At 68.1% G+C, this 55,144-nt stretch carries 57 protein-coding genes (2 of these 57 only partly in view); 39 read left to right on the top strand and 18 right to left on the bottom strand.

Going from position 1 to position 55,144, the window contains the following annotated elements; all coding sequences use genetic code 11:
* The 8 genes from BLW05_RS27340 to BLW05_RS27310 form a co-directional block, all read left to right on the top strand.
* A protein-coding gene (locus tag BLW05_RS27340; RefSeq protein WP_093166717.1) for an acyl-CoA dehydrogenase family protein crosses the window boundary here: on the top strand, positions 1–55 show its 3' portion. It extends 1,091 nt beyond the left edge of the window; 55 of the gene's 1,146 nt are visible here — the last part of the coding sequence; its start codon lies beyond the left edge, outside the window; its stop codon occupies positions 53–55.
* A gap of 18 nt (positions 56–73) precedes the next feature.
* On the top strand, positions 74–943 hold the full coding sequence (locus BLW05_RS27335) for an SDR family oxidoreductase (RefSeq protein WP_093166716.1): 870 nt from the start codon (positions 74–76) through the stop codon (positions 941–943).
* Positions 944–947: 4 nt separating this feature from the next.
* The gene (locus BLW05_RS27330) at positions 948–1,571 is read left to right on the top strand and encodes a histidine phosphatase family protein (protein WP_093166715.1); all 624 of its coding nucleotides are present in this window, start codon (positions 948–950) and stop codon (positions 1,569–1,571) included.
* Between the two features lie 5 nt (positions 1,572–1,576).
* The gene (locus BLW05_RS27325) at positions 1,577–2,611 is read left to right on the top strand and encodes a phosphotransferase family protein (protein WP_093166714.1); all 1,035 of its coding nucleotides are present in this window, start codon (positions 1,577–1,579) and stop codon (positions 2,609–2,611) included.
* Complete coding sequence (locus BLW05_RS36100) at positions 2,608–3,102, top strand: hypothetical protein (RefSeq protein WP_177142831.1); 495 nt, start codon at positions 2,608–2,610, stop codon at positions 3,100–3,102. Before BLW05_RS27325 ends, BLW05_RS36100 begins: the two co-directional genes overlap by 4 nt.
* A gap of 37 nt (positions 3,103–3,139) precedes the next feature.
* The gene (locus BLW05_RS36095) at positions 3,140–3,445 is read left to right on the top strand and encodes an ABC transporter substrate-binding protein (RefSeq protein WP_177142830.1); all 306 of its coding nucleotides are present in this window, start codon (positions 3,140–3,142) and stop codon (positions 3,443–3,445) included.
* Between the two features lie 5 nt (positions 3,446–3,450).
* A complete protein-coding gene (locus BLW05_RS27315) occupies positions 3,451–4,257 on the top strand; it encodes an enoyl-CoA hydratase (RefSeq protein WP_093166712.1) in 807 nt (268 codons plus the stop codon).
* A 169-nt stretch (positions 4,258–4,426) separates the two neighbouring features.
* Positions 4,427–5,452, top strand: coding sequence for an extracellular catalytic domain type 2 short-chain-length polyhydroxyalkanoate depolymerase (locus tag BLW05_RS27310; protein ID WP_093166711.1), 1,026 nt, complete (start codon positions 4,427–4,429; stop codon positions 5,450–5,452).
* Here the strand turns inward: BLW05_RS27310 and BLW05_RS27305 are convergent.
* Both BLW05_RS27305 and BLW05_RS27300 read right to left on the bottom strand, forming a co-directional pair.
* Positions 5,438–6,598 (bottom strand): AraC family transcriptional regulator, encoded by a 1,161-nt coding sequence (locus tag BLW05_RS27305; protein ID WP_093166710.1) that lies wholly within the window; start codon positions 6,596–6,598, stop codon positions 5,438–5,440. The two genes, BLW05_RS27310 and BLW05_RS27305, sit on opposite strands and share 15 nt — an antisense overlap.
* 126 nt (positions 6,599–6,724) lie before the next feature.
* Positions 6,725–8,485, bottom strand: coding sequence for a tannase/feruloyl esterase family alpha/beta hydrolase (locus tag BLW05_RS27300; protein WP_256330523.1), 1,761 nt, complete (start codon positions 8,483–8,485; stop codon positions 6,725–6,727).
* A gap of 376 nt (positions 8,486–8,861) precedes the next feature.
* Between BLW05_RS27300 and BLW05_RS27295 the strand changes: the two genes are divergently transcribed.
* A complete protein-coding gene (locus BLW05_RS27295) occupies positions 8,862–10,112 on the top strand; it encodes a branched-chain amino acid ABC transporter substrate-binding protein (protein ID WP_093166708.1) in 1,251 nt (416 codons plus the stop codon).
* Between the two features lie 108 nt (positions 10,113–10,220).
* Positions 10,221–10,997, top strand: coding sequence for an SDR family oxidoreductase (locus BLW05_RS27290; protein WP_093166707.1), 777 nt, complete (start codon positions 10,221–10,223; stop codon positions 10,995–10,997).
* Positions 10,998–11,022: 25 nt separating this feature from the next.
* Here the strand turns inward: BLW05_RS27290 and BLW05_RS27285 are convergent, their stop codons facing one another.
* A complete protein-coding gene (locus tag BLW05_RS27285; RefSeq protein WP_093166706.1) occupies positions 11,023–12,981 on the bottom strand; it encodes a helix-turn-helix domain-containing protein in 1,959 nt (652 codons plus the stop codon).
* Positions 12,982–13,203: 222 nt separating this feature from the next.
* Between BLW05_RS27285 and BLW05_RS27280 the strand changes: the two genes are divergently transcribed.
* From BLW05_RS27280 to BLW05_RS27245, 8 genes are all read left to right on the top strand, one after another.
* Positions 13,204–13,995, top strand: coding sequence for an SDR family oxidoreductase (locus BLW05_RS27280; protein ID WP_093166705.1), 792 nt, complete (start codon positions 13,204–13,206; stop codon positions 13,993–13,995).
* Between the two features lie 3 nt (positions 13,996–13,998).
* A complete protein-coding gene (locus BLW05_RS27275) occupies positions 13,999–14,940 on the top strand; it encodes a branched-chain amino acid ABC transporter permease (RefSeq protein ID WP_093166704.1) in 942 nt (313 codons plus the stop codon).
* A gap of 5 nt (positions 14,941–14,945) precedes the next feature.
* On the top strand, positions 14,946–16,223 hold the full coding sequence (locus BLW05_RS27270) for a branched-chain amino acid ABC transporter permease (RefSeq protein WP_093166779.1): 1,278 nt from the start codon (positions 14,946–14,948) through the stop codon (positions 16,221–16,223).
* A complete protein-coding gene (locus tag BLW05_RS27265; protein WP_093166703.1) occupies positions 16,220–16,975 on the top strand; it encodes an ABC transporter ATP-binding protein in 756 nt (251 codons plus the stop codon). Before BLW05_RS27270 ends, BLW05_RS27265 begins: the two co-directional genes overlap by 4 nt.
* Positions 16,972–17,694: an ABC transporter ATP-binding protein gene (locus tag BLW05_RS27260; RefSeq protein WP_093166702.1), complete on the top strand. Its 723-nt coding sequence runs from the start codon at positions 16,972–16,974 to the stop codon at positions 17,692–17,694. Before BLW05_RS27265 ends, BLW05_RS27260 begins: the two co-directional genes overlap by 4 nt.
* 17 nt (positions 17,695–17,711) lie before the next feature.
* Complete coding sequence (locus BLW05_RS27255) at positions 17,712–18,653, top strand: 3,5-dioxohexanoate:acetyl-CoA acetone transferase (RefSeq protein WP_093166701.1); 942 nt, start codon at positions 17,712–17,714, stop codon at positions 18,651–18,653.
* Between the two features lie 16 nt (positions 18,654–18,669).
* A complete protein-coding gene (locus tag BLW05_RS27250; RefSeq protein WP_093166700.1) occupies positions 18,670–19,584 on the top strand; it encodes an SDR family NAD(P)-dependent oxidoreductase in 915 nt (304 codons plus the stop codon).
* A 160-nt stretch (positions 19,585–19,744) separates the two neighbouring features.
* On the top strand, positions 19,745–20,239 hold the full coding sequence (locus BLW05_RS27245) for a methyltransferase family protein (RefSeq protein ID WP_093166699.1): 495 nt from the start codon (positions 19,745–19,747) through the stop codon (positions 20,237–20,239).
* On the opposite strand, the gene BLW05_RS27240 is transcribed toward BLW05_RS27245, so the two are convergent.
* Positions 20,185–20,427 carry a hypothetical protein gene (locus tag BLW05_RS27240; RefSeq protein ID WP_093166698.1) on the bottom strand — a complete coding sequence of 81 codons (243 nt, stop codon included), beginning with the start codon at positions 20,425–20,427 and terminating at the stop codon, positions 20,185–20,187. The two genes, BLW05_RS27245 and BLW05_RS27240, sit on opposite strands and share 55 nt — an antisense overlap.
* A gap of 598 nt (positions 20,428–21,025) precedes the next feature.
* On the opposite strand from BLW05_RS27240, the gene BLW05_RS27235 reads away from it, so the two are divergent.
* Positions 21,026–21,688 (top strand): COG3904 family protein, encoded by a 663-nt coding sequence (locus BLW05_RS27235; RefSeq protein ID WP_093166697.1) that lies wholly within the window; start codon positions 21,026–21,028, stop codon positions 21,686–21,688.
* A gap of 84 nt (positions 21,689–21,772) precedes the next feature.
* On the opposite strand, the gene BLW05_RS27230 is transcribed toward BLW05_RS27235, so the two are convergent.
* The 4 genes from BLW05_RS27230 to BLW05_RS27215 form a co-directional block, all read right to left on the bottom strand.
* Positions 21,773–22,546, bottom strand: a complete 774-nt coding sequence (locus BLW05_RS27230) for an outer membrane beta-barrel protein (protein WP_093166696.1) — start codon at positions 22,544–22,546, stop codon at positions 21,773–21,775.
* Positions 22,547–22,658: 112 nt separating this feature from the next.
* Positions 22,659–23,573, bottom strand: coding sequence for a BamA/TamA family outer membrane protein (locus BLW05_RS27225; protein WP_177142829.1), 915 nt, complete (start codon positions 23,571–23,573; stop codon positions 22,659–22,661).
* 266 nt (positions 23,574–23,839) lie between these two features.
* Positions 23,840–24,700, bottom strand: a complete 861-nt coding sequence (locus BLW05_RS27220) for an ion transporter (RefSeq protein WP_093166694.1) — start codon at positions 24,698–24,700, stop codon at positions 23,840–23,842.
* Positions 24,701–24,950: 250 nt separating this feature from the next.
* Positions 24,951–26,066 carry an Rv3169 family protein gene (locus BLW05_RS27215; RefSeq protein WP_093166693.1) on the bottom strand — a complete coding sequence of 372 codons (1,116 nt, stop codon included), beginning with the start codon at positions 26,064–26,066 and terminating at the stop codon, positions 24,951–24,953.
* A 117-nt stretch (positions 26,067–26,183) separates the two neighbouring features.
* On the opposite strand from BLW05_RS27215, the gene BLW05_RS27210 reads away from it, so the two are divergent.
* Positions 26,184–26,975, top strand: a complete 792-nt coding sequence (locus tag BLW05_RS27210) for an enoyl-CoA hydratase/isomerase family protein (RefSeq protein WP_177142828.1) — start codon at positions 26,184–26,186, stop codon at positions 26,973–26,975.
* Between the two features lie 149 nt (positions 26,976–27,124).
* Here the strand turns inward: BLW05_RS27210 and BLW05_RS27205 are convergent, their stop codons facing one another.
* Positions 27,125–28,057, bottom strand: a complete 933-nt coding sequence (locus BLW05_RS27205) for a LysR family transcriptional regulator (protein WP_256330522.1) — start codon at positions 28,055–28,057, stop codon at positions 27,125–27,127.
* Positions 28,058–28,181: 124 nt separating this feature from the next.
* Here BLW05_RS27205 and BLW05_RS27200 point away from each other — a divergent pair, with 124 nt between their 5' ends.
* Positions 28,182–29,438, top strand: coding sequence for an MFS transporter (locus BLW05_RS27200; protein WP_093166691.1), 1,257 nt, complete (start codon positions 28,182–28,184; stop codon positions 29,436–29,438).
* On the opposite strand, the gene BLW05_RS27195 is transcribed toward BLW05_RS27200, so the two are convergent.
* Together BLW05_RS27195 and BLW05_RS27190 are read right to left on the bottom strand one after the other, a co-directional pair.
* On the bottom strand, positions 29,407–29,829 hold the full coding sequence (locus tag BLW05_RS27195; protein ID WP_093166690.1) for an EVE domain-containing protein: 423 nt from the start codon (positions 29,827–29,829) through the stop codon (positions 29,407–29,409). The two genes, BLW05_RS27200 and BLW05_RS27195, sit on opposite strands and share 32 nt — an antisense overlap.
* A gap of 111 nt (positions 29,830–29,940) precedes the next feature.
* Entirely contained in the window at positions 29,941–31,014 is a 1,074-nt protein-coding gene (locus BLW05_RS27190) for a YeiH family protein (protein ID WP_093166689.1), read from the bottom strand.
* A gap of 104 nt (positions 31,015–31,118) precedes the next feature.
* Here BLW05_RS27190 and BLW05_RS27185 point away from each other — a divergent pair, with 104 nt between their 5' ends.
* Both BLW05_RS27185 and BLW05_RS27180 read left to right on the top strand, forming a co-directional pair.
* Positions 31,119–32,051 (top strand): LysR family transcriptional regulator, encoded by a 933-nt coding sequence (locus BLW05_RS27185; protein ID WP_093166688.1) that lies wholly within the window; start codon positions 31,119–31,121, stop codon positions 32,049–32,051.
* A gap of 16 nt (positions 32,052–32,067) precedes the next feature.
* On the top strand, positions 32,068–33,000 hold the full coding sequence (locus BLW05_RS27180; RefSeq protein ID WP_093166687.1) for a 1-acyl-sn-glycerol-3-phosphate acyltransferase: 933 nt from the start codon (positions 32,068–32,070) through the stop codon (positions 32,998–33,000).
* Here BLW05_RS27180 and BLW05_RS27175 read toward each other — a convergent pair.
* Genes BLW05_RS27175 through BLW05_RS27165 form a run of 3 tightly spaced genes read right to left on the bottom strand, consistent with a single transcriptional unit; the run spans position 32,942 to position 36,260 of the window.
* Positions 32,942–34,273, bottom strand: a complete 1,332-nt coding sequence (locus BLW05_RS27175; protein ID WP_093166686.1) for an MFS transporter — start codon at positions 34,271–34,273, stop codon at positions 32,942–32,944. The two genes, BLW05_RS27180 and BLW05_RS27175, sit on opposite strands and share 59 nt — an antisense overlap.
* A 48-nt stretch (positions 34,274–34,321) precedes the next feature.
* Positions 34,322–35,413, bottom strand: a complete 1,092-nt coding sequence (locus BLW05_RS27170) for a M14 family metallopeptidase (RefSeq protein ID WP_093166685.1) — start codon at positions 35,411–35,413, stop codon at positions 34,322–34,324.
* Between the two features lie 16 nt (positions 35,414–35,429).
* Complete coding sequence (locus BLW05_RS27165; protein ID WP_093166777.1) at positions 35,430–36,260, bottom strand: gamma-glutamyl-gamma-aminobutyrate hydrolase family protein; 831 nt, start codon at positions 36,258–36,260, stop codon at positions 35,430–35,432.
* Between the two features lie 105 nt (positions 36,261–36,365).
* Here BLW05_RS27165 and BLW05_RS27160 point away from each other — a divergent pair, with 105 nt between their 5' ends.
* The gene (locus BLW05_RS27160) at positions 36,366–37,343 is read left to right on the top strand and encodes a LysR family transcriptional regulator (protein ID WP_093166684.1); all 978 of its coding nucleotides are present in this window, start codon (positions 36,366–36,368) and stop codon (positions 37,341–37,343) included.
* Here BLW05_RS27160 and BLW05_RS27155 read toward each other — a convergent pair.
* Both BLW05_RS27155 and BLW05_RS27150 read right to left on the bottom strand, forming a co-directional pair.
* Positions 37,337–38,824 (bottom strand): TRAP transporter large permease subunit, encoded by a 1,488-nt coding sequence (locus BLW05_RS27155; RefSeq protein ID WP_093166683.1) that lies wholly within the window; start codon positions 38,822–38,824, stop codon positions 37,337–37,339. The genes BLW05_RS27160 and BLW05_RS27155 overlap by 7 nt on opposite strands.
* Complete coding sequence (locus BLW05_RS27150) at positions 38,824–39,318, bottom strand: C4-dicarboxylate ABC transporter substrate-binding protein (RefSeq protein ID WP_143044933.1); 495 nt, start codon at positions 39,316–39,318, stop codon at positions 38,824–38,826. Before BLW05_RS27150 ends, BLW05_RS27155 begins: the two co-directional genes overlap by 1 nt.
* Positions 39,319–39,363: 45 nt before the next feature.
* On the opposite strand from BLW05_RS27150, the gene BLW05_RS27145 reads away from it, so the two are divergent.
* From BLW05_RS27145 to BLW05_RS27115, 7 genes are all read left to right on the top strand, one after another.
* Positions 39,364–39,828: a hypothetical protein gene (locus BLW05_RS27145; protein ID WP_093166682.1), complete on the top strand. Its 465-nt coding sequence runs from the start codon at positions 39,364–39,366 to the stop codon at positions 39,826–39,828.
* Positions 39,829–40,009: 181 nt separating this feature from the next.
* Positions 40,010–42,205 (top strand): PAS domain S-box protein, encoded by a 2,196-nt coding sequence (locus BLW05_RS27140; protein WP_093166681.1) that lies wholly within the window; start codon positions 40,010–40,012, stop codon positions 42,203–42,205.
* Entirely contained in the window at positions 42,202–42,816 is a 615-nt protein-coding gene (locus tag BLW05_RS27135) for a response regulator transcription factor (protein WP_093166680.1), read from the top strand. The genes BLW05_RS27140 and BLW05_RS27135 overlap by 4 nt, the downstream gene beginning before the upstream one ends.
* Before the next feature lie 148 nt (positions 42,817–42,964).
* Entirely contained in the window at positions 42,965–44,314 is a 1,350-nt protein-coding gene (locus tag BLW05_RS27130; protein WP_093166679.1) for an MFS family transporter, read from the top strand.
* 106 nt (positions 44,315–44,420) lie between these two features.
* Positions 44,421–45,035, top strand: coding sequence for an ABC transporter ATP-binding protein (locus BLW05_RS27125; protein WP_093166678.1), 615 nt, complete (start codon positions 44,421–44,423; stop codon positions 45,033–45,035).
* Complete coding sequence (gene fetB / locus BLW05_RS27120) at positions 45,032–45,850, top strand: ABC transporter permease (RefSeq protein WP_093166677.1); 819 nt, start codon at positions 45,032–45,034, stop codon at positions 45,848–45,850. Before BLW05_RS27125 ends, fetB begins: the two co-directional genes overlap by 4 nt.
* Before the next feature lie 201 nt (positions 45,851–46,051).
* Positions 46,052–46,441, top strand: a complete 390-nt coding sequence (locus BLW05_RS27115; protein ID WP_093166676.1) for an SMR family transporter — start codon at positions 46,052–46,054, stop codon at positions 46,439–46,441.
* A gap of 33 nt (positions 46,442–46,474) precedes the next feature.
* Here the strand turns inward: BLW05_RS27115 and BLW05_RS27110 are convergent, their stop codons facing one another.
* Together BLW05_RS27110 and BLW05_RS27105 are read right to left on the bottom strand one after the other, a co-directional pair.
* The gene (locus BLW05_RS27110) at positions 46,475–47,464 is read right to left on the bottom strand and encodes a Bug family tripartite tricarboxylate transporter substrate binding protein (protein WP_093166675.1); all 990 of its coding nucleotides are present in this window, start codon (positions 47,462–47,464) and stop codon (positions 46,475–46,477) included.
* A gap of 56 nt (positions 47,465–47,520) precedes the next feature.
* Entirely contained in the window at positions 47,521–48,750 is a 1,230-nt protein-coding gene (locus BLW05_RS27105) for a CaiB/BaiF CoA transferase family protein (protein WP_093166674.1), read from the bottom strand.
* A 164-nt stretch (positions 48,751–48,914) separates the two neighbouring features.
* On the opposite strand from BLW05_RS27105, the gene BLW05_RS27100 reads away from it, so the two are divergent.
* The 8 genes in view from BLW05_RS27100 to BLW05_RS27070 are tightly spaced (at most 44 nt apart) and all read left to right on the top strand, a layout consistent with a single transcriptional unit that may run on beyond the window.
* Entirely contained in the window at positions 48,915–50,126 is a 1,212-nt protein-coding gene (locus tag BLW05_RS27100; RefSeq protein WP_093166673.1) for an ABC transporter substrate-binding protein, read from the top strand.
* Positions 50,127–50,136: 10 nt separating this feature from the next.
* A complete protein-coding gene (locus tag BLW05_RS27095) occupies positions 50,137–50,976 on the top strand; it encodes an HTD2 family dehydratase (RefSeq protein ID WP_256330521.1) in 840 nt (279 codons plus the stop codon).
* 44 nt (positions 50,977–51,020) lie between these two features.
* The gene (locus tag BLW05_RS27090; protein WP_093166776.1) at positions 51,021–51,764 is read left to right on the top strand and encodes an SDR family NAD(P)-dependent oxidoreductase; all 744 of its coding nucleotides are present in this window, start codon (positions 51,021–51,023) and stop codon (positions 51,762–51,764) included.
* Between the two features lie 16 nt (positions 51,765–51,780).
* Positions 51,781–52,695, top strand: coding sequence for an NAD(P)-dependent oxidoreductase (locus BLW05_RS27085; RefSeq protein ID WP_177142827.1), 915 nt, complete (start codon positions 51,781–51,783; stop codon positions 52,693–52,695).
* 6 nt (positions 52,696–52,701) lie between these two features.
* Positions 52,702–53,454 (top strand): branched-chain amino acid ABC transporter permease, encoded by a 753-nt coding sequence (locus tag BLW05_RS27080; RefSeq protein ID WP_218135231.1) that lies wholly within the window; start codon positions 52,702–52,704, stop codon positions 53,452–53,454.
* Positions 53,454–53,579, top strand: coding sequence for a hypothetical protein (locus tag BLW05_RS36570; RefSeq protein WP_256330520.1), 126 nt, complete (start codon positions 53,454–53,456; stop codon positions 53,577–53,579). Before BLW05_RS27080 ends, BLW05_RS36570 begins: the two co-directional genes overlap by 1 nt.
* On the top strand, positions 53,572–54,558 hold the full coding sequence (locus tag BLW05_RS27075; protein WP_256330519.1) for a branched-chain amino acid ABC transporter permease: 987 nt from the start codon (positions 53,572–53,574) through the stop codon (positions 54,556–54,558). The genes BLW05_RS36570 and BLW05_RS27075 overlap by 8 nt, the downstream gene beginning before the upstream one ends.
* On the top strand, positions 54,555–55,144 hold the 5' portion of the coding sequence (locus BLW05_RS27070) for an ABC transporter ATP-binding protein (protein WP_093166670.1). It continues 205 nt past the right edge of the window; the window shows 590 of its 795 coding nt (coding positions 1–590); the start codon lies at positions 54,555–54,557; its stop codon lies off the right edge, out of view. The genes BLW05_RS27075 and BLW05_RS27070 overlap by 4 nt, the downstream gene beginning before the upstream one ends.

The raw sequence follows: 55,144 nt of genomic DNA, 5'->3' as shown, positions 1-55,144 counted from the left end.
GATCATGAAGCTGGTGATCGCCCGCAGCCGCATCGGCCGCGCGGCGGCGCAATGAACTGAAAGAGGAGACGGCATGCCCTATCAATCGGTTTTTCGCCCCGGCGTCTTCGACGGCCAGACCATCATCGTGACCGGCGGTGGCAGCGGCATCGGGCGCTGCACCGCGCATGAGCTCGCATCGCTCGGCGCGCACGTCGCGCTGGTCGGCCGCACCGCCGAGAAGCTGGAGAGTGTGCGCAACGAGATCGCCGAGGACGGCGGCAGTGCGAGCGCCCATCCCTGCGACATCCGCGACGAGATCGCGGTCGGCGAGACCATCGACGCAGTACTCGCGGCGCGCGGGCGGCTCGACGGCCTCGTGAACAACGCCGGCGGCCAGTACCGCACCCCGATGAAGACCATCTCGACCAAGGGCTTCGAGGCGGTGGTGCGCAACAACCTCACCGGCGGCTTCATCTTCATGCGCGAGGCCTACAAGCGCTGGATGGAGAACCACGGCGGCGCGATCGTCAACATCATTGCCGACATCTGGCACGGCTGGCCCGACTTCGCGCATTCCGGCGCGGCGCGCGGCGGCATGCTCACGCTGAGCGAAACCGCGGCCTGCGAATGGGCGCAGTCGGGCGTGCGCGTGAACACGGTCGCACCGGGTGGCATCGCATCGAGCGGCTTCGACACCTACGCGCCGGAAGCGAAGGCGAAGATCCTCGAATTCCCGCCCACCGTGCCGCTGCAGCGCTTCGGCACCGAGGCGGAAGTGTCGGCCGCCATCGTCTACCTGCTCTCGCCCGCGGCCGCCTACATCACCGGAAGCTGCATTCGCGTCGACGGCGGCACGCCCAACGCGCGCGGCACCTGGAAGCAGTCGCCCCACGACCGCAGCCAGCCCTACGAGGGCTTCCACCGCGCGACGCTGCCCGAACTGCTGCTGCAGGGACGTTGAAGCCATGAAGCTCGTGCTCGTTCGCCACGGGCGCCCTGACGAGGACGATCGCGATCGTCCGCACGATCCGCCGCTGCGCGCCGACGGCATCGCGCAGGCGCGCGCGGTGGCCGACCGGCTGGCGCTCGAAGGCATCACCCGCATCGTGAGCAGCCCGATGACGCGCGCCTTGCAGACCGCGCAGCCGCTCGCCGAGCGGCTTGGGCTCGCGATCGAAACGATCGACGGCTGGGCCGAGGCCGACCGGCATGTGGACCGCTATCGCTCCACCGAAACCCTGCGCGCGCTCGGCGAGAACGAGTGGTCGCGCTTCCTCGACGACCCGATCGCCTTCTTCGGCGGGGATGCGGCAGCGTTTCGCAGCGGCGTGCTGCACGCGCTCGAATCGACCGTCGGCCCGCTTCCGAACGACGGGCATGTCGCGGTGTTCACGCACGGCCTGCCGATCAACGTGGTGCTGTCGCATGCGCTGGGCTTGCCGCGCCTCGTGCACTTCGCGCCCGGCTACGCGTCGATGACGCGGCTGCGCGCGCTGCCCGGCGGCGCGATCGGCGTGGCGAGCGTGAACGAACGCAACCACCTGCCGCCGCTGGTGAAGGCCGCGCGCTCAAAAACCTCCTCCGGCTGACTCGAATGCAAACGCTCATAGACGATGCCACGCTGGCACCGAAGATCGCCGACTACCTCGGCGCGCAGCTCGGCCACCCGGTCGAGATCGGGCCGGTGCGGCGCTTTCCGGTCGGCTTCTCATGGCTGACCTATTCGGTGCCGGTGAGCGGCATCGATGGCGACACCGGCACGCGCGAGCTCATCCTGCGCCTCGGCCCGGACTACGGCCTGTTCGCGCCATACAGCGCGCGCCCGCAGGTGCTGTCGATGCAGTCGCTCGAAGGCAGCGATGTGCCGGTGCCGCGCGCCTACTGGAGCAGCGACGACCCGTCGATCCTCGGCGCGCCCTTCATGTTCTGCGAGAAGGTCTCGGGCGAAGCGGTCGTGCCCTGGGTCTCGGCCAACGAACCGGGGCTGGAAGACGGTTACCGCCGCCGCCTCGCCGAACAGTTCATCGATTCGCTGGCCGCATTGCATCGCGTCGAGTGGCAGAGCAAGCCGGTCGCGGAACTCGCGCACGGCATCACCGCGCAGAACGCGGCCCGGCTCAACGTGGAGCACTGGGAAGCGCAGATCGCACGCTGGGCGATGCGGCCCTATCCGCTGGCCGAATGGGGCCTGCGCTGGCTGAAGGCGCATTGCCCCGAGGCGCCGCGCGTCTCGATCGTGCATGGCGACTACCGCACCGGCAACTTCCTCGAACACGGCGGGCGCATCACCGCGATCCTCGACTGGGAACTGGTGCACCTCGGCGACCCGCACGAAGACCTCGGCTGGGCGAGCCTGCCGATGTACATGGGCGGCAGCAAGCTGATCTGCCGCCTCGCCGAGCCCGAGTGGTTCTACGCGCGCTACGGCGAGAAGGTGGGCTTCGAGGTGTCGATGCGATCCGTTCGCTACTACCAGGCGCTGTCGCTGCTCAAGCTCGCGGCCACGCACATGGCGGCGGCGCGCTGCTTCGAGGAAGGCCGCTTCAACGACATGCGCATGCCCGCGATGGGCAGCCAGATCGCGACCTGCCTGCGGCAGATGGAAAAGACCATCGAGGGTGCACGATGAACAACTCCTTTGCCCGCCTCATCGACGGCATGAACGCCACGCTGCGCCAGGAAGTGCTCACGCGGCTGGACGATGAATTCGCGCGCGGACAGGTCTATGGCGTGATCAACCTGCTCAACACCTTCAAGGTGCGCGCCGACTGGTCCGCCGGCTTCCTGCGCGAAGAGGTCGGCAAGCACTTCGATACGCTGGACCGGTTCGCGGCCCACGTGCGCGACAAGGCGCCGGCCGTGCGCCTGCCCGAGCTGCCGGCGCGGCCCGCGCTAGCCAGCGCTGCCGTCGCCGACCTGCTGCGCCTGCGCGACGAGGTCAATGGCGCGATCTGCACGCTGCTGGGTTGGCTCGAAGCGCAACAGGCCGGGCTCGGCGCACCGCTCGCCGCCGAGCTCGAAACCCTGCTGCGCGACACGATGCGCGCCGAGATCGCGATCGAGCTCAAGAACTCGCCGCTGCCGCTCTTCGCGGAGATGTCGAGCGGCCGCGAGAGCTGAGCCCGAATCGACGCCAACACACACCCAGGAGACAGACGTGACCGGACTCTCGAGAAGATCGATCACCCTCGCCACGGCCGCAGCGTTGGCGCTCACTGCGCCTGCTGCGGCATTCGCGCAGGCCGGCGGCCCGATCAAGGTCGGCGTGCTGACCATCGACAGCGGCCCCTTCGCGACCTACGCGAGCGTCGTCGAGGACTCGGCGCGCACCGCGGTCGACATCCTGAACGCGCAGGGCGGCGCGCTCGGCCGCAAGTTCGAGGTGGTGCTGCAGTCGCATTCGGGCACGCCCGCGAGCGCGTCGCTCTTCCCGCCGGCGAGTCCGGAGTGCAAGGTACAGTGAGCCGCATGGCCGAAGGCGACTCGCAACAACGACCCACGCGCTACCGCACGCTGGAGATCGCGCGCAGCGACGACGGTTTCGCGACCGTCGCGCTGAACCGGCCCGACAAGCTCAACACGCTGTCGAACGAGCTGCGCCGCGAGTTCGTCGAGGCGCTCGCGGCGCTGGAGGCCGATCCGGGCGTGCGCGTGCTGGTGCTCACCGGTGCGGGGCGTGCGTTCTCGGCCGGCATGGATCTCGACGAATGGGGCGCGACCGGCGAGCTTGCGGCCGGGGCGTACGACAACGATCCGGTGCGCGCGATCCGCGCATTCAGCGGGCCGGTGATCGGTGCGATCAACGGGCTGGCGATGACCGGCGGGCTCGAGATCGCGCTGTCGTGCGATCTACTCGTGGCATCGACGCAGGCGCGCTTCGCCGACACGCATGCGCATGTCGGGTTGCTGCCGGGGTGGGGCGGGTCGGTGCGGATGGCGCGGCTCATCGGGCTTTCACGTGCGAAGGAGCTGGCGTTGACGGGGCGCTTCCTGGGTGCGGAGGAAGCGCTCGAATGGGGCCTGGTCAACCACGTCGTCGAGCCCGAGGCGCTGATGCCCAAGGCCGAGGAGATCGCGCGCCAGATGGCGGCCGCTGTTCCGGAGACGCTCAAGGCCTACAAGCGCTTGCTGGACGAAGGCGCGGCGCTGGGCATGAACGAAGCACTGGCGCTGGAGCGTCGTCTTTCGATCGAGAACAACGCGCAAGCCGACCGGGCTTCGATCGATGCGCGGGTGGCTGCGATGGTGGCGCGGCGCAAGAAGTCGTCGAGATAGCGCGCGGGCCGAGGCGCCTGCCGGTGGTCGGCGGGTGACGCACAGATCACATCGTTCCTACCCGGGCGATGTGACATTTCCACATTGGCGGCTCCTCCTCGATGGCGAGACTGCAAGTTGCGCCTCATGCGCGCAGCTTCAACACGCCATCACAAAAGGAGACAGCAGCATGATTTCGCTCAGATCCGGTCTCGCGGCCGGCGCCCTGTGTGCCACGACCCTGGCGGCCCACGCGGTCGTCTCGCTGCCCGCACTGAACGTCGACACCACCAACATCACCGTCTCGGGACTGTCCTCGGGCGCGGTGATGGCGATCAACATGGGCTACGCGTACTCGGCGACCTTCCGGGGTGTGGGCATCTTTGCCGGCACACCGTACCTGTGCCAGTACCACTATCCGTATGGCAACTGCCAGAACAACAACGTCATCAGCACCGGCATGCTGAACGCCATGCAGGCCAGTATCGACAGCTGGAGCGGCGTGCAGATCGACAACAAGGCCAACGTCGCCACCCAGCAGGTCTATCTGTTCACCGGCACCAAGGATTCGACCGTCGGCCCGAATCCCATGCTGGCGGTGCAGACGCAGTACGCCGAGAACGGCGTGCCCGCCGCCAGCCTGATCCAGCGCGCCAACACCGCGCACGTGTTTCCGACCGACTTCAGCGCAACGGGGAACAACCCCTGCACGGTCTCCTTGTCGCCCTACATCTCCAACTGCGGGTATGACGGCGCCAAGGCTGTGCTCACACAGTTCTACGGGGCGCTGCTGCCGCGCAACAACGCGCCCGCGGCTGCGAACTACCGCGAGTTCAGCCAGCGCGAGTTCACCGGCAACCTGGGCATGGCCAACACGGGCTGGGTCTACGTGCCTGCGACGTGCGCGGCAGGCACCAAGTGCAAGCTGCACGTCGCTTTCCACGGCTGCACGCAAAGCTACTCCAACATCGGCGACCGGTTCATCAAGAACACCGGCTACACGCGCTGGGCGGACACCAACAACATCATCGTCCTGTTCCCGCAAGCGCAGGCCGACGCTAACCTGTACCCGACGCCCGCGAACGGCACCGTCGGCAATCCCAACGCCTGCTGGGACACCGTGGGCTTCTACGGCTGGGACTATGCGCAGAGGAGCGGTGTGCAGCTCTCGGCCGTCAAGGCGATGGTCGACCGCCTCTCCTCAGCCAGCCAGTAGGTTGCCTGCACCTGCACCTGCACGTGCACCTGCACGTCGCGCGCCTCCGGGCGCGGCGGTGAGTGGTGCCGGGCTGGCTTCGGCCCTCGCGGGCCACGGGTGCGCGCGCCGCTCCTGGTGCTGCCTTCGGAACTGGGCAGGCGTCATCCCGGTCCAGCGCAGGAAGGCCCGCCTGAAGTTGGCCGAGTCCGAGAAGCCGGTGATGAGCGCGATCTGCTCGACACTGGCCCCCGGCCGCTGCAGGTGCTGGGTCGCCATGCTGTGCCGGACCTGGTCGGCGATGTTCGAGAAGGACGTGCCCTCGACGGCGAGCCGCCGCCGCAGCGTGCGCTCGGTCATCTTGAAGTTGGAAGCCACCGTCTTCATGCCGGCGCCCGGATCGGGCAGCAGGCGCAGGGCCTGGTAGACCTTGCCCGCGAAGCCGAGCGAATCCTCGATCTCTGCCAGCAGGCCTTCGCAGGCCGTCTGGAGCGCGGCGGAGGTGAAGGAGTTGGCCAGCCTCGGGCGCTGCGAGAGCACTTCGCCATCGAAGCGAAGCTCGTTGCGATGCCAGCCGAAGACACAGGGGCACTGCAGTTGCTCGGCGTAGATCGACCGGTGCGGCGGCGCGGGATAGGCGAAGCGCGCCAGGTTGGGGCGGACTTCGGGCCCCAGGAGGTCATGGATCTGGGTGGCGAGCTGGGCGAACTGCTGCTCGACCAGGAAGACACGCAAGGCCTCGGGCAGCTCGCGGACGACGCCGTCGCCGAGCACCCAGAGCGCATCGTCTCCCTCGGTGCGGGCTTCCAGCGTCATGGCGCCGGCCATCAGTCCCTGGTAGGCCTGGGCCAAGCGGAAGTAGTCGCCCACCGATTCGCAGGACAGGAGCATCAATCCGCAGGTGCCATGGTGGGGCAGGTGCAAGGCGCGCCCCAGCTGGAACGCCAGGCCGGGGTCGGCTCCGAGCTCCAGCGCGTTGCGCCAGGCCCCCAGGTGCTGCATTACCGACGTGCGGCAGGCCACATCCTCAAGCGCCGCGGCGTCCAGCCCGGTGCCGGCCAGCACCGCGTCTGCCGGCAGGCCCTTGCCATGGAGAAGCCGGACCAGTGCGGCAATCTGGTAGGGAGGGTAGTGCCGCCTCCAGGGCGGCGGTATCCGGTGTGACATGCGTCGGACTCGCCAGGGTTATCAATCCTGGCTCGAGTCTCTGGCGCGGCGTGCCCGGTGCCTATGTCGTCATGTCACACAGAAGAGGTCGCAGCGATGTGAGCACACCCCGCGGCCCTCGCCCGATCAGAAGGTCGCGCAGGTGAAGGATTCGGCGGCGTTCACGTCGCCCGAACCCTTGTACTTGGGCCACGCGGGGTAGTCGCACAGCGGGCGCTTGCGGCCCGGGACCCCCGCGGTGTCGGTGGTCACCTGCCCCTTGGGGGCGGTGCCCTTTTCTGCCCATTGCTCCAGGGCGGTCAGGGAGTCCCAGGTCGCGTTGAACACGGTGCTCACGGCATGTCCGTAGCCCGCGACTTCGTAGTAGCGCGCGAAGCCGTCGACGTAGCTCGGGCCGAACTGGGCCTGCAGGCGCTGGTAGAACTGCTCGGTGGCGCGGGTGCTGACCAGCACGTCCGACAGGCCGTGCGCGAGCAGCAGCTTGCCACCGCGGGCCGCGAATTCCGACAGGTCGCTGCTGACGTCCAGCATCGTGCTCAGCTCGCTGAGCCGGGCGCCCCAGGGTCCGGGGTTCTCGGGGTCGAGCGACAGCGAGTCGAACTGCAGGTCGCGCGTCACGCCGTACTTGATCGTCTGGTCGAGTTGCTTGGTGATGTAGGGCGCGCCGGCCGGCACGGGCATCGCCGGCTGCTCGGTGCCGAAGTTCAGGAAGGTCACGGTCGGCTGCAGCGGCGACGGGTTGCTGGTGATGCCGAGGTCGGCGCCCCAGACGTTGTAGCCCGGGTAGCCGGCGGAGCCGCTGGCAACGAAGAAGTTGAAGCTCGTCGCGGTATTGATCGTCTTCAGGGCGGTGATCTGCGCGTCGGACAGGCAGTTGTCGCCCGTGTCGGCGCCGTTGGCGCAACGCAGCGGGGCGCCGTCCACCGTGGCCACCGAAGGATCGAAGACGCTGTTGCACTTCAGCTGGTTGCTGACCAGGCCGTCGGCGACACCGTCCAGCGTGTCGCAGGCCTGCAGCACCGCCTTGAGCAGCAGGGCGCGCTTGGGCGTGTTCGGGTAGGCGCCCGGCTGCGCCAGGGCGCGGCTCATGCGATGGCCGCCCAGCATGGCCGACAGCTGGTTCCACGCGGGGTACCAGGCGATGATGCCGTCCCAGTCCTGCGGCCAGCGCTGTGCCACGGACACGGCCTCGCGGCCACCGGTCGAGCCGCCGGCGAAGTACGACTTCACCGGCGCCCCGGCCGCATAGCGTGCCTTGATCAGGTAGATGGCGGCGTCGTGCGTCTTCTTGAGCGCATGGCCGCCGAAGTTGCGGAAGGCCTCGTCGTTAAGCTGGAACTGGCCGTCGAGCGAACCGGCGGCGTTGGCCTGGTGGCCGGAGTCGCTGGCGAAGGTGGCATAGCCGCGGCCCAGCGGCGTGGGCTGGTCGGCCGGGCCCGCGGGCACGTTGCCCGCCACGTTCGGCAAGGTGCCGTCGAAGCCGCCTCCGCCGAACATGACCACCTTCTTGTTCCAGGTGGTGGGCAGGGCCAGGCGGAAGTTGATGCTGGGCGCGGTGGAGTCCACCGGCGCGATGCTGCCCAGCACGTTGCAGTACTCGGGCAGCGCAGCGGCGCCGGTGCCGGCCGCGGCGGTGACCGTCGCCGCCGTCACCTTGCCGCCGGTGGTCGGCAGCCCGATGGCCGAGGCAGGGATCTCCATGCCGACCAGGTCGGCGCACGCCTTGGGCGAGGCGACGACGGGAGGTGTGGTGGGTGTTGTCGGTGTGCCCGTGCCACCGCCGGCGCCGGTGCCGGCGCCGCTGATGTTGTAGCTGCCGCCACCGCCGCAGGCCGCCAGCGTGATCGCGCTCAGGCAGCCGAACAGGATCAAATGGTGTTGCTTCACTAGAGTCTCCAATGCTTCTTGGGTGGGGCGCCGTGGTCGACGACCACACCCAGCGCCTTGGCGGCCGATGTTGGAGCGCGGCATGACCGTCCGAAAGGTCGTGCGCGGAACGCCAGGAGTCATTTGCGGACAGCGCGGGAAAGCCCCAGGTCGGGTTTCCCAGGGGCGCGCACGGGGCCCCGCGCCGGTCCCCGCCTTCGCCCGCCTGGCCTGCGAGTCGATGACATCGAAGCGCCTGCAAATGTGTGTGTCCGGCACATAGGGTCCAGGGCGCGCTTTGCAGAGACTTCCGCAGCACAAGACAGCACCCGCGTGTCGCTCCGAGGAGCCCGCTGCGCGCGGCCACCGTTCCATCACTGAAGAAGGAGACAAGTCCATGACCGTCGTTCGCCACCTTGCCCGCGCCGCGCTGCCGGCCTCCCTGCTGCTGATTGCAGCTGCAGCGGTCCATGCCGCTCCCGTGAAGATCGGCATGGTCGAGACGCTGTCCGGCCCGCAGGCCTCCTCTGGCCAGGCCTACCGTGCAGGCGTGCGCTTTGCCATCGACCGGTTCAATGCCGCGGGCGGCTGGAACGGCGAGCCGGTGCAGCTGGTCGAGTACGACAACCAGGGCGGGCCGGCCGGTGCGTCCGAGAAGCTGAAGGCGGCGATTGCCGACGGCGTGCAGATCATCGTGCAGGGCTCCTCGTCGGCCATCGGCGGCCAGATCACCGAGGACGTGCGCAAGCACAACCTGCGCAACCCCGGCAAGGAGGTCGTCTACATCAACGTCGGCGCCGAGGCGCTCGAGCTCACGGGGGAGAAGTGCAACTTCTATCACTTCCGCTTCGCGGGCAATGCGCAGATCCGCGCCAAGGCCCTGGTGGAGGCGATGAAGGAGGCCCACGCGCTGGGCACCAAGGTCTACGCGATCAACCAGAACTACTCCTGGGGTCAGGACATGGAGCAGGCCATCGTCGACAACGCGAGCGCCGGCGGCTACCAGGTGGTGGAGAAGACGCTGCATGACGTGAACAAGATCCAGGACTTCGCGCCGTACGTGTCCAAGATCAGTGCCTCGGGCGCCGAGACGGTGATGACCGGCAACTGGTCCAACGACCTGCTGCTGATGATGAAGGCGGCCAAGGCCAGCGGCCTCAAGGCGCGCTTCGGCACCGTCTACCTCGACCAGCCCGGCAACGTCAGCAACGCGGGCGAGCTGGCGATCGGCAACTACGTGGCGCACGCCTTCAATGCCGAAGCCGCCGGTGCCGCCGGCGAGCGCTTCGTGGCCGACTACACAGCGAAGATCGGGCATGCCCCGGTGTTCGTCGAGCCGCAGACGGTGTTCGGCCTGGAGATGGTGACCGATGCGCTCAAGCGAACCAAGGCGGTCAACGGCGCGCTCGATGTCAATGCCTTCGCCAAGGCCCTGGAATCCGGCAGGCTCAAGACGCCGATGGGCGAGATGAGCATGCGCGCGGCCGACCACCAGGTGCAGATGCCGCTGGTGGTGTCGGTGGTGTCCAAGGACGCGAAGTACAAGGCCGACGGCACCGACATGGGCTTCAAGCCGGTCAAGGTGTTCAGCGCCGAGGCGGTGTCCGTGCCGGCACAGGCCAGCTGCAAGATGCAGCGCCCGGGCTGAAGCCCGCTGGTCGAGGACCGGATCGTCGGGGCCGCCGCTTCGCCACTACGATCCGGGCGTACAACCCCGCCGCATGGACGCGGCAGCAGCAAAGCGGAGAACAGATCCATGACCTCTTCCCTCGAAGGCCAGCTGGCCTGGGTCACCGGCGGTGGCAGCGGCATCGGCCTGGCCGGTGCCATCGAACTGGCACGCGCAGGCTGCCGCGTCGTCATCTCGGGCCGCGACCCGGCCAAGCTGGAGACCGCGCTGGCTACGGCCCGGCGCGCCGGCGTCGATGATGCTGCGATCATCGCGATGCCCCTGGATGTCGCGGACAAGGCCTCCGTGCAGCGCGTGGCCCAGGACATCCACGAGGCGTACGGGCCGGTCGGCATCCTGGTCAACAGCGCCGGCATCAACTTTCCCAAGCGCTACTGGGGCGACACCGACGGCGAGACCTTCGACAAGGTGGTGGCCGTCAACCTCAGTGGCGCCACCTACTGCACGCTGGCGGTCATCCACGGCATGCGTGGGCTCGGGCACGGCACGGTGATCAACGTCGCGTCGTTCGTGGGCTGGCACCTGACGCACCTGACCGGCCCGGCGTACACCGCCACCAAGGCCGGCATGATCGCGCTCAGCCATTCGTTCAACATCGAGGAAGGCATCCACGGCCTGCGCGCCACGGCCCTGTGCCCGGGCGAGGTGGCCACGCCCATCCTCAAGTCCCGCCCGGTCGCGCCGAGCGCCGACGACATGGCACGCATGCTCCAGGAAGAAGACCTGGGGCGCACCATCCGCTTCATCGCCGAACTGCCGCCGCATGTGTGCATCAACGAGCTGGTGATCTCGCCGGTGTTCAACCGGCTCTACCTTGGCGGGAAGGAGTTCGAGCGGCGCTAGGGGAGGCCGCCCGCGCGCCGGGGCCTCATTCGGGTGCGATCAGGCTCCACAGGCGCAGCGCCATGTGGATCTCCAACGCCCGCGCGGCATTGCCCCAATGTCCCAGCATGTCCTCGATGGTGGCCAGCCGCTGGCGCACGGTGTTCACGTGGATGCCCAGGCGCTGCGCGGTGGTCTTGGCGTTCTGGTTGCAGTCGAAGTAGCACAGCAGCGTGGACGCCAGCTGCGCGTTGCGCTTGCCGTCGTGCGCGATCACGGGGCCGATGGTTGCGTCGAGGAACTGCGACAGGCTCGCCTGGTCGTGCGTCTCGAACAGCGCCGAGTAGAGGGCCAGCTCGTTCTGCCCGAGCACCTGGCCCTGGATGCCCAGCCGCCCGAGCACGCCCAACGCGCGCCGGAGCGTGGCGTAGAGCGCCGGGATCTCGGCGGGCGACGCCGCCGGCCGGGAGAGCACGCCGCGATGCATCGCTGACGCATTGCGCCGCGCCCAGCTGGAGACGTCCTGGCGCAGGTCGAAGGCCCGTGGCGCGCCGCAGAGGATCACCAGCACGCCGTCGATCTCGTCGACCAGGGCGCGCTCCGTCGATGCCAGGGCGCGGAAGTGCCTTGCCGCGTAACCGGCGCCGGGCCCTTCCATCTCCACCAGCAGCAGAGCCAGCGGCTGCGAAAGATCGAGCCCCAGGCGCTCGGCCCGATTGACCAGCACGGCCGGCGCGTCCTGGCGCGGCGACACCAGGGTGCGCAGCAGTGCCGAGGCATTGCGGCTCTTGGCGGCTTCCATGCGCTCCTGCGAGAGCAGCACGATGCCGATCACGCTCGAGCTGCGCTCGAAGGTGCGCACCGCGACCTCCTCGAGGGCCCCCCGATGGAACAGCGCGATGGAGCCCAGCACGTCGTCGCCGCCGATCACCGGCATCACGCGGCAGCACTCGTCGCCTTCCTCGTAGGCCTGGACGGAGCGGCCCATCTGGCGGCTCAGGCGCAGGGCGTTTGCAAGCTCGGCGCTGCGCGCCCCGTGGGGCTCGTAGCCCTGCGCACCCAGGTCGGCATAGCCCGTTGCCGCGCCCTGGCTGATCACCTGCGCCGCCTCGTCCAGCACCAGCAGGCTGCCGCCGAGGAGCTGCGCGACCGACTGGCACAGCGTGGACAGCGAAGCGCCACGTGCCAGCAGCGACGTCATCTGCTCGTGTGCATCCGCTGCGGCCTGGATGCCGCGCAGGTGCCGCTCCAGTTCGGCACGCGTGGCGTCGGCCTTCGCCAGCGCCGCATGCACCGCCTCGAAATCGCGCGCGTTCTTCAGTGCCACCGCGCCGTGGGTGGCGAGCGTGCACAGGATCGACAGGCTCTGCGTGGTGTGGACCCGGTGGTAGCGATCGGCCACGAAGAGCAGGCCGATGACCTCGCCCTCCCAGAGCAGCGGCACGCCGACCAGGGCGGCGATGCCGTCTTCGCGGAAGATGTCGTCCAGCCCCGCGTCATGAGCGAAGCGCGTGTCGTGCAGGTAGTCCGCCGTGGTGAAGGGCAGACGCGTGGACATCACCACCCCTGCGACACCGCGGCCGCGCAGCGTGACCATGTCGGACACGCGCGGCGAGATCGCGCCCTGCGCCACCAGCACGCGGAACTCGTCGCGCGCGGGATCGTGGACCGACAGCCACGCCAGGTCCGAGCCAAGCAGCTTGCGTGCGCGCGTCACGATGGCGCCCAGCAGGCTGGTGAGGTCGAGCCGGCTCGAGAGTTCCTGCGCCGACTCGATCACGGCCAGCATGCCGCTCTCGCGCTGCTGCAGCAGTTCGAGCCGGTTGCGCACGGCCATCGCCATGCGCACCGCCTCGACCAGGTTGGACTTGCCGGGCAAGGCGGCGGGCAATGCCTCGACCTCGACCATGCATTGCGTGAATTCGTCCGTGGACGTGCCCTGGTGCAGCAGCTGGACAAGCTGCAAGGCGATCTGCTCGCCGGTCTCCTCTTCAGTGGTGCGCATCGTGCTGTCTCGAATTCTTGTGTCGACGGGGCATGGCAATTCCGGTCCCCGTGGCTGGAGCTAGGCTAACAGAGCCGGTCATCGCCGGCATGAGGAGCGATGACATCCAAGCCGGGGAAAAAGTGTGCGTCCGGCACATAGGGCGGCGAGCGGCCCCCGCGGAGACTCTGCGGCAGACGACGCGGCGCCATGGGTGGCGACGTGCGAGCGTGGAGGAACCTCATGCCCCTGTACGAATCCCTTCGACCCCTGCCGGAGCTGCGCGTGCTCGTGACCGCCGGTGCCAGCGGGATCGGTGCCTGCATCGCGCGCGCCTTCCAAGAGGCCGGGTCGCGCGTCCACGTGTGCGACATCGATCGCGCCGCGCTGGACCGCCTGGTGACCGAAACGCCCGGCATTACCGGCAGCATGGCGGACGTGTCGGTGGCGGCCGACGTCGACCAGGTGTTCGACGACGTGCGCGGCTGCCTGGGCGGGCTGGACGTGCTGATCAACAACGCGGGCATCGCCGGGCCGACCGGGCCCATCGAGAGCCTCGACGCGGGCGGCTGGGAGCGGACCGTGTCGGTCAACCTCAACAGCCAGTTCTACTTTGCGCGGCGCGCGGTGCCGCTGCTGAAGGAATCCGCGGCCAGCCCCACCCTGATCACGATGAGTTCGGTGGCGGGCCGCCTCGGCTACGCCTTCCGCACGCCGTACGCGTCGACCAAGTGGGCCATCGTGGGCCTGACCAAGTCGCTGGCGATGGAACTCGGTCCGCAAGGCGTTCGCGTCAACGCGATCCTCCCCGGCGTGGTGGAGGGCGAGCGCATGGACGGCGTCATCGCTTCGCGCGCGGCGGCCCTGGGCATCAGCGCCGAGCAGATGCGGGAGGAGTACCTGCACAAGATCTCGCTGCGGCGCATGGTCAGCGCGAGCGATGTGGCCGCGATGGCGCTCTTCCTGTGCTCGCCCGCGGCGCGGAACCTCAGCGGCCAGGCCATCAGCGTCGACGGCAACCTGGAGTACCTCTGAGCCATGGACTGGATCCTCTTCTCGCTCCTGAACGGCGTGATCCACGGATTGCTGCTGTTCATGGTCTCGGCCGGGCTCACGCTCATCTTCGGGATGATGGGTGTGCTGAATTTCGCGCACGCCTCTTTCTACATGCTGGGCGCCTACTTCGCGTACACGTTGCAAGGCATCGCGGGCTTCGCGCCGGCAGTGGTGCTGGCCACCCTGCTGGCGGGCGCGGTGGGCGCGGTGGTCGAGCGCTGGTTCCTGAGGCGCGTTCACCGCTACGGGCACGCACACGAGCTGCTGCTGACCTTCGGGCTGTCCTTCATCATCGCCGAGACGATCAAGCTGTTCTTTGGCAACTATCCGGTGGAGTACCGCATTCCGCCGGCGCTCGACGTCGCGGCATTCGTGATCGGCAGCCAGCAGTACCCGATGTACCGGGTGCTCATGGGCGCGGTGGCGCTGGCGATGTTCGCCGCGATCTACCTGCTGCTGACGCGCACCCGGGTCGGCATCGTGGTGCGCTCGGCCATCTACAAGCCGCGCATGGTGGAGGCGCTGGGCCACAACGTGCAGCTGGTCTTCATGGGGGTGTTCGGCGTCGGGGCCGCGCTTGCGGGCCTTGCGGGCGCCATCGCCGGCGCGTTCTACACCACCAACCCGAACATGGCGCTCGAAGTGGGGGTGATGGTCTTCGTGGTGGTGGTGGTGGGTGGCCTGGGCTCGCTGGGTGGCGCGATGCTCGCGTCGCTGCTCATCGGCGTGCTGACCTCGCTGGCCGTGGGCGTCGACCGCAGCCTGGCCGACGCGCTGGCGCTGGTGGGGGCGGGCGATTGGGCGCGCAGCACCGGCGGCCTGCTCACGCTCAAGCTGTCGAGCCTGGCGGCCACGCTCCCCTTTGCGCTGATGCTGCTGGTGCTGCTGCTGCGCCCGTCCGGCCTCATGGGCGAGAAGGCGTGATGATGATGCGCACTTCACTCCTGGCCTCGCTTGCGGCCCTGGCCGTGCTGGGGGCGCTTCCGATCCTGCTGCCGGCCGGCCTGCTCAACGCCTCGATCCAGGCGCTGATCGCCGCGCTGTTCGCCTGTGCCTACAGCCTGCTCGCGGGGCGCGCCGGCATGCTGTCCTTCGGGCACGCCGCGTACTTCGGTGTCGGCGCCTTCGCCACGGTGCACGCGATGAACGCGCTCGGCGGCACCGGCCTGCTGCCGACGCCGCTGATGCCGCTGGTCGGCGCCATCGGTGGGCTGGGCTTCGGGCTGGTGGCAGGTTGGTTCGCCACCCAGCGCAGCGGCACGGCTTTCGCGATGATCACGCTGGCCATCGCCGAACTGCTGCATGCGCTGGCCCCGCAGCTCAAGGGCTGGTTCGGCGGCGAATCGGGCATCTCGACCATGCGGATGCCGGCCTGGGGGCTGAGCTTCGGCTCGACCGCGCAGGTGTACTACCTGACGCTGGCCTGGGTGTTGGTCTCGCTGGCGCTCCTCTACTTCCACACCCGCACGCCGCTGGGCCGGCTCACGCTGGCGCTGCGCGAGAACGAGCATCGGCTGCGCTTCCTGGGCTACGACGTGCACGGGCTGGGCGTGTCGGCCTTCGCGATCTCGGCGATGTTCTCCGGCATCGCCGGGGGGCTGCAGGTGATGGGCAACGAATCGGCCAACTACGTCGTCTTCGATGCCGGCGTGTCGGCCACGGTGGTGCTCAACAGCTACATCGGAGGCGTCGGCAGCTTTCTCGGTCCAGCGCTGGGCGCCGCGCTGATGAGCTTCTTCGGCTATGCGGTGTCCGACACCACGCAGTCCTGGCTGCTCTACCAGGGCGCGCTGTTCGTCCTGGTGATGATGTTCATGCCCCAGGGGCTGACCGGCCTGGCCGCCGCGACGACGCGTCTGGTCGCACGCCGCGGAATCGTGGCGGTGCTGCCCCTGGCCCTGAGCGCGGTCTTCGCCGGGCTGCTGCTTGCGGCCGGTGCGGTCTTCGTGGTGGAGCTGCTGCAGCGGCTGTTCTCGCAGGACTATCGCTCGCTGGCGCGGATGAGCGGGAGCGCGCCACCGGTTCTGCTCTTCGGCCGTGCATGGTCCGCCACTGCGCCTGGCACCTGGTTCGTGCCGGCGGGCCTGCTGGCGGCAGGAGCGCTCATGACCGGTGTGTCGCAGCGCTGTCATCGCGCGCTGGTGCTCGCTGCTTCGCGCGAGGTCCCAGCGCCTGCCGCACCCCTGGGTGAACGAGTCCTGCCATGAACGACGCCATTCTTTCCCTGCGCGGCCTGCGCAAGTCCTTCGGCGATACCGAGATCATTCGCGGCGTGGACCTGGAGCTTCGCGCCGGCGAGCGGCGCGCCCTGATCGGCCCCAATGGCGCGGGCAAGTCGACCCTGTTCCACCTGGTGTCGGGCAATCTCGCGCCGACTTCGGGCGAGGTGGTGTTCGACGGCCAGCGCATCACCGGCTGGGCGCCGCAGCGGATCAACCGCCTCGGGCTCGCGCGCTCCTTCCAGATCACCAACATCTTTCCCAAGCTCACGGTGTTCGAGAACATCCGGCTGGCGGTGATGCGCCACCACGAGCGGCAGTACACCTTCTGGCGCCCGATCGATCGCTTGTCCGGCCTTCGCGCGGCCACGGAGGCGCTGCTCGAGAAGGTGCGGCTGCAGGCCCAGGCCGGAACGTTGGCGGGCGAGATGTCCTATTCCGAGCAGCGCTCGCTGGAACTGGCAATGACGCTGGCGTCCGACCCGAAGACCATCCTGCTGGACGAGCCCATGGCCGGCATGTCCAACGAGGAGACCCACTACACGATGGAACTGATCCGCGAGGTGACGGCGGGACGCGCGCTGCTGATCGTCGAGCACGACATGGACGTGGTGTTCGCCCTGGCCGACCGCATCAGCGTGCTGGTCTATGGCGAGGTGATCGCCACCGGCACGCCGGAGCAGATCCGCAGCCACCAGGGCGTGCGCGAGGCCTACCTGGGCGAGGAGGCTGCAGCATGAGCGCACAGTCCCCTTCGCTGTTGCATGTCGACGACCTGCAGGCCCACTACGGCAAGAGCCACATCCTGCGCGGGGTCAGCTTCAGCGTCGCGCGCGGGGAGGTCGTCAGCCTGCTCGGGCGCAACGGCTCGGGCCGGTCGACCGCCCTCAAGGCCATCATGGGCCTTGTGCCGCCGAGCGCGGGCCGGGTGTCGCTCGACGGCCGGGATCTGGCCGGTGCGAAGCCGCATGCCATCTGCCGCGCCGGCCTGGCCTACGTGCCGGAGGAGCGCGAGGTGTTCGCCAACCTCACGGTGGACGAGAACCTGCGCATGGGCGAGCAGACGCCGGTGCAGGGTGCCCGGCGCTGGACCGTGCAGCAGATGTTCGACTATTTCCCCCGCCTGAAGGAGCGCCGCGGCACGAAGGCCGGCAGCCTCTCGGGCGGTGAGCAGCAGATGCTGACCATCTGCCGGTCGCTGCTCGGGAATCCGCTTGCCATCCTGATCGACGAGCCCACCGAGGGCCTGGCGCCCAAGATCGTTGCGCAGGTGGGCGAGTGCATCCAGGACATGCGGCGCCAGGGTGTGTCCGTGGTGCTGGTCGAGCAGAAGCTGGCGATCGCACTCAAGGTGTCGTCGAGGGTGTGCGTGATGGGCCACGGCCGCATCGTGTTCGAGGGCACGCCCGCGCAATTGGAGGCCGACCGGGGATTGCTGTCCCAGTGGCTGGCGGTTTGAACAACAGGAGCAAATCAATGGCGCAAGGCCAGGAGAAAGTGATCATCAGCTGCGCCGTCACGGGCTCGGTACACACGCCGACCATGTCGCCGCACCTGGCGCTCACGCCGGAGCAGATCGCCGTGCAGGCGATCGAAGCCGCCGAGGCGGGTGCGGCGATCCTGCATCTGCACGCGCGCGACCCGCGGGACGGGCGGCCGAGTGCCGATCCTCGCGTGTTCGACCAGTTCGTGCCGCGGATCAAGGCGGCCACCGACGCCGTGATCAACATCACCACCGGCGGGAGCACGCGCATGACGCTGGAGGAGCGCCTGGCCTATCCGCTGCAGGCCAAGCCCGAGATGTGCTCGCTCAACATGGGTTCGATGAACTTCTCGGTGCATCCGCTGGCGCGCAAGTACAGCCAGTGGCAGCACGACTGGGAGAAGCCCTACGTGGAGGGCATGGAGGACCTGATCTTCCGAAACACCTTCCGGGACATCAAGCACATCCTGCAGGTGCTGGGCAAGGAGTGCGGCACGCGATTCGAATTCGAGTGCTACGACGTGGGACATCTCTACAGCCTGGCGCATTTCGTCGACGAGGGCCTGGTCGAGGGGCCGCTGTTCATCCAGGGCATCCTGGGCATCCTGGGCGGCTTGGGGCCGGATCCCGAGAACCTGGTCACCCTCAAGAGCACCGCGGACCGGCTCTTCGGCCGCGGCGGCTACCGCTTCTCCGTGCTCGGTGCGGGCCGGCACCAGATGCCGCTGCTGACCATGGGCGCGGTGCTCGGGGCCAGCGTGCGGGTGGGACTGGAAGACAGCCTGTACCTCGGCAAGGGCCAGCTGGCACGGAACTGCGCCGAGCAGGTCCGCAAGATTCGACGCATCCTGGACGAGCTGTCGCTGGAGGTGGCAACGCCCGCCGAAGCCCGCGCCATGCTGGGCCTCAAGGGCCGGGACGCGGTGGCATTCTGAAACTGGAGTAGACGCGATGAAGAAACTTTTGCAGGGCCGGGTGGCCATCGTCACCGGGGCGGGAGGCGGGCTGGGTCGCACGCATGCGCTCGAACTGGCGCGCCATGGTGCGCGCGTTGTGGTCAATGACCTGGCGCACGAGCGCAATGCCGCAGCGGCGAGCGCGGTGGTCGAGGAGATCCGGCGCACAGGAGGTGATGCCATGGCACTCGCAGGCGACGTCACCCGTCCCGAAGAGATGGAAGCCATGGCAGCGCGTGCCGTCGAGACCTGGGGGCGCATCGACATCCTCGTGAACAACGCTGGCATCCTGCGCGACCGCACTTTCGCGAAGATGTCGCTCGAGGACTTTCGCGTGGTGATGGACGTGCATGTGATGGGGGCCGTGCACTGCACCAGGGCGGTGTGGGGGCGGATGCAGGAGCAGCAGTACGGGCGCATCGTGATGACCACCTCGTCCTCCGGCCTGTATGGCAACTTCGGTCAGTCCAACTACGGAGCGGCCAAGATGGCCCTGGTGGGCCTGATGCAGACCCTGGCGCTGGAAGGCGAGCGACGCAACATCCGCGTGAACTGCCTGGCGCCCAGCGCAGCCACCGCCATGACCGAGAGCATCCTGCCTCCAGAGGCGCTGGCCCGACTGACGCCCGAGCAGGTGAGCCCGGGGCTGGTGGCGCTGGTGGGCGAGGATGCGCCGACGCGCATGATCCTGTTGGCCGGCGCGGGCAGCTTCGAGTGTGCGCACATCACGATGACCCAGGGGGTGCATGTGGCCGATCGCGAGCGCGCCGGCGAGGAATTGTGCGGGCAGCTGGCGGCGGTCAGATCACGCGTGGGGGAGCGGGTGCCTGCGTCGGGCTGGGAGCAATATGAACTTGAAGTGGCGAAGGCATCCGCAAGCCAGCGTCAGCCGGCCGGCGCGCTGGGGTGAGGAGGCCTTGTGCCGGGCGCAGCTTCCGGCAGCGCATTTCGGAGGGCTGGGATCGCTGTCGTCGCTCATGTGGGGCAGGTTGTCGACATCGGCCGCCACGGCGACCTTCGCAGCGGTGCAGCCGTGCTCGATGCCCAATGCGAGGAGGTAAGCTCCTATCGTGCAGCGCGCCGCAGCGATCATCGGTTCCGCGATCTTCCTGGTCATCGCTCCGGGCACGCTCGCCGTGTACGTCCCTTGGTACCTCACGCACTGGCACTTCGCGCCTGCGCTATTCCCGATCGCGCGCGTGCTCGGCGCCGCCCTGATCGTCGCCGGGTTGCCCATCCTGCTTGATTCGTTCGCTCGCTTCGCGTTGCAGGGCCTCGGCACACCGGCGCCCGTGATGCCTCCCAAGCGACTCGTCGTCACCGGGCTCTATCGCTACGTCCGCAATCCGATGTACGTCGCAGTCACGGCGTTGATCGTCGGCCAGGGCTTCCTGTTCGGGAGCGTCTCGGTGCTGGAGTACGGCGCGATCGTGTGGGCCGGATTCTTCTTGTTCGTTGTCGCCTACGAAGAGCCTGCGCTGGGCGAGCAGTTCGGCGACGAGTACAAGCGCTACCGGGCGAACGTGAGGCGATGGTTGCCGCGCATCACCCCATGGCGCGGATAGGTGGTCAGAACGCTGCGTGCGCTTCGTCGTCCGTCCTGCATCTGCGCCTGCGCGTCGGCAGCAAGGCCGAGGAAGCTCTCCGCATGCTCGCGGGCGAAAGTCGAACAGTTTTCCGTCAGACTTCGGACCAGGTCGGCATGCGCATCGGAGGCTGCAACCGCTCCGAATGTCTTCTTGTTGGTCGTCATCCCAATCGCGCGTTTTACCGCATCTGCAAGACATGCAAGAGCTTCAAGCAATCCACGGCGCTCGTCTGTGCGGTGCCGCACAGTACGGACGCTTCGTCACACAGGGCGCGCCGCCAACCGTCGCGAAGCTGCCCGCCATGGCCCCTTCGCCGAGAAGGATTGCGAGAGGCTCCTTCCTAGACAGGTCGCGATCTCGATGAGCACCTGCGCGCGTTCACCGGTAGTTTCGACGGGGTTGCATCCGGCAGCCAGGTGACAACGCAATAGGGCCGACCCTCGACCTTCGCCCAGATGGAGGCGCGCAGCCAGTTGATCACCAGCTCGGGACTTACGTCGCGTGGAACCTCTCTGACGACGATCATCATATGAATCCCCAAACATCCCCTGGGGGGTGCAACTCGCATTTTGGGCAGGGCCGCGCGTCGCGTCTGTTCGGGACCGCTCATAGGCCTCGCGGCCCAGGCTCTTGCGCCGTAGGACTTGGCACTGTGCGTGCACCGCACGCGGCGCTTCGGGCCTCCGCTTTGATCGGGCCGCATTGACTGGCGTCGGGATTGTGCTGCCCAATCCATGAGTCGCGACTGGGGATCTCATCGTCATGCACGGGCTCAGGATTTGGCGCGCCTCCATCTGCTTCTTGAGCGCCTGCGCCTGCTTTCTTCCCGCCTCGTCCCGCGTTCTCTACCGGCCCGCCGCAGGCAATCGGCCTCCACAAATCTCGATCAAGGGCGACCTTGTCCAGGCGGACCTCGAAGCGTTCACTGCCATTGCGGAGACCGCGCGACAGGGGGCCGCGACCTTCATGGCGAACCGCGGCATGAGTGCGCCGCCGCCGGGCATGGGATTTGTCAACGTGACCCTGGACAGCCGCGGCGGCAGCATCTGGGTGGCAATGTCCATTGGCAGGATCATCAGGAAAGACTCTTTCATGACGCGCGTGGAGGTCGGCGCGTCATGTGTCAGTGCTTGTGTGTACTTGCTGGCTGCGGGGCAAGGGCGATACGTCGGGGGTCGGGTCGGCGTTCATCGCCCCTACCTCCCTAACGACGGGGTGACCTCGGCCCGGGCAAAGCGGGCGCAGTACGCGGGCATCCATGCCCAGACAAGGCAGTACCTCGAAGAGATGGGCCTGCCGACGTCCCTGCATGACCGAATGATGCAAACGCCACCGGATCGCGTGAGCTGGCTCTCTTCACAAGACCTCTCGACTTACGGTTTGACGAAGATGATCCCTCCGCCATCGAGGCCCGCAGTGCCTTGATCGTGGAAAAGATGGAGAGCTGGAAGCTGTCCCGCCAGGGCGTTGCCGTGCCTGCGGGGCGTCTCCGTCCAGTTCGGCGGAACCTCAGAACCTGAAGCCGACGCCGCCATACAGGCCGCCAAGGCTTGCCTTGATCACCGGCGCGTCATCCCGTTCGAAGCTGAAATAGCGGTAGCCGAACTTGAAGACGGTTTGCGGCGAGTAGGCGTAGTTGGCGCCGACGATGGCCTGGTAGCTGAATTTGGAACCACCGGCGCCGGCATCCAGATAGCCGAGCAAGGCCCACTTCGCATCGATCGGTACCAGCGCACGGACACCGACGATGCCATCCCACCAACCCTTGTTTCTCTCCTGGCCCGCTGTCACGGGGAGAAACGCAGTACTGAATTCGGTGTCCGTCTTTGCGTAGAGGTAGCGGGCCCCTCCCAGCAAATCCACCGCCACCGGCCCGTCGGTCAGGCGATAGAGGCCGGCGAACGTCCAGATCTGCTGCGAGTACGAGATGTCCAGGTTCGAGAACGGCGTGAGCGTCGCGGTCGCCTGGGAGCCGGTGACGCCGAGTTTGACGTACTGTGCGTCGACGAGCGCTCCCCAGCGGCCCTTGCGCGCCTCCAGGGTGCCCATGATGGCGAAGTCCAGATTCGTGGAGAAGACGGAGACCGGAACCTCGACCCCGTTCGATGGTCGCTTGCCGACGTCCACGCGAAGCGGCGAAACAGAGGCCCACAAATAGGGCGTGAACTCCAGCGCCCACGAAGCGTTGTCCGATTCCGCGACCTGGGCTGCGGCCGGCAGGCAGGCGAGGCAGCCTGCCAGGCCGACAGCCTTCGAAAGGTTGGACCGCGTCAATGCTTTCATGTCTGCTCCATCCGGTCGGGCCGCGCCGCGGCGAGGGCGCATCATCACATGGCATCCAAAGGGGAGGCAAGGCGCGCGGAGCGGTCGGCGCCATGCGCCGGCGGACCCGGGCTCAGAACGCCTCCGTCACCGAAACGTAGACCACACGGGAGCCCCCGCCCTGAGCGAGGTCCACGCGCAGGTTGATGCGCTCGGCTTCGAGCACCATGTAGCGAAAGCCAATACCGAATCCGACGGGCGCGCCACCGACGCCGAGGTCGCCGAAGCGGTTCGCGACCAAGCCCGTGCCGGCAAAAGCGACCAGGCCAAGCGGCCCGATCACGCGCCACCGCAGTTCGGCCTGGGCCAGCGCCATGTACCGGCCGATGTAGCGGGTTGCGGGAAACCCGCGCAGCTGCAGGAAGCAATCGTCGAAGAGAGGCACGTCGCCCGTTCTGGCGCAGCCGTGCAGATCGGTGGCGAGCACCAGGTCGGGACGCAGCGACAGGTACTTGCGGTACCGGACGTCCAAGGCGTTGTAGCTCACGTCGCCGCCCAGCCCGCTGCGGATGAACATCGCATTGAAGTCCAGCAGCGAGCCCTCATAGGGGTTGAACTTGTTGTCGCGCGTGTCGCGCTGGAGCAGCGCGCCGGCGCCCGTGCTGGTCACATCCAGCGGGCCTGTCGCCTTTTGTGCATCCGGGGGAATGAATCCGAAGCTCTGCCTCACGCTGGCATAGCGCAATTGCGCGCCGAGGTACCAGTTCGGTGCGATGCGGCGATAAAGCTGGGGCTGTACGAAGGTCCCGTCCACTGTCCATCTGGCGCTGTTGTCCTGGCTGCTCGCGGGTCCGCCACCGCCGAAGAAGTCCAGATTCAGGTGGGCATAGCCGGCCACGCCGGAAAAGCGCCATTGGTCCGAATCCCAGTAGTGCATGTGGGCCACGCCCGCCACCGCGCTGCCGTTGTCGGTGGCCATGGCAAAAGCGGCCGTGAGCGAGGGCGGTTGCGCCGCGGCTTCGTCGGCGCTCTGGGGGTGGAAATGCATGCCCAGCACCGCAAGCCCACTGCCAATGGTCGGATCCGAGAGTGGGATGGGGACCACCGTTCGCTGGGCCTCCTTGCCGGAGGCAGCTCTTGCTGGCGTTGCCGGATCGTCGACGGGCATCGCGACTTTCGGTTCCGTTTCGAGATTGGAAGCGGCTGAAGCAAGGGTGGTGAGCTCTGCGCAGCCCTGTGCGCCCGCGGCCATGGCGACAGCGAACAGTACTCGCAGCAAGGTGCACCGGTCCCGCTGACTCATTCGACCTCTTTTCAACCGCGCTGATCAGCGGGCAGCGCCTTGCCGCAGTGCTTGCAGAAGCGGGCGTCGGTGTCATGGTCCTGGGCGAGGCACCCGGGGCACGTGCGATTGTTGATCGAGCGCGTGATGCGCTGGGCTGTCATCTCGGAGGTCACGATGCCGGTGGGAACGGCCAGGATGCCCCACCCCATCAGCATGATGCACGACGCGATGAAGCGGCCCAGGTCGGTCTTCGGCGTGATGTCGCCGAAGCCGACCGTGGTGATCGTGGTGATGGCCCAGTAGATCGACACCGGAATGCTGGTGAAGCCGTTCCTGGGGCCTTCGATGACGTACATCAGGCTTCCGAGGATCGCCACGGTGATGAGCACGAAGCTGATGAAGACGGTGATCTTCCGGCGGCTGGACTTCAGGGCCGAGCCGAGGAATCGGAACTCGGAGACATATTCGATGAGCTTGAGAATCCGGAAGATCCGCAGCGAGCGCAGCAGGCGCAGGTTGATCAGCACCTGGACTTCGGGCACGAAGAACGCGAAGTAGGTCGGCACGACGGCCAACAGATCGACGATGCCATAGAAGCTCGTCGCATAGCGCCACGGGTGCCGGACGCATACGAGCCGAAGCACGTACTCGACGGTGAAGATCAGCGTGAATCCCCATTCGAGGACATTGAACAGCGTCTCATGCGACGCCGTGAGTGAATCGACGCTGTCGAGAATGACGACCAGGACACTGGCGACGATGGTCGCGATCAGCAGCAGATCGAAGATGCGACCGGCCCGGGTGTCGGATTCGAAGATGATCGTGAAGACGCGCAGGCGCCACCCGCCTTCCGGCCGCCCGAAGTGCACGGCCGTGTTCGACTCCGTCATCGCGGTCTCCTTGATTGAACACCCTTGCGGAATATCACTTCGCCATCCTCGGGGTCCGGGGCCGGAAAGTCTATCTGACCCGGGTCCGTGACGCGGGGAGACGGCTGCAAGAGGGAACGCGCGCGCCGCGCGACGCCGACCCCAAGTTGCAGGCCTACGTCAACGATCTGGGCCTACACCGGCGGCGCGGTTCCGAAGCCGGGGCAAGTGGTGAAGGTGGTGAAGTAGGTCGCGTTCCCGACGCGCGAGCTCAGATCGGCGGATGTGCCTGCACCGCCTCGTACATCGCGTAGCCCTTGCCCACGCCGTACTCGATGATCCCGTAGCCGACCGCGTCGCCGTCGCGCACCTCGATCACCTGATCGGCCAGCGTGCGCACGCGTCGCCGTGTCGCGGGATCGTTCAGGTCCCATACGTCGTGCTCGAAGTACAGCTTGCCGCGATCGTCGCCGTGGAACCAGCCGTCGAGCCCGCCATAGAGCCCGCCCTTGAGGAAGTACTTCGTCGGCAGCACGCGCACCGACACCGGCCGCTCGCTGCCGTCCGCGAACTTGAGCTGGAGCTGCATCGATTCCATCGACTGCCCGTGCGGGTCGTCGTGCCAGCGCGCCTCGTGCCGCACGTCGACGAGCTGGTTGCGCCCCGACACTTTCGTGCCGGCGGCGAACACTTCCTCGCCCGAGAGGTAGATCTTTTCGCCCGGCGCACGCTCCTTGAAGAAGATGTGCAGCCCGCGGTTGGCGAACTGCGCCGTGGTCCAGCAATAGAAGAAGGGCGGGTAGAAGGTCAGCGGCGGCGATGTCTCGTCGCTGCGCATCTCGGCACGCACGCCCCATGAATGGTCGCGCTGGCCCATCCAGCGCGTGCTGTCGATCTCCACCCGGCGCCCGTCGAATTCGAGCCAGCCCTGGTAGCGGCCGAGCTGCTGCGCGCGCGCCATGTTCTCGGTGACGCGGCCGTCGCGCCGGCGCAGGTGCGCCTTCTCTTCGTGCGCGTTGAGCTCGGAGACGAACTCGATCTCGAAGCGGATGCCCGAATCGTTCTCGCCGAGCGCCAGCCGGTGGCGGCGCAGGCCCTGCACGACCTCGATCGACAGCGGCCCCACGCGCGTGGAGAGCGGATCGGGCCGCAGCCGGCGCGAGGCGCGGAAGTTCCATTGCTTGCCCGGCACGGCGACCCCCGCGAAGGCATCCATCACATTTCGATTGGGGTGGTAGCCCAGCCCGATGTCGAAGATCAGGTCGCCGGAGGGCACCGGATGCCCGGTGTACCAGAGCCTCTCCATCCACGCGGGATCGCTGTTGTCGATCTGGTCGAAGGTGGTCGGGAGCTGGTGGCCGATGAGATCGTCTTGAGGGGTCAGCATGGTTGCGGAATTCTAATACGGTAGCGTATAGTCCGCTACAGAACGGTAGCCGGGTTTGCCCTCACCAGAGCGCCGATCGGCCCGGCGGCCGCGATGTTGAACCAGGAGACGATTCCCATGAATTCCACCGATTCCATCCGCGTCGAGATGCAGGACGGGCTGGCCATTCTCTCGCTCGCCCAGCCGGCGCGCGGCAATCCCTTCGACGGGCAGTTCGCGCGCGACTTCAAGCAGGTCGCGGCTGGCCTGCTCGACAGCGACAAGCTGCGCGCGGTGCTGCTGCGCGCCGACGGCGCCAACTTCAGCTTCGGCGGCGACCTGAAGGTGTTCTACCCGGCGCGCGACCAACTGCCGCCGCTCGTGCGCGAATGGACCAGTGATCTGCACATGGGCCTGCAACGCTTCTGGCGCCTGCCGGTGCCGGTGGTCACCGCAGTGCAGGGCTTCGCGATGGGCGGCGGCGTCGCGCTGCTGGCGGGGTGCGACGTGGTGATGGCCGGCGCATCGACGCGCATCGGCTCGGCCTTTGCGCAACTGGGGTTCAGTTGCGACTCGGGCTCCAGCGTCACGTTGACTTCGCGCATGGGCATGGCGCGCGCGCGCCGTTTCGTGCTGCTGGCGGAAATGCTCGACAGCGAAGAGGCGATGCGCGCCGGCCTCGTCGACAAGGTGGTGGCCGATGCGCAGTTGCAGGACGAGGCGCTTGCGCTCGCACGCAAGCTCGCGGCCGGCCCGACGGTGGCCTATGGCGAGACCAAGCGGCTCTTCATGCAGGCCGGTGCGGCGCAGCTCGAAGCACAGCTCGAAGACGAGGCGCTGACGCTCGCGCGCGTCTCCGCGACCGCCGATGCGCAGGAAGGCATCGCCGCGCAGGTCGAGAAGCGCAAGCCTGCTTTCCAGGGCCGTTGAAGCAATGGCTTCCAACGCGCTTGAAGCCTGGGATGAGCGCGACATCGGAGCGCTGATTGCGTTCACGGACGTGTTTCATCCATGCCGGTCTACGCGCTGGGATGAAACGCGCGCAGCGACACGCCGAACATCGGTGCTCGTCCCCTGACTCAGACCACGTCCTGCCAACCCTTGCGAATGACTTCCACAAAGCGCTTCAGCTTCGCCGAATGAAGGCGTGCGTAGGGATAGATGAGGTAGCAGGGCAGCGGTGCGGCGTGCCAATCAGGCACGAGCTGGACGAGCCTGCCCGCATCGATGTCTTCGCGCAGGAGCCATGTTGAGCCCACGCAGGCGCCCAACCCCATGACGGCAGCGCTCCGAAGCGCATAGAGGCTGTCGGTGCTGATGCGCGGATGCATCGGGATGCGGCACTGCTCGCCGTCGCGCGTGCGCGTCAGGGTGAGTTCCGTGCGGTAGTAGGTGCGAAGCGCCAGCCAGGGCAGGGTCGCCAGTTCGGATGCGTGCTGCGGTGCCCGCTTGCCTTTGGGCAGCACCGACGGCGCGGCTGCGACGATGCGCGGTACTTCGGCAAGCCTGATCGCGACCACGCCGGGATCCTCGACCTCGCCGACATGGATCGCGCAGTCCACGCCGTCGGCGATGAAATCGGGGTGCCTGTCGTTCAGGAGCCAGTCGACGTTCACGCGCGGGTGCTCGCGCACGTAGTCTGCCAGTGGCTTGACCAGCAGCTGCTGGCCAAAGGCATGCGGCACCATGACGCGCAAGGTGCCTTCGGGTTCGCCATCGCCGCGCATGTCGGCTTCGAAGGCTTGCCAATCGGCGATCAGATCCCGCGCGCGCGCGAAGCAGCGCTCGCCGTCCTCGGTGAGCTTCAGCGCATGCGTGGAACGCCGCAGCAGGCGGATGCCGAGCTGCTTCTCCAGCGTCTGCAGCCGCCGGCTGACAGTGGGCTGCGTGGTGCGCATCTGGGTCGCGGCGGCCGACAGGCTGCCGGCCTCCACGATACGGACGAAGGTGTTCATCAACTCGATGCGATCGGCCGGAGCCGAGGACGACATGCGTGGGCGGGAGGTCGACATGGCGGGGTTCGTGACGTCGTTGTATACGCGGATCGTATAGCCGTCTTTCACGCGCTGCCACTACCAGGTAGAGAGGATCGCGCCGACACTCGCGCCACTGCCTCACTTACCAAGGGTTAATACCATGTCTTCCATTCAATCGATGCATGAAAGCAGCGCGATCGGCACGGCGGCACGTGATGGCCTGCCCGCCTCGCTGGTGCTGCTGCTCGCCACCAGCGCCGGCCTGGCCGTCGCCTCGCTCTACTACAGCCAGCCGATGCTGGGCGTGCTGGGTGCCGACATCGGGGCCTCGTCCCGCGCGGTCGGCTTCGTGCCGACGCTCACGCAACTGGGCTATGCGCTCGGCATCCTCCTGCTGGCGCCGCTCGGTGACCGCTTCGACCGGCGCCGCATCATCGTGGCCAAGGCGGCGGTGCTGTGCGCGGCGCTGCTGGTGGCCGGGGCGGCGCCCGGCATCGGGCTTCTGCTGGCGGCCAGCCTGGCGATCGGGCTCGCCGCCACCATGGCGCAGGACATCGTCCCAGCCGCGGCCACGCTCGCGCCCGAATCGCATCGCGGCAAGGTCGTCGGTACGGTGATGACCGGCCTGCTGCTCGGCATCTTGCTGTCGCGAGTCCTGAGCGGCTTCGTCGCCGAGCAGTTCGGCTGGCGCACGATGTTCCTGCTGGCCGCCGCGAGTCTTGCGCTGGCCGGCGCCGCCGCATGGCGCGGACTGCCGCGCTTCCGTCCAACCACGCAACTTCGCTACGGCGCGTTGCTCGCATCGCTCGCGACGCTGTGGCGCAGGCATGGCGCACTGCGCCGCGCCACGCTGGCGCAAGGGTTGCTGTCGATCGGCTTCAGCGCCTTCTGGTCCACGCTCGCCGTGATGCTGCATGGCGCACCCTTCCACCTCGGCAGCGGTGCAGCCGGCGCGTTCGGGCTTGCGGGCGCGGCCGGCGCGCTCGCCGCGCCGCTGGCGGGCCGGCTCGCGGACCGTCGCGGGCCCGAACGGGTGACGCGTCTCGGCGCTGTGGTCGTGGTCGCTTCGTTCGCTGCGATGGCGTTCGCGCCGATGCTCGACACCCATGGGCAACTGGCCCTGCTGGTCGGCAGCGCGATCGGTTTCGACCTCGGCTTCCAGGGCTCGCTCATCGCGCACCAGACCATCGTCTATGGCATCGACCCCGGCGCGCGCAGCCGTCTCAACGCGGTGCTGTTCACGGGCATATTCGTCGGCATGGCGGCCGGTTCCGCGCTCAGCGCGCTGGTGTTCGCTCAGTGGGGCTGGATGGCCGTGGTCGTGCTCGCGACCGGGTCGGCGGTATCGGCACTGGCCGTGCGCATCGTGAGGGTCCCGTTCGCGCTCACGTCGCGCGGCCCATCGCCTGGGCGATGAGCTGGAAATCCGCCTCCGGCACCCGCAGGTAGCCGAAGCGGAATGCGGCGCCCCAGTGCGTCTTGTCCCGGATGAAGGACAGCCGTTCGATCAGGGGCTTGATCGGCGCATCCTGGCAGTCGTGGAACTGCACGTCCACGCGAAAGGGCTTGAAGTCGGGTGACATCTCCACCTGGTAGACCTCGCCCGATTCCACGGTGCCGATGGCGGTGAAGGCCTGCAGGGCGGCGCCGTCGGGGTAGTCGGTGCGCGGGGAGTACATCGCGAGCATGTCGCCGGCCTTCAGTCGCTGCACCGCGGCCTTCTTGCCGTGGTTGAGCTGGATGAAGCCGCCACGCACGCCGTTCTGCACATGCGCCTTCGAGACCACGCCGATCCAGTAATTGCCCATGATCCGATCTCCTGCAGTGCTCGTGGGGGTGCACCGGACTGTAGGCGCGCACTACTGACAACGTCCTGTCAGCAGAAGGTCGAGAACATGGTGCGGCAGATCGAAAGGCCCTCAGCGCAGCCACTGCCCGATCAGGTGATTGACGAGCAAACCGCCGCCGAGCAGCCAGCCGAAGAGCAGCGCGGCGAGCCACATCGGCCGCGCGCCCGCGCGGCGCAGCGCGGTCGCGTGGGTCGTCAGCCCCAGCGCGGCCATCGCCATCGCCAGCAGCAGGTCGTCGGCGGCGATGCCCGCGTGCTTCCAGGGCTGCGGCAGCTCGATGAGTGAATTCAGCGCGGTGACGCCGATGAAGCCGAAAGCGAACCACGGGATCGCAATGCGCGTGCGCTGGCTCGGGGCCGAAGCCGCGCGCGTCCCGCGTGCCAGCAGCAGCGCCACGATCATCAGCACCGGCGCGAGCATCATGACCCGCACCATCTTCGTGACGACCGCCGCATCGGCCGCCTCGGGCCCGACGGCGCGGCCGGCGACCACCACCTGGGCCACCTCGTGCACCGTCGAGCCCACGAACACGCCGTAGTCCCGCGCGCTCCATGCAAGCAGCCCGTGGTCGACGCCGATGCGATAGACCGCGGGCCACAGGAACATCGCCAGGGTGCCGAAGGCCACCACCGTCGCGACCGCAACGGTCGCGTGCTCGGCGCGGCCCTTCACCACCGGCTCGGCGGCCATGACGGCGGCCGCGCCGCAGATGGAGCTTCCGGCGCCGATCAGGAGGGTGGTCTCGCGGTCCAGGCGCAGCACGCGCGTGCCGATCCAGTAGGCGCCCAGGTAGGTCGTGGCGAGCATCACGACGTCCGCGAGCAATCCCGGCACGCCGATGGAGGCCACTTCGCCGAAGGTCAGGCGCACGCCGTACAGGACGATGCCGGCGCGCAGCAACCGGGTCTTGGAGAACGCGATGCCGCCTTCGACGCCCGGGGCGATCCTCGGGTAGACCGAGTTCCCGATCAGCATGCCGATGGCGATCGCCAGCGTGAGCGCGCTCATCCCGTGGTCGCGGAACCAGGGCAGGGTCGCGAGCCACAGCGCGGCGGCGGCAACGGCGGCCGCCAGAAGCAGCCCGGGGGCCAGGGAATGCAGGCGGGGCCCTGTTGTCCGGCCAAGGGCGGAGGATGCGGACATGACGCTTCTTGTGGTGATGAAGAGGCGATCTTGGCCGCGGTACCCTTGAAAGAAAAACGAGTTATATGGGTATGACCAACTCATCTGATGAATAAGGACCCCGAATGAGGCTCACGCTCAGACAGTTGCAGATCTTTTCCGCGATCGCGGAGCTGGGCAGCACCACGGCAGCGGCGGCCAGCATTCCGCTGTCCCAGTCGGCCACCAGCGCGGCGCTTGCCGAACTGGAGTCGCTGCTCGGCGCATCGCTTTTCGACCGCGTGGGCCGGCGGCTGATACTCAACGAGACTGGCCGCTCGCTGCAATCGCGAGCGCGCATCGCGCTGAACTCGGCGATGGAGATCGAGCGCGATTTCGGCGTGGGCGACGGTGCGAAGAGCGCGTTCCTGCCCGCGCACATCCGGCTCGGCGCCAGCACCACCATCGGCAACTACGTGATGCCGGCACGGATCGCGCGGCTCCAGCGCGAGCAGCCGCACATCGCGGTGGAGATGCGCATTGACAACACGCAGGAGGTCGTCAACGCCGTGATGCGCATGGAAGTGGACGCCGGCCTCATCGAGGGGCCGTGCCACGCGGAGGACCTGGACGTGGAGCCCTGGGGAACGGACCAGATGGTGATCGTGGCCGCGGCCGATCACCCCTTCGTCGCGCTCGGCCGGCCGGCGAGCACGGCGGAGCTCAGGCAGGAGCGCTGGCTGGTGCGGGAGGAAGGTTCCGGCACGCGCGAGCTGCTCGATCATCTCTTGCTGCCTCACCTGGGTGGATTCGGATCCTGCACCCAGCTGGGCGACACGGAAGCGATCAAGCAGGCAACAGCGACCGGGCTCGGGGTCAGTTGCCTGTCACTGTGCGCCGTCGGCGACCAGCTGGCGCTCGGAAGACTTGCCGTCCTGCAAACCGCACTGCCGCCGCTAACGCGATCGTTCTACCGGATTCGCCATCGGTACAAGACGCTGTCGCCGGCCCTCGGCATGCTGCTGGCGCACGGTGAGGGCGAAGACCCGTGGGTGCTACAGGCGAACGCGTCCGGATGAATAAGAATGGCACCAGATGCACGTCAGCACACCACCGCTGGTCGAGACGCTCACCGAGGTCAACATCGCCGACCTTCTGGATTCGGTGGGCCTGTCGCGTCTTCATGGCACGCCTTTGCGCCACCTTTTCCGGCCGACGGCCCGCCGCTTTGCCTGGACGGCCCACGAGTTCGACACGCGCGTCGGCAGGGAGGGCCTTGCCCAGGGCAGTGCATGGTTGATGAGTCGCATGACGGCCGGCCTTGTCACATCGGACCTGGAGCGTGTCCCGGCGCAAGGGCCGCTGGTGGTGCTGGCAAACCACCCTGGAATGACCGACACGGTCGCACTCTTCACCAGTCTCGCGTTGCGGCCGGATCTTCGGGTGATGGCCTCGGATCGCCCGTTTCTCCGGGCCCTGCCGAATGTGGCGCAGCAGCTGATTCTTCTGCCTGAAAACGGGGCTGGCCACATGGCGGCCCTGCGGGGCGCCGCGAGGCATTTGCGGGAAGGAGGGGCGCTGTTGACCTTCCCGGCGGGAGACATAGAACCTGATCCCGCCACCTTCGGCCCGCAGCGGGCCGTTGCGTCATTGCAGAACTGGTCGGACAGTTTTGCCCTGTTCGCCCGATGGGTCCCACCGGTGCGATTCGTGCCTGCGCTGGTGAGCAATGTCATCTCGCCGGATGCGCAGAGGCACCCGCTCACCCTGTTGCGCCGGACGGCGCGCAACAGGGAGAAGCTGGCTGCCGCGATGCAGGTTGCGCTTCCTCGCTATCGCGGGCTGGTCGCCAGAGTCGCGTTCGGCCACCCGTCAAGCGCGGGACCGGACGGTGCCCGGGAACTCAGCGCATCCATTGCTGCGCAGATGCGCCATCTGATCCTCGCGGGCACCGCCTGCGAAGCGCAGGCTATCGCTGCACATCCACGTCGCGCGACTCCGGCAGCATCCACATCGCCCAGAGGCTGATCGCGCTCATGACCACCACATACCAGGCAGGCGCCATCGGATTCTTCGTCAGGGCCAGCAGCCAGGTGACGACGAACTGCGTGGTGCCGCCGAAGATCGACGTGCCGATCGCATAGACCAGCGAGAGGCCGGTGCTGCGCACCGCCATGGGCAGCAGCTCGGGCACCTGCACCAGCCCGGCGGTGCCGAACATGGCGGTGAGGGCGGCCAGCACGGCCGACACGGTGAGCAGCGTGGCGACGCTCGGCGCGCCGGCCAGCCACATGAAGAGTGGCACGATCAGCACCAGCAGGGCCAGGCGCGGAAGCATGTTGACCACGCGCCGGCCGTGGCGGTCGCACAGCACGCCGCCGACCAGGGCGAAGACGAAGGTCATCAGCCCGCCCATGAGCACGCTGCCCTGCGCGACGGCGGCGGGCAGCTTGAGCACCTGCACCGCGTAGGTCACCATGTAGTTGCCCACCTGCGAGGCCACCGCGGTCGAGGCCGTGGCGAGCACGCCCAGCAGCAGGATCCTGCGATGCTCGCGGAACACCGCGCCGACGATCGCCGCACCGCTGCGCTCCTGGCCGTGGCCGTGCGTTTCCGGCAGGCTGCGGCGGATGTAGAGGGCGATCGGCACCAGCGCCAGGCTCAGCAGGAAGGGCACACGCCAGCCCCACGACGCCAGCTGCTCCGGCGGCAGCGCGAGCGACAGACCCACGCCCAGGCATCCGCCCACGGCCACCGCGAGGCCCTGGCTCGCGATCTGCCAGCTCGAGTAGAAGCCGCGTTTCCCCTTGGGTGCGGCCTCGATCAGCAGGGCAGTGGCCGGCCCCACTTCGCCGCCGAGCGCGAGCCCCTGCAGCAGCCGGCAGAACACCACGATGATCGGCGCCGCGATGCCGATGCTGGCGTAGCCCGGCGTGGCGGCGAGGCCCAGGGTGCCGATGGTGATGAGCGCCACCGTCAGGATCATGGCCGGCTTGCGGCCCGCCTTGTCGGCAAAGGCGCCAATGAGCACCCCGCCCAGCGGCCGGGTGAAGAAGCCCACGCCGAAGGTCGCGACCGCCGCCATCAGGCTGCCGAACTCGCCGCTCACCGGGAAGAAGGTCTTGCCGATGTAGACCGCGAAGTAGGCGTAGATGACGAAGTCGTAGAACTCCAGCGCATTGCCGGCGACCGCGGCCGCGACCGCTTTCCGGCTGATGCGCGACGGCGCGGCGTCGTGGCTGGCGTTGCTTGGACGAAGGGCCTCTTGCACGGGGTTGGAACCGAGGGTGGTGGCGTTCATGGGTGTCCTGGGTGTGGAGTGTGCGTGGTGCGGATCGGCCGTGCCCAGTCAGCCTTGCGGCAGGCTGCCCGGCTGCAGGCCGTCGATGGCCTGCAGGCAGGCCTGGCGTCCCTGGTGCCAGATGGCCAGCTTCCAGGTCTCGGCGTCGGGATAGAAGGCGTCCTTGAGCGCCTGCTTGATATGCAGCGCCTGCATGCCGTCGTCGGCGCCGTGGCGATGCATCCAGTGCTCGGCGCGCAGCGCGGGCATCACGCGCTCGCTGGGATACGTGCCGAATTCCAGGCAGATGCCGAGATGCACGGCCTGCGCGCACTCCTCGAAGAGCGCCGTCTGGATGGGCCCCGTCATCGGGATGCTGGTCGAGCTGCCGGCGTGCACATCGGTGAGTTCGCCCCACCACTGCCGTGCGCGCGGCAGCACGCCGTTGTCGAAGCTCGCGAAGATGCGCTCGCCGACGCCATAAGGCCCGAGACCCGTGTGGATGTCGACCGAGGCGATCTCGCGCGCCTGCGTTCCGTAGTCGCGCAGGACGGCCCGGAAGGTGCGATTGCTCCAGGTGGGCGCGCGTCCGCCGAAGAACATGCCGTCGGCATGCGCATGCTGCCCGAGGCTGATGGCGCGCTGCAGTCCGCGCTCGCTGTGCTTGTCGCGATAGGCGGCCAGCGTGGCCTCGGCCTCGTGCGAAGGGGGCCACGCGGGCGGCAGGAGCGCGTCGTGGATCTCCCCATAGCCCGCATTCACGGGCAAGGGCTTGCCGAAATCGACGAAGTTGCGGTTCAGGTCGACGTTCTCCTGCGTCACGCGGCGCAGGTAGGAGAAGCCATACGGGTTGATCGCGTGGATGTGCAGCACCGCCGTGTCCGCGTGCGCGGGCGCTCCAAGGCGCAGCATGCCGGTCTGGACAGCCGATCCGCAGAAGCCCTCCACGCCATGCACGCCGCTGAGCACGACCAGCAGTCTGCTCGCATCGGCCGGGCCGTCGAGCACCACGTCCATCGCCAGGGTCTCGCCTTCGGCGCCCAGCAGGTCCAGCACGCGGCTGTCGACGGGCAGGCGGCGCGCCGCGGCAGCGCCCAGGAATTTCTGCCGCGCCGTGGCGTAGCTGGGGCTGAAGAGGTCGAGGGAGGCGGTGTGGTTCATGGCGGTCGTGAATGGATCAGGCGGCGAGCGCGGCAGGCATGCGGTCGGCCAGCAGGCCCAGCCGCTGCAACCGCTGTCGCTGCCGAGAGCGGCAGGCGGCGCCGAAGGCGCGGAAGATGGCTTGCGCCAGTGGGCAGTCGTCGATGCGCATCTCGGGGTGCCACTGCACTGCCAGTGCGAACGAGGGCGCGCCGTCGACGGAAAAGGCTTCGAGCAGCCCGTCGGGTGCCGTCGCCTCCACGCGCAGGCCCGCGCCGAGGCGCTCGATGCCCTGGTGGTGCAGCGAATTGACCGGCAGGCGGTGCTGAGTCAGAAGACCGGCCAGCACGCCCCCCGGTGCGATGTGGATGTCGTGGCTGTCGTCGTACCAGCGCTGGATCGGCCGGTCGTGGTCACCCTCGCGGTGATCGAGTCCGCCGTCCCGGGCGTGCACGGCGGCATCGAGCGTGCCGCCCCAGGCGACGTTCATCTCCTGGAAGCCGCGGCAGACGCCGAGCACCGGCACGCCGGCGGCAATCAACCGCGGCAGCAGCGGCAGCACGGTGGCATCGCGTTCGTGGTCGAGCAGTACGCTGTCCGGCAGGGCGGCGGCGCCATAGCGCTCAGGCGCGACATTGGAGGGGCTGCCGGTCAGCACGATGCCGTCGATGCCGTGGATCAGGCTGTCGGCGTCCATCGCCTGCGGTGCCGCGGGCAGCGCCAGGGGGAGGGCCGCGGCCAGTTCCGACACCGCGCGCACATAGCCGTGCAGCAGGGCATGCGCCGGGTGCTGGTGGCGTTCGATGCGGTCGGCGGCGATCGCCACCAGCGGGCGGCCTGAGAGGGTGGAAAAGGTGGAATCGGTCATGGTGTTCAGGGCCATTGCCGCGAGTCTAGGAATCGGTGACGATTGCGTAAATTGCAACTTTTTAGTCATCGGCTTGCAATATGTGCAAGTCATGGAGGCCGCCCCTTGAACACCCGCCAGTTGCGCCACTTCCTCGCCGTGATGGACCTGGGCTCGTTGGCCGCCGCTGCGGAAGCGGTGCACCTGAGCCCGCCCGCGCTTTCGCGCAGCCTGCGCGCACTCGAGGACGAATTGCGCGTCCCGCTGTTCGACCGGCAGGACCGGCGGCTGCGCCCCACGCCCTACGCCGTGACCTATGCCGAGCGGGCGCGGCGCATCGTGTTCGACGAGCGGGAGGGCGCGCGTTCGCTGGCGCTCATGCGTTCGGGTGAACTCGGATCCCTCTCCTTCGGCATGGGCTCGTCGATCGCCATGACCCTGCTCGGCCCCATGGTGCTCGAACTGCTGTCGGCGGCACCCGGCCTGCGCCTGAGCACGCTGGTGCAGAGCACCGACGTGCTGCTGGCCGCACTGCAGCGCGAGGAGCTCGACTTCTTCGTCGGCGACGTCCGCGCAGCCGACGCGGACAGCGGCGTGAGCGCCGAACCCGTCTACGACTGCACCTTCGGATGGTTCGGCAGGCGCGACCATCCGCTGGCCGGCGTTCCACGCATCGGGATCGGCGACCTGCAGCGCTATCCGCTGATCATGTCCGGCTACGCCAACGAGTCGCTGCTGCGCCGCATGGCGGTCCTGTACGAGCTGCCGCTGCCCCTGCAGCAGCATTTCGCCGCGAGCACGAACGACGTCTCCACCGTGCTGACGCTGCTCACGTCAAGCGATGCGATCGCGCCGTCGACCGATGTGGCCGTGATCTCCGCGCTGCGCGCGGGAACGCTCGTGCGGTTCGATGTGCAGCCCGCGCTCGACCTGGAATTGACGCTGGGGATCGTCGAGCACACCGGCCGCACACGGCTGCCGGCGGCCGAGCGCGCCTTCGAGGTCGTCAGGTCGCACTTCGCCGCGGTCAGGGAAGAAGTCGCCGCGCAGCGTTTGCGCGGATCGGCGCGCCGCCGGGCGAGCGGGCGCCGCGTGCCTCATTGATCGGGCGGCGGTTCGGGCGGCGTGTCGTCCGACGGCGTCGACATCTCGCGCATGAGCTGATCGATCTGGTCCGGCCGGAGGCTCTCGTCCGGTGCGAGCGTTGCCGGCGCGGTGCGCAGCCAGCGCGTGGTCGCGGGCCATGCGATCACCATGCCCATGACCAGCAGCAGCGCGACGAGGTAGGGCACGAGAACGGCAAGGACATTCCACGACCCCGGCCGGGGTGAGGTGTGGCCGCGCGCCAGCACCACCGCATAGCCGAAGGGCGGAAGCAGGAAGCCCGCCTGAAGCGCGAACAGCGCCAGTGTCGAGACCCACGCTGCATCGTCGACCTGCGCCAGCAGCGGCGGCATCACGATCGGCACGACCAGGAAGATCAGCTCGAACGCATCCAGCACGAAGGCGCAGGCCAGCAGCACGCCGAGCACGGTCAGCGTCGCGACCACCGGATGGCCCTGCAGCGATTGCATCAGTTGCACCGCGAGCCTGTCGGTGCCGAGCAGGCGCAGCAGCAGCGAGAAGCTGGTCGCGGCGACCAGCAAGGCGAACAGCGCACCGGTCAGCGACATGGCCTCGTCGAGCACCGTGCGGAGCAGCGCGCCGGTCAGTCTGCGCGACAGGACGCCCCAGCAGAGCAGCAGCATTCCCGCGGTGGCCGCCGCCTCGACCGCGCGCACTTGGCCGATCGCGACGAGCGAGAGCAGGACCAGGATGACCAGCGGCACCACGCCGAGCGCGATGCGCTCGCCGGTCGTCAGCGGCCCGGGCGACGCGCTTCGTGGCGCGCGCGGTGCGGTGAGCAGGATCAGCACCGCCCACAGCACCAGCAGCACGGCGCCGGGCAGCAGCGCCGCCTGAAGGATGTCCTGCGTGTTGACGATGCGGACGGCCGCGCCCGCATGCGGCAGGCCCATCGACTGCGCGAGGTTCACGCCCTCGGTGTGCGCCTGCAGCATCGCGTCGCCGAGCAGCAGCAGGACCAGCGAGGGCGGCACGATCACGCCCAGCGTGCTGGCGAGCGCCACCATCGCGGCGCGCCGGGCCGGCGCGCGGCCTTCGGCGGCCCATCTCGCGTCGGCGGTGCGCGCAAGCGTCATCAGGCTGGCGCCGACCGATCCGTTCATTGGCGCGAGCATCAGGCCGAGCCCGAGCCCTGCCAGCTCGGGCGCCGCGGAAGGCGCGCGCCGCCGCAATGCCCTGTCGAGCCCGCTGTAGAGGCTGTCGGCGAGCATCAGCCGATTCAGCAAGGCGCCGACCAGCGCATACAGCGCCAGCGCCTGCAGCAGGTCGCGATCGAGCAGGCCCACGATGCGGGCTGGCAGCGTGCCGAGCACGGCGGCGTCGATGGCGCCCGATGCCAGCCCCACCACGGTGCCGGCCGAGCACACGCCGAGCAGCACGGCGTAGGTCGGCCAGCCAGTGGTCATCATCAGCGCGAGCGCCAGCAGGAGCAGGGCGAGGCCGAACCAGCCCGTCGCCATCACGACGCCGCCGCCTCGCCGCGCAGTGCGCGCACGAGGTCGAGCGCGGCCTGGGCTGCCATCAGCAGGCCCATCAGCATCAGCGCGACCTTGATCATGAAATAGCCGGGGTTGAAGCTGTCCGGAAAGAGTTCGAGCGCGCGCACCGACTGGCCCACGGGGGGCGCCGCGCTGACCACGAGGAAGACGGCCCACGGAAGCACGCACAGCGGTGCGCCGATGCGGCGCAACCGCGCGAGGCCGCCCGCGCCGGACGGCGGGATGTCGGGCCGTGCGACGAGATGCGCGCCGCGCCGCCGTGCATGGTTGATTGCGACTGCGACATAGAGCGCGAACAGCCATTGCGCCAGGTCGTTCGCCTGGGTCGATCCCTTGCCGATCCAGTCGCGCAGCGGCCATTGAAGGAACAGCAGAAGCGTGATCGCCAGCGCCAGCGGCATCATCGCGACGCTGATGCCGTCCAGCAGGCGCTGCAGGCGTGAGCGGCCGTTCATCGAAAGGGTCTCCAGGCGGGTGAGGTGGCCGGCATCGTGCCATGCATGCCGGTGAAGGCCAAGCGCGTCGCCGTGCGCGTGCCCAATAGCGTCTGCTACGGGAACAGGGCTGGCATACTGCGCAAGTCGCGTCGGAAAAGGGCGCGATTAGAAATGGCTAAGACCGTTCGAACGGCGGGGACGACATCCGCCAAGTCAAGAACCACCAAGCGCAAGGTTGCTGGTGACGACCCGGCAACAAGTGCCGAAACCAAGAAGCAAGCAAAGAAGAAGGCCGTCAGCTCGGCGGCGTTGCTCGTCGAGGACGAGTTCAACAACTTGCGCTGGGCGCATCGCGCCTACGACTGCGTACAGAATTTCCTGGCGCCGCTCAACTCGCGGAACGTCGAGGAATTCTTGATCGAGCCCAGTGAGTTGACGGCCTTGATGGAGGTGATCAATGCAGAGGTGGGACGACGCATCCAGACGGTAGGAGAGGCGATTCACGCGGCGCGGAAGGTGCTGCACTGAAGTGTGGCGAGGCTTGGGCGCTCGTCGCGGACGCCCGGGCCGCTTCAAGTGCTCCGGTCGGCAGGTGCCGGTCGTGAAGGGGCGGGAACTCAGGTCGACTTACTCATCGTTGCCGACGGCCTCTGCAGGGCGAGGATGCAGGCAGAATCCCGCTTGCCGCGTTTTCCGGCAAGCGTTTGCCATGCAGCCTTCCCTGCCTGAATCGCCCGAATCTCCCACGCCTTCGCCTCGTGCGCGCCATCGCTGGCGCACGGTGGCTGCCTGGGCGGTCGCCGTCTCGCTGGCGCTGTCGCTGATCGCCCTCGCGAGCCAATGGGCCGTGAACCGCGAGGCGAACTTTCAGGCTGACTCGATCCGCCGCGCCCTGGAAGTCCATGTGCTGGGCCTGCGTGACGCAGCGGGCAAGTACAGCTACCTGCCGTTCACCGTGGCCAAGCATCCCGACGTGCTGGCGGCGCTGGCTCGCCCGCAAGACCCGGCAGCCCGACAGCGGGCGAACCACTACATCGAGGAAGTGAACCGCCTCGCCGGTTCCGAAGATCTCTACCTGATCGACCTGCAGGGCCTCACGCTGGCGGCCAGCAACTGGGCCACGTCCCACAGTTTCGTCGGCGAGTCCTATGCGAACCGGCCCTACTTCATCGACGCCCGCGCGGGGCGCAGCGGCCTGTTCTACGGCATTGGCCTGACCACCGGCGAGTCCGGGCTGTTCATCTCGGCGCCGGTGCGGTCCGCGGACGGTGAGGTGCACGGCGTGGTGGCGGTCAAGGTCAGCCTGCGCGAGTTGCAGGAGGCCTGGGCCTTCACGCGCGACCCCATCGTGCTGGCGGATGCGCGCGGCATCGTGTTCATGAGCTCGGTGCCATCGTGGATGTACCGGTCCAGACGCAGCCTCACTGCCCCCGAGCTGGAAGACTTGCAGCGCCACCGGCAATATGGCGACCGGTCCAGCTTCCCGGCACTGCCCTGGAAGGTCGACCGTGTCGAGGGAGAGCGCACGTACCTGGTGCGTGCCGACCTGGGCGGCAAGCCTGGGCGCTTCCTCGCAGTGGATGAGCCTCTGCCCGACCTGGGCGGCTGGACCCTGACGATGATGGCCGACCACGCAGAAGTCACCCGCGCCGGGGAGCGCACCTGGATGCTTGGGCTGCTGCTCGCCTGCGTGCTGACATTGGGTGGCCTGTACTGGCAGCTGCGCGAACGCCGCTTCGTCGAGCAGCGTGACGCGCGGCGTGACCTGGAGTTGCGCGTGCGCGAGCGCACCCATGCGCTCAACGAGGCCCATGCGTTCCGCAAGGCGATGGAGGATTCGCTCCTGGTAGGCATGCGCGCACGGGACCTCGAGGGCCGCATCATCTATGTCAATCCCGCCTTCTGCGAGATGACTGGCTACAGCGCCGACGAGCTGCTGGGCCGACTGCCGCCGTACCCCTACTGGAATCCTGCCGACTCGGCGCAGCACTGGCACTACTACGACGCCATGATGAGCGGCCAGCCCGCACGGTCGGGCTTCGAATCGCGCATCCGGCACCGCGACGGGCACGAGGTGATCACGATGGTCTACACCGCCGCGCTGATCGACGCCAATGGACAGCACAAGGGCTGGATGAGTTCGGTGGTGGACATCACCGAGCAGAAGCGATCGGAACTGCGCCAGCGCCAGAACGACGAGCAACTGCAGCACGCGCAGCGCCTTGCAAGCGTCGGAGAGATGGCGTCGACCCTGGCGCACGAGCTGAACCAGCCGCTGATGGCGCTGAGCAATTTCGCGAGTGCCGCCAAGGCCTTCGCGGAGCAGGGAAACCAGCCATTGCTGGTCAGCAGCCTGGACGAAGCCGTGGCGCAGGCCCAGCGCAGCGCCGAGATCGTGCGGCGCATTCGCGGCTTCGTGCGGCAACGTACCGTCGGCATGGAGGACTGTGCAGTGGCGGCCCTGGTGAATAACGCGCTGGCGCTGCTGCAAGGCGAGATGCGGCAGCGGCAGGCACGCGCCGAGGTCCGCGTGCCGGCCGAGCTGCCCAAGGTGCGCGGCGACCGTGTGCTGCTGGAACAGGTGCTGCTGAACCTGCTATCCAACGGCCTGCAAGCCATGCAGGACACGCCCCCGGAGCAACGGCTTGTGAAGGTCGAGGCCGAGGTCGTCGACGGGCGCATGCACATTCGTGTGGCCGACCAGGGGCCAGGCATCGACGATGCGTTGGCCGAGCAGGTGTTTGCGCCCTTCTTCACGACCAAGTCCGGCGGACTCGGGTTGGGCCTCAACATCTGTCGCACGATTGTCGAGGCCCACCGCGGCCGGCTTTCGTTTGCCAACCTGGTCGGTGGTGGCACAGTATTCACTGTCGAGTTGGAAATCGCACCCCCCTCATCCCCATGAATGCTCCTGCCAACAATCTGTGCATCGTGGACGACGACGAGGCGGTACGGCGCTCGTTGGGCTTGCTGCTGCTCTCGCGCGGCTACGCGGTGCAGACCTTTGCCTCGGGCGAGGCCTTCCTGGCGGATGCTGACCTCCACCGCGCGGGCTGCGTGGTCCTGGACCTGCGCATGGACGGCATCAGCGGGCTGCAGGTGCTCGATGCGCTGCGCGCGCAGGACAGCCCGATGGTCGTGATTTTCCTGTCCGGCCACGGTGACATTCCCATCGCGATCGAGGCAGTGCAGAACGGCGCCTTCGACTGGCTTGAAAAGCCCTGCAACGACGAGCGCCTGCTGGAAACCATTGCCAGGGCCTTGCAGAAGGCCGGAGAGATCGCCACCCGGCGGCAAGCAAGGAAGTCAGCGCAGGCGCTGTGGGCCAAGCTCACGCCGCGCGAGACCCAGGTGGCCCGGCTCGTCGCCGAAGGCAAGCCCAACAAGCAGATCGCCCTGGAGCTTGCGCCGTTGGAACAACGCACGGTGGAGACGCACCGCGCCCACGTGTTTGCCAAGCTGGGCCTTGCAAACAGCCACCAGCTCGACCGCTTCCTGCGAGAACACGGGTTGTAAGCCGTCTAGGTAGTTACCCTTGCGTACCGATACGTAGCCGCCCGACGATGGGCTACGGACGACAGTGCGGCGGTGGTCCGACACACTCGCCGGCACGGCTTCGCGCCACCTGGAGGCGAGCCCAAACAGAGACAAGGACCATCTTCCCATGACCGACATCGCCAGCGCGTCCACCCTCGGCGCGTCAAGCCCGAGCAGGACCACCAGCGTCAACGACACGCCATACACCTTCGAGGAAAGTCGCAAGCGCATCTTCGCCATCTTTGCCGCCTCCTCGGGCAATCTGGTCGAATGGTTCGATTTCTACATCTACGCCTTCTGCGCCATCTATTTCGCGCCGGCGTTCTTCCCCAAGTCGGACCCGACCGTGCAGTTGCTGAACACGGCTGGCGTGTTCGCCGCGGGTTTCCTGATGCGCCCGGTCGGCGGCTGGCTGTTCGGTCGCCTGGCCGACCGCAAGGGCCGCAAGGCTTCGATGGTCGTCTCGGTGATGATGATGTGCGCGGGCTCGCTGATCATTGCCTGCTTGCCCACGTACGCGGCCATCGGCACTGCCGCGCCGGTGCTCCTGCTGGCCGCACGGCTGCTGCAGGGCCTGTCGGTTGGCGGCGAATACGGCACCACCGCCACCTACATGAGCGAGGTGGCGATGCGCGGCCGGCGCGGCTTCTTCTCCTCGTTCCAATACGTCACCCTGATCGGCGGCCAGTTGCTCGCAGTGGTGGTCGTCGTGGTTCTGCAGCAGATGCTCGACGAAGCCGAGCTCAAGAGCTGGGGCTGGCGCATTCCCTTCGTGCTGGGCGCCGTCGCGGCCGTGGTCGCGCTCATGCTGCGCCGCACGCTGACCGAGACCGCGAGCCACAAGACGCGCGCCGCCAAGGGCGCGGGCACGATGCGCGAACTGTTCACGCATCACAAGCGCGCCTTCTTCATGGTGCTGGGCTATACGGCAGGCGGCTCGCTGATCTTCTACACCTTCACCACCTACATGCAAAAGTACCTGGTGAACTCGGCCGGCATGTCGATCAAGACCGCCAGCAATGTGATGACGGCTTGTCTGTTCATCTACATGTGCATGCAGCCGCTGTTCGGTGCGCTGTCGGATCGCATCGGCCGGCGCAGCAACATGCTGCTGTTCGGTGCGCTGGGGGTGATGATGACGGTGCCGGTGCTCACCAGCCTGCAGGGCGTCGGCAGCCCGCTGGTCGCCGGGGTGCTGATCACCGTCGCGCTGGCAGTTGTCAGCCTGTACACGTCGATCAGCGGAATCGTGAAGGCGGAGATGTTCCCACCTGAAGTGCGGGCCCTGGGCGTGGGCCTTTCCTATGCGTTGGGCAATGCCATCTTCGGCGGGTCCGCGGAATACGTGGCGCTCGGGCTCAAGTCGATCGGGCTCGAGTCGTACTTCTACTGGTACGTGACGGCGATGATGGGGATCGTGTTCGTCGTCAGCTTGCTCTTGCCGCGGCAGGCGACGTATCTGCGTCACGACAAATAGGACAAGTCGACACGGCACGGGCGTCGCCTGTCGCGAAACGCTTCCGGCAGGCCGATCTGCGCGCTCTCCGTCGCCCACGGTCACGAAAGCCCTGTACAAAGCGCGGATGTCATCCACTCCCCGGCTTCGCGTGCATGGTCTTCGTTCCGCGTTGGCGGGGCCGTTCGACCTCCATGTCGACGCCGGGGAATGCGTGGTGCTCATGGGCAAGTCCGGTGCCGGGAAGACGGTGCTGCTGAGATTGATCGCGGACCTCGATCCGCCACGGGCGGGGGTGGTCGAACTGGACGGTGCCCCCCGCGAACGGCTGAGCGGGCCGGGCTGGCGCCGACGGGTCATCTACCAGCCCGCCGAGCCGGCATGGTGGTCGCCGGTCGTCAGCCAGCACTTCGAGGGCGCCCACACCGACAAGGTGCGGTCGATGGTCGCCGCGCTGGGGCTGCCCGGCGCCATCCTCGACGCGGAACTCATGCATCTGTCGACAGGGGAGCGCCAGCGCCTGGCCCTGGTCAGGTCGCTGTCGCGCAGTCCGTCGGTGCTCCTTCTGGACGAGCCCACCGCATCGCTCGACCAGACATCCACCCTGGCCTACGAGACATTGCTGGGCGAGGAGACGGCGAAAGGAACCGCAGTCCTCTGGGTCACCCATTCGGAGGAGCAGGCCGGGCGCGTCGGGCATCGCTGCCTGACCGTGGCCGACCGGGCCCTGCAGAGCGCATGAACGTCATCCACCTGCAATTCACCGACATCGCGCTGGCGGCCACGCTGGTGTTCGCGAATGCCATCGCGTCGATGGTCCTGCAGTTGCGCGTGCATCGCCAGGTGCTTTGGGCGGCCGTGCGGATGGTGGTGCAGCTGCTGCTGGTCGGCTACGTGCTCAGGCTGGTGTTCCAGTCCCAATCGCCCGGCTTCACCGTGCTCGTGGCCGCGGTGATGATGGCCGCCGCAGCGCGGGAAGTGGCGGTGCGTCCGGAATGGCGCTTGCGCAAGGGCGGCAACTACGGCATCGCAGCGGCCACGGTGTCCGTGTCCAGCGTGGCGACGGTGGTGCTCGCCTTGCTCACCGCGATCCGGCCCGAGCCGTGGCACGACCCGCGCTACGCGATTCCGCTGCTGGGCATCGTGCTCGGCAGCGTGCTCAATTCCGCGAGCCTGGGGCTCGACAGCTTCTTCGATGGCGTGGCGGTGCGGCGGACCGCGATCGAGGCGCGGCTTGCGTTGGGGGACACCATCCACGAGGCGCTGCGCGAACTGGTGCGCACGTCGATCCGGCGCGGCATCATTCCGATCATCAACCAGATGTCGGCCGCGGGCATCATCACCTTGCCGGGGATCATGACCGGGCAGTTGCTCGCCGGCATGGACCCGGTCGAATCGGCGAAGTACCAGATCCTGCTGCTGCTGTTGCTGACAGGCGCCGGCGCCTTGGCCTCGATCGGATCGGTGCTGCTGGCAGCACGCATGATCACCGACGACCGCCAGCGCCTGCGCATGGACCGGCTGGTCCATGCAAGGGCGGCCAGGTTGCGGGCATGAGGGCGGGCGTATTCGTATTCATACGTCCGTAAGATTTCCCGGTCATGATGGCGGCAGACAGTTCGCAGGCGCTGGTAGAGGGCGCTTCGGCGCTGGTCCTGAAGGATCGGTTCCCTCGATGCCTCGAACTGTCCCCACCGCCGCGAATCCCCTGCGGCGCGTCATATGATCGGGCGCCATCGCGTGCCGGTCTTCCCATCAATGAAAGTCATCGATTTCCTCTGGATCCTCAGCGGCGTGCTGCTGAACGCAGCGGCCCAGCTGCTTCTGAAGGCCGGCGCCAACAGCGTCGGCGAAATCAACATGTCGGCCGGCGCGAGCGCGCTCTGGCGCACCGCGACGGGCCTTGCGATGCATCCCGGCATCCTCGGCGGACTGGCCTGCTATGCCATCAGCGTGGTCGTGTGGATCGTCGCGCTGTCGCGCGTGGAAGTGAGCGTCGCCTATCCGATGCTGTCGATCGGCTACGTCGTCAACGCACTGCTCGCGTGGTGGCTGTTCGGCGAGAGCGTCGGGCTCCAGCGCTGGCTGGGCATCGGCGTGATCATCATCGGCGTGATCCTGGTGGCGCGCAGCGGGCATTCGGCATAGCGCCACCCAGGGCTGGAAGCCTTCGCGCAGCGGCTAGTCGAGCGTGATGCCGGCCTTGCGCGTGACGCCGCGCCAGCGGGACAAGTCCGCCTCGAGCTCGGTGCGAAATTCGGCCGGGCTGTTCAACACCGGTTCCACGCCTCGCGCGGTGAGGCCCTTGCGGGACTCCGCATCGTTGAAGCCTTGTTCCAGCGCGGCACTGAGCTGCAGCGCGATGGTGCTGTCGAGCCTGGGCGGCGCCAGGACGCCGAACCATGTCGTGGGGCTGTAGTCGGTCAGCCCCGCTTCGCGCATGGTCGGGATGTCCGGCGCGGCAGGAGAGCGCGCTTGGCCGGTCACGGCCAGGGCGCGCAACTGTCCGCTCTGGATGAAGGGCAGGGACGAGGGCAGCGTGTCGAAATACGCCTGCACCTGTCCGCCGATCAGGTCGGTGATGACCTGCCCGCTTCCCTTGTACGGTATGTGCCGAAGCTGGCTGGCACCCGTGGTCTGCACGAAGAGTTCGCCCGCCATGTGCGTGATGTTGCCGATACCGGCCGAGCCGTAGGGCACGGGTTCCTTGCTGGCCTTGACGTAGCTGACGAACTCGCCCACCGATCTCGCCGGCAGCCTGGGATTGACGACCAGCACCAGCGGCGTGAAGCCGACCATGCTGATGGGGGTGAAGTCCCGCAAGGGGTCGTAGGGCGGCTTCGCCACCAGCACCGGGCTGATGGACTGGCTCGCGGTCACGCCCAGGAGCAGCGTGTAGCCGTCCGCCGCCGAGCGCGCCACGTCGGCCGCGGCGATCATGCCGTTGGCGCCCGCCTTGTTCTCCACGACCACGTTGCCGCCCAGCGTCTGGCTCATGCGCTGGGCGACGAGCCGGCCCACGAAATCAGCGCCGCCGGCCGGCGGGAAGCCGATCACCAGGCGGACCGGGCGCTCGGGATACGCGGCCGCCTGTGCGGGAAAGCCGGCCGCCCCGATCAGGCAGGACAGGCCGCCGAGCAGGGCACCTCTGCGGGTGATGAGAGGGTTCACGTATGTCTCCTTGTTCGAGCATGGTGCCCGCTGTCTTGCGTCCTGTCTCGCGCCTCTCAGGCGGCCTCGCGGACCGGCGCCCAGCCGAATGAGCCGGGCTTGGCCGCGACCACGGCGCCGGATGCCAGCAAGGCGTCGCGCTGTGCACTGGTGACGCCTGCTGCAGCGAGGACTTCCAGCGTGTGTTCGCCCAGTTCGGCCGGCGGCAGGGTCTGCACGCCGTCGGTGGCCGCGTGCAGGCGCGGGAACTCCGGTGCCTGGAAATCCAGGCCGCGGTAGCGCAGCGCGCGGGTCTTGCCCGGCTGTTGTGCCTGCGGCGCGTCGAGCACGCGCTCCAGCGGCAGCACTTCGGTGCAGCCCACGCCCGCTGCCTTGAGGCGCGCGACCACGTCGTCGAACCGGTGCGGCGAGATCGCGCGCCGGACAATTTCCTCGACCTGTTCGCGAGCCTTCTTGCGCAAACGCAGCGTGGCCAGCGCGGGATCTCCTGCCTGCGGCAGACCCATGGCTTCGCAGAACTTGAGCCAGTGCCCGTCGGTGAGCATCAGCAGATAGATCCAGCGCTCGTCCGCGGTGCGGTACGCGCCATAGCCCGGCATGCTGAACTCGCCATGTGGCTCGCGCTCGGGGCGCCCGAGCAGCTGCGTCTTGAGCTGCACCCCGACCAGGTCGCGCGACGCGACATGCAGTCCGGTTTCATACAGGCCGATCTCCACGTGGCCCGGAGCGCTCTCCTGCCGGGGCTGAAGCATCGACGCCAGGATCCCGATCACGGCATACGCGCCGGCGAATTGATCGTGGTACGAGGGGCCGAGGCGGCTCGGCCGGCCGTCGATGCGGTTGGCATCCATCACGCCGGTGGCGGCTTCCGCGACGGGGTTCGATGCGAGGTCGTCTTCCTGCGGCCCGGCGGCATAGCCGCGGATGTGGCAGTAGATGAGCGCGGGGTTGATCTTTGCGCAGGCTTCCCGCGTCACGCCCAGCTTGCGGGCCGCGCGCGGGGCGAGGTTGTGGACCAGCGCATCGGCGCCGGCAAGCAGCGCATGCAGCGCGGCCTGCCCGTCGGGCTTCGACAGGTCGATGCAGACGCTCTTCTTGCCGTGGCTGTAGGCGATGAAGGTGCCGCTCGGGCCGCCGCGCACCAGGCTGCGCGTGGGGTCGCCCGCGGGCGGCTCGACCTTGATCACCTCCGCACCCAGCTGGGAAAGGATGTGTGTGGCAAAGGGGGCGGCCAGCATCGTGCCGAGTTCGATGACGCGCTTGCCGGCGAGGGGCGGATGGCTCATGGCTTCGTTTGGACTCCTTGAGAATGCATTCTATAAGTGCAGTTCTGGCCGAGAAATGCGAAATTACACAGGAAAACCCTAAGACATCGACCAATGATGCAACTTATAGAATGCATTCTTGAGCGGTTCGAAACGATTCTTTCCTTCCAGTTCAGGAGACAACCATGCGTAGAAGGACTTTTCTCTCCACCGGGGTCGCGGCGGCATCGGTGGGGCTGCCCACCTGGGCGCTTGCGCAGCAGGCCTCGCCGGGCATCGACACGGCGACGAAGACCGTGACGGTCGGCGCCTTCACCCCGGTCACCGGGCCGGTGCCCTTCTACACAATCCTCACGCACGCGGCGGAGGCCTGCTTCAAGTGGGCCAACGAGACCAACGCCCTCGACGGGTGGAAGATCAACTACGTCACCTATGACGACGGCTACGAGCCCGCGCGCAGCGTGGCGGTCACGCGCCGGCTCGTGGAAGAGAACAAGGTCTTCGCGCTCGCAGCGCCCGTGGGCACCGCGCAATCGGTCGCGGTGATTCCCTATGCCAAGGAAGTGGGCCTGCCGATGATCGGCCCGATCGGCGGTGCCACCGCGCTGTTCGCCGAGCGGCTCGTCTTCCCGCTTCTGCCGGACTACGGCTGGTCAGCCGCGGCCAACCTGGACTACGCGCTCGGCGACCTCAAGGCAGGCCGCGTGGCGCTCCTCTGGGAAAACGACGAGCTGGGCCGTTCGGCCAAGCGCGGCTTCGACCTGCACCTGGAAACCGTGAAGAAGGAAGCGGCCGAGTCCATTCCCTTCGAGGTGCGCAACACCGACTTCACGCCGCATGTCCGCCGGCTGGCCAATGCGAAGGCGGAAGTGGTCATCCTCTTCGGCTCCAACGCCAATCTCGCGGCGGCGTTGAAGGCCGCCGATCGCGTCGGCTACCAGGCCAAGTGGATGGCGCCCTTCTTCACCGCCGACCCGACCACCCGCAAGCTGGCCGGCAATCTCCTCGACGGGACCTACTTCTCGTCGTGGCTGATGCCGGTCACGGCGGACGACGCCGACATCAAGGCCTACCGCGAGCAGGTCGCGAAGCATTTCCCGGCCGACCCCATCGGCGTCTTCGGCCTCAATGGCTGGAGCAACGGCGCCCTCTTCGTGAAGGGCTTCAAGACGCTGCTGGCCAGCGGCAAGCCACTCACCCGCGCCAGCCTGGTGGATGTGATGGAGACCCTGACCGACCAGACCGTGGGCGGTGCGCGCGGCGTGAGCTTCAAGCCCGGCGACCACCGCGGCGCACGCCAGGAAGCCATCATCCAGGCCGCGCCCGATGGCAGTTTCAAGATGGTGCGGGACTTCCGGCCTTATCCGGCCGCCGTCTTCGACGCCAGGATCTCGTGAGGTGCGACCGTTGACTGCTTCCTACGAAAGCTGGATCGGCCGCGAAGAGGAGCGCACCGAGCGCATCTCCGTCCATGCCGTCGAGACCATGGCGGCCACGCTCGATCTCGAAAGCAGCCCGCGCCTGGGCGATGCGCTCCCGCCGGGCTGGCAATGGATGTTCTTCAACCCCGCAGTGCCGCGCCGCGGACTCGGCACGGACGGTCATCCGCGCCGGGGCGGCTTCCTGCCGCCAATCGAGCTGCCGCGACGCATGTGGGCGGGCAGCCGCATCCGATACCTCGCGGACCTGCCGGTGGGCTCGGCCGCGACAAGAAAGAGCCGTATCCAGAAGGTGGAGAACAAGGTCGGCAAGCGGGGCTCGCTCTGGTTCGTCACGGTGCAGCACACCACGCAATGCGAAGGGGTGGACTGCATCGTCGAAGAGCAGGACATCGTCTACCGCGAGGCAACGCCCCCGGGGGCCGCGATGCCGGCGCCGGCACGCCACGACGATGTCGCGCAGTGGGGCCGCGAGGTCGTGCCCGACACCACGCTGCTGTTCCGCTATTCGGCGCTGACCTTCAACGGCCACCGCATTCACTACGACCAGGCCTATGCGCGCAACGAAGAAGGCTATCCGGACCTGGTGGTGCACGGCCCGCTGACCGCGACCCTCCTGCAAGGGCTGGCGCTGGAGCATGGCGGCGGACGCGCGCTCGCGAGCTTCGAGTTCCGCGGCGTCAACCCGCTGTTCGTCTCGCATCCGTTCCGCGTGGAAGGCCGCGAGGACGAGGGCGGAGCGCTCGCGCTCTGGGCCCGCGGACCCGCCGGCGAGCTCGCCATGTCGGCCACAGCGTCCTTCCGCTGATACGCGCGGCGGCCCAGCAACAACTTCATCAGGAGCAAATGGAAATGGCACAACATCTGAGCGGCCCCGCCAGCCTGGAAGGCCAGGTGGCGTTCATCACCGGCGGCGCCGGCGGCATGGGCCGGGCGATCTCGGCCGCGTTCAAGGCGGCGGGCGCGCGCGTCATCGCGACGGACCGCGCCGAGAAGGAAGACATGGGCGCGGGCATCGAGTACCGCCGCTATGACGTGACCTCGCGCGCCGACACCGACGCGGTGATCGATTCCGTGATCGCGAAGCACGGCCGGATCGACATCCTCGTTCTCTGCGCCGGCATCATCGCGCGCACCCCGCTCGGCGAGAGCACCGACGAGGAGTGGGACGCGATCATGCAGGTCAACGTGCGCGGCGTCGTCAACCCGGCGCGCAAGCTGTTCCCGCTGATGTGCGAGCGCGGCTACGGAAAGATCCTCGCGGCCGGCTCGATCGCCGCCAAGAACGGCGGCGTCGCCTCGGGCCCGGCCTACGTGTCGTCGAAGGCGGCGGTGCACGGGATGATGCGCTGGATCGCCAAGGCGGGCGCGCCGCACGGCGTCTACGCCAACACGCTCGCCCCGGGACCGGTGGAGACCGCGATGTGGGCCAATGTCACCGGCAGCGCCGCGCCTTCCGCCAATGCCACTGTGCCGCTCGGACGCTACGGCAATGCGGAGGACATCGCGCAGGCGGCCCTCTTCCTCTGCTCGCCCGCTTCCAACTGGATCACCGGCACGTCGCTCGACATCAGCGGCGGCATGTGGATGGACTGAACCCAGGGAACAAGCCATGACAGAGCAATCCAGTCCGGTGATCGGCTTCGTGGGCCTGGGCGTGATGGGCGGACCCATGTGCCGCAACATGGCGCTCAAGCATGCGGGCGAGGTGCTGGCCTTCGACACGAACGGGGCGGCGTTCGAGGCGGTGCAAGGCACCAAGGCGCGCCGCGTCCAGACGCTCGGCGAGCTGGCCGCGCAGGCAGAGGTCGTCTTCCTGTCGCTGCCCGGAGGCCCCGCGGTCGAAGCGGTGTGCCTCGGGGAGCAAGGTCTCACGGCGGGCGCACGCCGTCCGCAAGTGATCGTCGACCTGAGCACGACCACGGTGGCATCGGCCCGCGGGGTTGCAGAGCGCCTTGCACAGCGCGACGTGCAGTTTGCGGACGCGCCGGTGGCTCGCACACGCGAGGCGGCGCAACGCGGCGAGCTCAGCATCATGGCCGGCGCACAGCCCGCGCTCTTCGCGCGCATCGAGCCCTTGCTGCGCTACATCGGCTCCGACGTCACGCTGTGTGGCGATGTCGGCTGCGGACAGGTCGTCAAGCTGATCAACAACGCGCTGGTGTTCGAGAACACTGTCGCGCTGGCCGAGATGATGGTGCTGGGCGAGCGTGCGGGCGTGAAGCCCGAGACGCTGCTCGATGCCGTCTCGAAGGGTTCGGGCGACAGCTTCGTGCTGCGCAACCATGGCCGCAAGGCGATGCTGCCGCGCAGCTTCCCGGACAAGTCCTTCTCGCCGGAGTACGTGCTCAAGGACATCTCATACGTGCTCGAACTGGCCGGGCAGACCGGCGTCGACGCGCATGTCACCGAACTGGCGCAGCGCTACTACGCGGCCACGGCGGCCCACGGCTTCAGCGGCCGCTACTTCCCTGCGGTCATCGAGATGGTCGACCGCAACCAGCGCCTCTCCGAAAGAAAGGCCTGACACGCCATGGCCGACTTCCTGGGTCTCGTGTGGGCCGGCATCGTGAGCGGATGCCTCTATGCCATGGGCGCGATCGGCATCGTGCTGATCTACAAGAGCTCGATGGTCGTGAACTTCGCGCACGGCAATCTGGCGGGCCTCGCGGCCTTCCTGGTGTTCGGCTTCACCGGCGGCATCCTCGGCAACATGACGTGGGGCGCGGCCGTCATGCTGTCGCTGGCGATCATGGTCGCGGCGATGGCGGTGGCCTACCTGCTCATCGCGCCGCTGGTGTTCAAGTCGGACCTGACCAGCACCATCGCGACGCTGGGCGTGGGCCTCGTCACGCAGGGCATCACGCAACTGGTGTTCGGCTCCAACGTGGTGTCGCTCGAGCTGCCGCTGCCCGCGTGGCGCGTCGACCTGGGCCCGATCCGCATCTCGTCCTACGACCTCGCGGTGCTCGGCGTCACGCTGCTCGTGATCGGCGCGCTCTACCTGCTGATCGAGCGCACGCGCATCGGCATCGCGTTCCGCGCGGTGTCGGCGCATCCGTTCGCCAGTCGCGTGTGCGGGCTGAGCCTGCGGCGGATCCATCTCTTTTCGTGGGTCGTCGCAGGCCTGCTGGGACTGGTCGCTTCGCTGCTGATCGTGCCGACCACCTTCCTGTCGTCCACCAGCGTGGCGTCCTTCATGCTCCAGGCCTTTGCCGCGGCGGTCGTCGGCGGCTTCGCCAGCCTGCCCGGCGCAGTGGTGGGCGGGATCTTCATCGGGTGCTGATGAACCTGCTGTCCTTCTACGTCGCGGCGGAGTTCAACAACACCTACATGCTGGTGACCATCCTGCTGGTGCTCAATCTCTTCCCCAGGGGTGTGCTGGCGGTTCGCGGAGGTGCCCGTGTCTGAGGCGGCCATGATCACCGCCACGCGCGCGCCTGCGGCCGAGGCACGGCCCGGGGCCACGCGGCAGCTTCCATGGGCCGCCGTCGTGCTCGGCGCGGTGCTGGTGCTCCTGCCATGGGTGGCGGGCGGGTACTGGACGTTCACGCTCGGCCTGTGCTTCGCCAATGCGATCGCATTGCTCGCGGTGAGCTTCATGGTCCGCTACGGCGGCGAGGTGTCGATCGGGCATGGCGTCTTCGTCGCTGTGGGCGCCTACGTGGTGGCCATGGGCGAAAAGTACCTGGGCCTGTCGCTGCTGGCGAGCCTGCCGTTCGCTGCGGTTGCGGGCGCGTTGCTCGGGCTGGTGTTTGCCTATCCGTCGCGCAACCTCTCGGGCATCTACCTGGCGGTGGCGACCATGGCGCTGGCGCTCGCGCTGCCCGAGGTGCTTCTGTACTTCTCGAAAGTCACCGGTGGCTACGAAGGCCTGTACGTCAAGCGCGATGCCTTGCCCGGGATGTCGCGCGAACTGCAGCGCTACTACCTGCCGCTGGCCGGGCTCGTGATCGTGGTGCTGGTGTTGAGGCAGTTCCGGCGCTCGCGCCAGGCGATGGCGCTGCTGCTCATCCGCACGTCGGCGCCGGCGGCCGAATCCTTCGGCGTACGGCGGAGCTGGGCACGCCTGTCGTGCATGGCGCTCAGCGCGGCGATCGCGGCCATCGGCGGCGCGCTGCTGTCCTTCAGCTCGTCCACGGTGTCGCCCAACAGCTTCACGCTCTGGACCTCGATCTTCCTGCTCGTGGGTTCGGTGGTGAGCCTGTATTCGCTGAGCTTCATCGGCAGCTTCATCGGGGCCCTGTTCCTGACGCTCATGCCGCTGCTGCTGGCAGGCGCGGGCGACTGGGTGCCGATCCTCTATGGCGGTGCGCTGCTCGCGGTGGTGCTGGGCGTGAATGCGCTGCCCGCATCGCTGCGCAAGCGTCTCGAAGGGGGGCACGCATGACAGCGACCGCCACTGTGATGCAGCCGGCGGCGCCGCTCGCGGTGCAGGGGCTGTCGCTTTCGTTCGGCGGCATTCAGGTGCTGCAGAAGATCAGCCTGCAACTCAGGCCGGGCGAGATCACGGGGCTGATCGGCCCCAACGGAGCCGGCAAGACGAGCTTCTTCAACTGCCTCACGGGCCTGTACTCGCCGCAGGTCGGCAGCATCCGCCTGGGCGATGTGAAGCTGGAAGGCGTGCCGCCCACGGGCCGCGCGGCGCTCGGCTTCTCGCGCAGCTTCCAGCACGTGGCCCTGTGCCCCGAGCTGTCGGTGGCGGAGAACGTCGCGATCGGGCTGCATCGCCAGAGTCGCGCAGGCTGGCTCGACGCCTTCCTGCCGCTGCCGCAGGGCCGCGCCGAGCGCGCGAGCAACCGCGAACTCGCGTTGGCCGCGCTGTCGCGCCTGGGCATCGCGCATGTGGCGGACGAGTCGCCGTCGCAACTGCCGCCGGGCGTGCTGCGACTCGCGGAGATCGCGCGCGCCATCGCCGGCCAGCCTCGCGTGCTGCTGCTGGACGAACCGGCGGCGGGCCTGAATTCGGTGGAGAC

Source organism: Variovorax sp. YR216, from assembly GCF_900107745.1.
GTDB lineage: Bacteria > Pseudomonadota > Gammaproteobacteria > Burkholderiales > Burkholderiaceae_C > Variovorax.
Note: the sequence above shows the minus strand (reverse complement) of the source record. Positions and strands in the feature narration are given on the sequence as shown.

Bases quoted from the DNA above. Each gene is read 5' to 3' on its own strand.
- BLW05_RS27335 (WP_093166716.1), top strand. From the start codon at position 74: ATGCCCTATCAATCGGTTTTTCGCCCCGGCGTCTTCGACGGCCAGACC.
- BLW05_RS27330 (WP_093166715.1), top strand. From the start codon at position 948: ATGAAGCTCGTGCTCGTTCGCCACGGGCGCCCTGACGAGGACGATCGC.
- BLW05_RS27325 (WP_093166714.1), top strand. From the start codon at position 1,577: ATGCAAACGCTCATAGACGATGCCACGCTGGCACCGAAGATCGCCGAC.
- BLW05_RS36100 (WP_177142831.1), top strand. From the start codon at position 2,608: ATGAACAACTCCTTTGCCCGCCTCATCGACGGCATGAACGCCACGCTG.
- BLW05_RS27315 (WP_093166712.1), top strand. From the start codon at position 3,451: ATGGCCGAAGGCGACTCGCAACAACGACCCACGCGCTACCGCACGCTG.
- BLW05_RS27310 (WP_093166711.1), top strand. From the start codon at position 4,427: ATGATTTCGCTCAGATCCGGTCTCGCGGCCGGCGCCCTGTGTGCCACG.
- BLW05_RS27305 (WP_093166710.1), bottom strand. From the start codon at position 6,598: ATGTCACACCGGATACCGCCGCCCTGGAGGCGGCACTACCCTCCCTAC.
- BLW05_RS27295 (WP_093166708.1), top strand. From the start codon at position 8,862: ATGACCGTCGTTCGCCACCTTGCCCGCGCCGCGCTGCCGGCCTCCCTG.
- BLW05_RS27290 (WP_093166707.1), top strand. From the start codon at position 10,221: ATGACCTCTTCCCTCGAAGGCCAGCTGGCCTGGGTCACCGGCGGTGGC.
- BLW05_RS27285 (WP_093166706.1), bottom strand. From the start codon at position 12,981: ATGCGCACCACTGAAGAGGAGACCGGCGAGCAGATCGCCTTGCAGCTT.
- BLW05_RS27280 (WP_093166705.1), top strand. From the start codon at position 13,204: ATGCCCCTGTACGAATCCCTTCGACCCCTGCCGGAGCTGCGCGTGCTC.
- BLW05_RS27275 (WP_093166704.1), top strand. From the start codon at position 13,999: ATGGACTGGATCCTCTTCTCGCTCCTGAACGGCGTGATCCACGGATTG.
- BLW05_RS27270 (WP_093166779.1), top strand. From the start codon at position 14,946: ATGCGCACTTCACTCCTGGCCTCGCTTGCGGCCCTGGCCGTGCTGGGG.
- BLW05_RS27265 (WP_093166703.1), top strand. From the start codon at position 16,220: ATGAACGACGCCATTCTTTCCCTGCGCGGCCTGCGCAAGTCCTTCGGC.
- BLW05_RS27260 (WP_093166702.1), top strand. From the start codon at position 16,972: ATGAGCGCACAGTCCCCTTCGCTGTTGCATGTCGACGACCTGCAGGCC.
- BLW05_RS27255 (WP_093166701.1), top strand. From the start codon at position 17,712: ATGGCGCAAGGCCAGGAGAAAGTGATCATCAGCTGCGCCGTCACGGGC.
- BLW05_RS27250 (WP_093166700.1), top strand. From the start codon at position 18,670: ATGAAGAAACTTTTGCAGGGCCGGGTGGCCATCGTCACCGGGGCGGGA.
- BLW05_RS27240 (WP_093166698.1), bottom strand. From the start codon at position 20,427: ATGACGACCAACAAGAAGACATTCGGAGCGGTTGCAGCCTCCGATGCG.
- BLW05_RS27235 (WP_093166697.1), top strand. From the start codon at position 21,026: ATGCACGGGCTCAGGATTTGGCGCGCCTCCATCTGCTTCTTGAGCGCC.
- BLW05_RS27230 (WP_093166696.1), bottom strand. From the start codon at position 22,546: ATGAAAGCATTGACGCGGTCCAACCTTTCGAAGGCTGTCGGCCTGGCA.
- BLW05_RS27225 (WP_177142829.1), bottom strand. From the start codon at position 23,573: ATGCATTTCCACCCCCAGAGCGCCGACGAAGCCGCGGCGCAACCGCCC.
- BLW05_RS27220 (WP_093166694.1), bottom strand. From the start codon at position 24,700: ATGACGGAGTCGAACACGGCCGTGCACTTCGGGCGGCCGGAAGGCGGG.
- BLW05_RS27215 (WP_093166693.1), bottom strand. From the start codon at position 26,066: ATGCTGACCCCTCAAGACGATCTCATCGGCCACCAGCTCCCGACCACC.
- BLW05_RS27210 (WP_177142828.1), top strand. From the start codon at position 26,184: ATGAATTCCACCGATTCCATCCGCGTCGAGATGCAGGACGGGCTGGCC.
- BLW05_RS27205 (WP_256330522.1), bottom strand. From the start codon at position 28,057: ATGTCGACCTCCCGCCCACGCATGTCGTCCTCGGCTCCGGCCGATCGC.
- BLW05_RS27200 (WP_093166691.1), top strand. From the start codon at position 28,182: ATGTCTTCCATTCAATCGATGCATGAAAGCAGCGCGATCGGCACGGCG.
- BLW05_RS27195 (WP_093166690.1), bottom strand. From the start codon at position 29,829: ATGGGCAATTACTGGATCGGCGTGGTCTCGAAGGCGCATGTGCAGAAC.
- BLW05_RS27190 (WP_093166689.1), bottom strand. From the start codon at position 31,014: ATGTCCGCATCCTCCGCCCTTGGCCGGACAACAGGGCCCCGCCTGCAT.
- BLW05_RS27185 (WP_093166688.1), top strand. From the start codon at position 31,119: ATGAGGCTCACGCTCAGACAGTTGCAGATCTTTTCCGCGATCGCGGAG.
- BLW05_RS27180 (WP_093166687.1), top strand. From the start codon at position 32,068: ATGCACGTCAGCACACCACCGCTGGTCGAGACGCTCACCGAGGTCAAC.
- BLW05_RS27175 (WP_093166686.1), bottom strand. From the start codon at position 34,273: ATGAACGCCACCACCCTCGGTTCCAACCCCGTGCAAGAGGCCCTTCGT.
- BLW05_RS27170 (WP_093166685.1), bottom strand. From the start codon at position 35,413: ATGAACCACACCGCCTCCCTCGACCTCTTCAGCCCCAGCTACGCCACG.
- BLW05_RS27165 (WP_093166777.1), bottom strand. From the start codon at position 36,260: ATGACCGATTCCACCTTTTCCACCCTCTCAGGCCGCCCGCTGGTGGCG.
- BLW05_RS27155 (WP_093166683.1), bottom strand. From the start codon at position 38,824: ATGGCGACGGGCTGGTTCGGCCTCGCCCTGCTCCTGCTGGCGCTCGCG.
- BLW05_RS27150 (WP_143044933.1), bottom strand. From the start codon at position 39,318: ATGAACGGCCGCTCACGCCTGCAGCGCCTGCTGGACGGCATCAGCGTC.
- BLW05_RS27145 (WP_093166682.1), top strand. From the start codon at position 39,364: ATGCCGGTGAAGGCCAAGCGCGTCGCCGTGCGCGTGCCCAATAGCGTC.
- BLW05_RS27140 (WP_093166681.1), top strand. From the start codon at position 40,010: ATGCAGCCTTCCCTGCCTGAATCGCCCGAATCTCCCACGCCTTCGCCT.
- BLW05_RS27135 (WP_093166680.1), top strand. From the start codon at position 42,202: ATGAATGCTCCTGCCAACAATCTGTGCATCGTGGACGACGACGAGGCG.
- BLW05_RS27130 (WP_093166679.1), top strand. From the start codon at position 42,965: ATGACCGACATCGCCAGCGCGTCCACCCTCGGCGCGTCAAGCCCGAGC.
- BLW05_RS27125 (WP_093166678.1), top strand. From the start codon at position 44,421: ATGTCATCCACTCCCCGGCTTCGCGTGCATGGTCTTCGTTCCGCGTTG.
- fetB (WP_093166677.1), top strand. From the start codon at position 45,032: ATGAACGTCATCCACCTGCAATTCACCGACATCGCGCTGGCGGCCACG.
- BLW05_RS27115 (WP_093166676.1), top strand. From the start codon at position 46,052: ATGAAAGTCATCGATTTCCTCTGGATCCTCAGCGGCGTGCTGCTGAAC.
- BLW05_RS27105 (WP_093166674.1), bottom strand. From the start codon at position 48,750: ATGAGCCATCCGCCCCTCGCCGGCAAGCGCGTCATCGAACTCGGCACG.
- BLW05_RS27100 (WP_093166673.1), top strand. From the start codon at position 48,915: ATGCGTAGAAGGACTTTTCTCTCCACCGGGGTCGCGGCGGCATCGGTG.
- BLW05_RS27090 (WP_093166776.1), top strand. From the start codon at position 51,021: ATGGCACAACATCTGAGCGGCCCCGCCAGCCTGGAAGGCCAGGTGGCG.
- BLW05_RS27085 (WP_177142827.1), top strand. From the start codon at position 51,781: ATGACAGAGCAATCCAGTCCGGTGATCGGCTTCGTGGGCCTGGGCGTG.
- BLW05_RS27080 (WP_218135231.1), top strand. From the start codon at position 52,702: ATGGCCGACTTCCTGGGTCTCGTGTGGGCCGGCATCGTGAGCGGATGC.
- BLW05_RS36570 (WP_256330520.1), top strand. From the start codon at position 53,454: ATGAACCTGCTGTCCTTCTACGTCGCGGCGGAGTTCAACAACACCTAC.